The 54,767-nt window shown below is 66.1% G+C and carries 62 protein-coding genes, 1 tRNA gene and 2 pseudogenes (2 of these 65 only partly in view); 43 read left to right on the top strand and 22 right to left on the bottom strand.

All coding sequences use genetic code 11. The features are described from left to right. From sppA to pyrE, 6 genes are all read left to right on the top strand, one after another. Positions 1–370: the final stretch of a signal peptide peptidase SppA gene (gene sppA, locus V5A19_RS00855; protein WP_332317875.1), read on the top strand. The gene continues 545 nt to the left of window position 1, outside the view; 370 of the gene's 915 nt are visible here — the last part of the coding sequence; its start codon lies off the left edge, out of view; the stop codon is at positions 368–370. 37 nt (positions 371–407) lie between these two features. Continuing rightward, complete coding sequence (locus tag V5A19_RS00850; protein WP_332317874.1) at positions 408–689, top strand: integration host factor subunit beta; 282 nt, start codon at positions 408–410, stop codon at positions 687–689. 36 nt (positions 690–725) lie between these two features. Next, complete coding sequence (locus V5A19_RS00845) at positions 726–1,025, top strand: LapA family protein (RefSeq protein WP_332317873.1); 300 nt, start codon at positions 726–728, stop codon at positions 1,023–1,025. A 75-nt stretch (positions 1,026–1,100) separates the two neighbouring features. Continuing rightward, positions 1,101–2,270 carry a lipopolysaccharide assembly protein LapB gene (gene lapB / locus V5A19_RS00840; RefSeq protein WP_332317872.1) on the top strand — a complete coding sequence of 390 codons (1,170 nt, stop codon included), beginning with the start codon at positions 1,101–1,103 and terminating at the stop codon, positions 2,268–2,270. A gap of 17 nt (positions 2,271–2,287) precedes the next feature. Beyond that, positions 2,288–3,037 carry an orotidine-5'-phosphate decarboxylase gene (pyrF, locus tag V5A19_RS00835; RefSeq protein ID WP_332317871.1) on the top strand — a complete coding sequence of 250 codons (750 nt, stop codon included), beginning with the start codon at positions 2,288–2,290 and terminating at the stop codon, positions 3,035–3,037. Positions 3,038–3,247: 210 nt separating this feature from the next. After that, complete coding sequence (gene pyrE, locus V5A19_RS00830; protein WP_332317870.1) at positions 3,248–3,826, top strand: orotate phosphoribosyltransferase; 579 nt, start codon at positions 3,248–3,250, stop codon at positions 3,824–3,826. A gap of 33 nt (positions 3,827–3,859) precedes the next feature. On the opposite strand, the gene V5A19_RS00825 is transcribed toward pyrE, so the two are convergent. Continuing rightward, positions 3,860–4,822: a hypothetical protein gene (locus V5A19_RS00825; RefSeq protein ID WP_332317869.1), complete on the bottom strand. Its 963-nt coding sequence runs from the start codon at positions 4,820–4,822 to the stop codon at positions 3,860–3,862. Positions 4,823–5,054: 232 nt separating this feature from the next. On the opposite strand from V5A19_RS00825, the gene V5A19_RS00820 reads away from it, so the two are divergent. The 3 genes from V5A19_RS00820 to V5A19_RS00810 all read left to right on the top strand — a co-directional run bounded on the left by V5A19_RS00820 (position 5,055) and on the right by V5A19_RS00810 (position 6,158). Continuing rightward, positions 5,055–5,378: a DUF2173 family protein gene (locus V5A19_RS00820; protein ID WP_332317868.1), complete on the top strand. Its 324-nt coding sequence runs from the start codon at positions 5,055–5,057 to the stop codon at positions 5,376–5,378. A 61-nt stretch (positions 5,379–5,439) separates the two neighbouring features. Then, positions 5,440–5,766 (top strand): DUF2173 family protein, encoded by a 327-nt coding sequence (locus V5A19_RS00815; protein WP_332317867.1) that lies wholly within the window; start codon positions 5,440–5,442, stop codon positions 5,764–5,766. Positions 5,767–5,819: 53 nt separating this feature from the next. Continuing rightward, complete coding sequence (locus V5A19_RS00810) at positions 5,820–6,158, top strand: DUF2173 family protein (RefSeq protein WP_332317866.1); 339 nt, start codon at positions 5,820–5,822, stop codon at positions 6,156–6,158. 40 nt (positions 6,159–6,198) lie between these two features. On the opposite strand, the gene V5A19_RS00805 is transcribed toward V5A19_RS00810, so the two are convergent. From V5A19_RS00805 to V5A19_RS00780, 6 genes are all read right to left on the bottom strand, one after another. Continuing rightward, a complete protein-coding gene (locus tag V5A19_RS00805) occupies positions 6,199–6,666 on the bottom strand; it encodes a hypothetical protein (protein WP_332317865.1) in 468 nt (155 codons plus the stop codon). Between the two features lie 199 nt (positions 6,667–6,865). After that, a complete protein-coding gene (locus tag V5A19_RS00800) occupies positions 6,866–7,726 on the bottom strand; it encodes a M23 family metallopeptidase (protein WP_332317864.1) in 861 nt (286 codons plus the stop codon). A 205-nt stretch (positions 7,727–7,931) separates the two neighbouring features. Further along, a complete protein-coding gene (gene glgP, locus V5A19_RS00795) occupies positions 7,932–10,493 on the bottom strand; it encodes an alpha-glucan family phosphorylase (protein ID WP_332327672.1) in 2,562 nt (853 codons plus the stop codon). Positions 10,494–10,585: 92 nt separating this feature from the next. Further along, complete coding sequence (locus V5A19_RS00790) at positions 10,586–12,538, bottom strand: M1 family metallopeptidase (protein WP_332327671.1); 1,953 nt, start codon at positions 12,536–12,538, stop codon at positions 10,586–10,588. Positions 12,539–12,600: 62 nt separating this feature from the next. After that, positions 12,601–12,792 (bottom strand): DUF3330 domain-containing protein, encoded by a 192-nt coding sequence (locus V5A19_RS00785; protein WP_332317861.1) that lies wholly within the window; start codon positions 12,790–12,792, stop codon positions 12,601–12,603. Positions 12,793–12,878: 86 nt separating this feature from the next. Next, entirely contained in the window at positions 12,879–13,916 is a 1,038-nt protein-coding gene (locus tag V5A19_RS00780; protein ID WP_332317860.1) for a lytic murein transglycosylase, read from the bottom strand. Positions 13,917–14,077: 161 nt separating this feature from the next. Between V5A19_RS00780 and V5A19_RS00775 the strand changes: the two genes are divergently transcribed. Beyond that, a complete protein-coding gene (locus V5A19_RS00775) occupies positions 14,078–16,477 on the top strand; it encodes a sucrose synthase (RefSeq protein WP_332317859.1) in 2,400 nt (799 codons plus the stop codon). Positions 16,478–17,355: 878 nt separating this feature from the next. Here the strand turns inward: V5A19_RS00775 and V5A19_RS00770 are convergent. Continuing rightward, entirely contained in the window at positions 17,356–17,808 is a 453-nt protein-coding gene (locus V5A19_RS00770; protein ID WP_332317858.1) for a hypothetical protein, read from the bottom strand. Between the two features lie 271 nt (positions 17,809–18,079). Between V5A19_RS00770 and V5A19_RS00765 the strand changes: the two genes are divergently transcribed. The 4 genes and pseudogenes from V5A19_RS00765 to V5A19_RS00755 all read left to right on the top strand — a co-directional run bounded on the left by V5A19_RS00765 (position 18,080) and on the right by V5A19_RS00755 (position 19,764). Next, complete coding sequence (locus tag V5A19_RS00765; RefSeq protein WP_332317857.1) at positions 18,080–18,289, top strand: hypothetical protein; 210 nt, start codon at positions 18,080–18,082, stop codon at positions 18,287–18,289. A gap of 195 nt (positions 18,290–18,484) precedes the next feature. After that, positions 18,485–18,787: pseudogene (locus V5A19_RS14255) on the top strand (GGDEF domain-containing protein); the annotation flags it as partial. 46 nt (positions 18,788–18,833) lie between these two features. Then, entirely contained in the window at positions 18,834–19,415 is a 582-nt protein-coding gene (locus V5A19_RS00760; RefSeq protein ID WP_332327670.1) for a GGDEF domain-containing phosphodiesterase, read from the top strand. Then, positions 19,390–19,764, top strand: a pseudogene (locus V5A19_RS00755) (EAL domain-containing protein). Before V5A19_RS00760 ends, V5A19_RS00755 begins: the two are co-directional and overlap by 26 nt. Here V5A19_RS00755 and V5A19_RS00750 read toward each other — a convergent pair. Then, a complete protein-coding gene (locus V5A19_RS00750; protein WP_332317855.1) occupies positions 19,761–20,069 on the bottom strand; it encodes a hypothetical protein in 309 nt (102 codons plus the stop codon). The pseudogene V5A19_RS00755 and the gene V5A19_RS00750 sit on opposite strands and share 4 nt — an antisense overlap. Positions 20,070–20,175: 106 nt before the next feature. Between V5A19_RS00750 and V5A19_RS00745 the strand changes: the two genes are divergently transcribed. Then, a complete protein-coding gene (locus V5A19_RS00745; protein ID WP_332317854.1) occupies positions 20,176–21,012 on the top strand; it encodes a RibD family protein in 837 nt (278 codons plus the stop codon). An 82-nt stretch (positions 21,013–21,094) separates the two neighbouring features. Here V5A19_RS00745 and V5A19_RS00740 read toward each other — a convergent pair whose 3' ends face one another. Beyond that, a complete protein-coding gene (locus tag V5A19_RS00740; protein ID WP_332317853.1) occupies positions 21,095–21,751 on the bottom strand; it encodes an ERCC4 domain-containing protein in 657 nt (218 codons plus the stop codon). A 32-nt stretch (positions 21,752–21,783) separates the two neighbouring features. Between V5A19_RS00740 and V5A19_RS00735 the strand changes: the two genes are divergently transcribed. Further along, a complete protein-coding gene (locus tag V5A19_RS00735) occupies positions 21,784–22,482 on the top strand; it encodes a DUF3047 domain-containing protein (RefSeq protein ID WP_332317852.1) in 699 nt (232 codons plus the stop codon). Between the two features lie 15 nt (positions 22,483–22,497). On the opposite strand, the gene V5A19_RS00730 is transcribed toward V5A19_RS00735, so the two are convergent. The 4 genes from V5A19_RS00730 to V5A19_RS00715 form a co-directional block, all read right to left on the bottom strand. Further along, positions 22,498–24,399, bottom strand: a complete 1,902-nt coding sequence (locus tag V5A19_RS00730; RefSeq protein ID WP_443081403.1) for an ATP-binding cassette domain-containing protein — start codon at positions 24,397–24,399, stop codon at positions 22,498–22,500. Between the two features lie 89 nt (positions 24,400–24,488). Further along, positions 24,489–24,965 (bottom strand): Slp family lipoprotein, encoded by a 477-nt coding sequence (locus V5A19_RS00725; protein WP_332327669.1) that lies wholly within the window; start codon positions 24,963–24,965, stop codon positions 24,489–24,491. 14 nt (positions 24,966–24,979) lie between these two features. Then, positions 24,980–25,507, bottom strand: a complete 528-nt coding sequence (locus tag V5A19_RS00720) for a Slp family lipoprotein (RefSeq protein ID WP_332317849.1) — start codon at positions 25,505–25,507, stop codon at positions 24,980–24,982. A 42-nt stretch (positions 25,508–25,549) separates the two neighbouring features. Further along, complete coding sequence (locus V5A19_RS00715) at positions 25,550–25,903, bottom strand: DUF3301 domain-containing protein (protein WP_332317848.1); 354 nt, start codon at positions 25,901–25,903, stop codon at positions 25,550–25,552. Between the two features lie 110 nt (positions 25,904–26,013). Between V5A19_RS00715 and V5A19_RS00710 the strand changes: the two genes are divergently transcribed. Together V5A19_RS00710 and V5A19_RS00705 are read left to right on the top strand one after the other, a co-directional pair. Next, positions 26,014–26,310 carry an encapsulin-associated ferritin-like protein gene (locus V5A19_RS00710; protein ID WP_332317846.1) on the top strand — a complete coding sequence of 99 codons (297 nt, stop codon included), beginning with the start codon at positions 26,014–26,016 and terminating at the stop codon, positions 26,308–26,310. Positions 26,311–26,334: 24 nt separating this feature from the next. Further along, positions 26,335–26,895, top strand: coding sequence for a macro domain-containing protein (locus V5A19_RS00705; RefSeq protein ID WP_332317845.1), 561 nt, complete (start codon positions 26,335–26,337; stop codon positions 26,893–26,895). A gap of 101 nt (positions 26,896–26,996) precedes the next feature. Here V5A19_RS00705 and V5A19_RS00700 read toward each other — a convergent pair whose 3' ends face one another. The 6 genes from V5A19_RS00700 to V5A19_RS00675 all read right to left on the bottom strand — a co-directional run bounded on the left by V5A19_RS00700 (position 26,997) and on the right by V5A19_RS00675 (position 32,803). Next, on the bottom strand, positions 26,997–28,364 hold the full coding sequence (locus tag V5A19_RS00700; RefSeq protein WP_332317844.1) for a sigma 54-interacting transcriptional regulator: 1,368 nt from the start codon (positions 28,362–28,364) through the stop codon (positions 26,997–26,999). A gap of 22 nt (positions 28,365–28,386) precedes the next feature. Further along, the gene (locus V5A19_RS00695; protein ID WP_332317843.1) at positions 28,387–28,950 is read right to left on the bottom strand and encodes a hypothetical protein; all 564 of its coding nucleotides are present in this window, start codon (positions 28,948–28,950) and stop codon (positions 28,387–28,389) included. A 67-nt stretch (positions 28,951–29,017) separates the two neighbouring features. Beyond that, positions 29,018–30,148, bottom strand: coding sequence for a sensor histidine kinase (locus tag V5A19_RS00690; RefSeq protein ID WP_332317842.1), 1,131 nt, complete (start codon positions 30,146–30,148; stop codon positions 29,018–29,020). Next, positions 30,145–30,438, bottom strand: coding sequence for a hypothetical protein (locus tag V5A19_RS00685; RefSeq protein ID WP_332317841.1), 294 nt, complete (start codon positions 30,436–30,438; stop codon positions 30,145–30,147). Before V5A19_RS00685 ends, V5A19_RS00690 begins: the two co-directional genes overlap by 4 nt. 161 nt (positions 30,439–30,599) lie before the next feature. Next, complete coding sequence (gene egtD, locus V5A19_RS00680) at positions 30,600–31,586, bottom strand: L-histidine N(alpha)-methyltransferase (RefSeq protein ID WP_332317840.1); 987 nt, start codon at positions 31,584–31,586, stop codon at positions 30,600–30,602. 32 nt (positions 31,587–31,618) lie between these two features. Then, on the bottom strand, positions 31,619–32,803 hold the full coding sequence (locus V5A19_RS00675) for a pyridoxal phosphate-dependent aminotransferase (protein ID WP_332317839.1): 1,185 nt from the start codon (positions 32,801–32,803) through the stop codon (positions 31,619–31,621). 229 nt (positions 32,804–33,032) lie between these two features. Here V5A19_RS00675 and uvrB point away from each other — a divergent pair, with 229 nt between their 5' ends. The 4 genes from uvrB (at position 33,033) to V5A19_RS00655 (ending at position 36,297) form a co-directional block, all read left to right on the top strand. Beyond that, the gene (gene uvrB, locus V5A19_RS00670) at positions 33,033–35,042 is read left to right on the top strand and encodes an excinuclease ABC subunit UvrB (protein WP_332317838.1); all 2,010 of its coding nucleotides are present in this window, start codon (positions 33,033–33,035) and stop codon (positions 35,040–35,042) included. 88 nt (positions 35,043–35,130) lie between these two features. Then, positions 35,131–35,619: a low molecular weight protein-tyrosine-phosphatase gene (locus V5A19_RS00665; RefSeq protein WP_443081405.1), complete on the top strand. Its 489-nt coding sequence runs from the start codon at positions 35,131–35,133 to the stop codon at positions 35,617–35,619. A 290-nt stretch (positions 35,620–35,909) separates the two neighbouring features. After that, positions 35,910–35,997 (top strand) — tRNA-Ser (locus V5A19_RS00660). 36 nt (positions 35,998–36,033) lie between these two features. Continuing rightward, positions 36,034–36,297, top strand: a complete 264-nt coding sequence (locus V5A19_RS00655) for a hypothetical protein (RefSeq protein ID WP_332317836.1) — start codon at positions 36,034–36,036, stop codon at positions 36,295–36,297. 92 nt (positions 36,298–36,389) lie between these two features. Here V5A19_RS00655 and V5A19_RS00650 read toward each other — a convergent pair whose 3' ends face one another. Both V5A19_RS00650 and V5A19_RS00645 read right to left on the bottom strand, forming a co-directional pair. After that, on the bottom strand, positions 36,390–36,725 hold the full coding sequence (locus tag V5A19_RS00650; RefSeq protein WP_332317835.1) for a hypothetical protein: 336 nt from the start codon (positions 36,723–36,725) through the stop codon (positions 36,390–36,392). Between the two features lie 155 nt (positions 36,726–36,880). After that, positions 36,881–37,762: a DMT family transporter gene (locus tag V5A19_RS00645; protein WP_332317834.1), complete on the bottom strand. Its 882-nt coding sequence runs from the start codon at positions 37,760–37,762 to the stop codon at positions 36,881–36,883. Between the two features lie 92 nt (positions 37,763–37,854). On the opposite strand from V5A19_RS00645, the gene V5A19_RS00640 reads away from it, so the two are divergent. The 21 genes from V5A19_RS00640 to gspC form a co-directional block, all read left to right on the top strand. Further along, positions 37,855–38,169 (top strand): MTH1187 family thiamine-binding protein, encoded by a 315-nt coding sequence (locus tag V5A19_RS00640; RefSeq protein WP_332317833.1) that lies wholly within the window; start codon positions 37,855–37,857, stop codon positions 38,167–38,169. A 9-nt stretch (positions 38,170–38,178) separates the two neighbouring features. Beyond that, positions 38,179–38,502 (top strand): tetratricopeptide repeat protein, encoded by a 324-nt coding sequence (locus tag V5A19_RS00635; RefSeq protein ID WP_332317832.1) that lies wholly within the window; start codon positions 38,179–38,181, stop codon positions 38,500–38,502. 92 nt (positions 38,503–38,594) lie between these two features. Then, entirely contained in the window at positions 38,595–39,482 is an 888-nt protein-coding gene (gene cysM, locus V5A19_RS00630; RefSeq protein ID WP_332317831.1) for a cysteine synthase CysM, read from the top strand. 32 nt (positions 39,483–39,514) lie between these two features. Beyond that, positions 39,515–41,011: a PepSY domain-containing protein gene (locus tag V5A19_RS00625; RefSeq protein WP_332317830.1), complete on the top strand. Its 1,497-nt coding sequence runs from the start codon at positions 39,515–39,517 to the stop codon at positions 41,009–41,011. 20 nt (positions 41,012–41,031) lie between these two features. Next, positions 41,032–41,169 carry a hypothetical protein gene (locus V5A19_RS00620; protein WP_332317829.1) on the top strand — a complete coding sequence of 46 codons (138 nt, stop codon included), beginning with the start codon at positions 41,032–41,034 and terminating at the stop codon, positions 41,167–41,169. Positions 41,170–41,340: 171 nt separating this feature from the next. Next, positions 41,341–42,000, top strand: a complete 660-nt coding sequence (locus tag V5A19_RS00615) for a chemotaxis protein CheB (RefSeq protein ID WP_332317828.1) — start codon at positions 41,341–41,343, stop codon at positions 41,998–42,000. Positions 42,001–42,045: 45 nt separating this feature from the next. Further along, complete coding sequence (locus V5A19_RS00610; RefSeq protein ID WP_332317827.1) at positions 42,046–42,654, top strand: CheR family methyltransferase; 609 nt, start codon at positions 42,046–42,048, stop codon at positions 42,652–42,654. Further along, complete coding sequence (locus V5A19_RS00605) at positions 42,573–43,442, top strand: CheR family methyltransferase (RefSeq protein WP_332317826.1); 870 nt, start codon at positions 42,573–42,575, stop codon at positions 43,440–43,442. Before V5A19_RS00610 ends, V5A19_RS00605 begins: the two co-directional genes overlap by 82 nt. Continuing rightward, positions 43,415–44,323: a PAS domain-containing protein gene (locus tag V5A19_RS00600; RefSeq protein ID WP_332317825.1), complete on the top strand. Its 909-nt coding sequence runs from the start codon at positions 43,415–43,417 to the stop codon at positions 44,321–44,323. The genes V5A19_RS00605 and V5A19_RS00600 overlap by 28 nt, the downstream gene beginning before the upstream one ends. Further along, entirely contained in the window at positions 44,320–45,078 is a 759-nt protein-coding gene (locus V5A19_RS00595; protein ID WP_332317824.1) for a PAS domain-containing protein, read from the top strand. Before V5A19_RS00600 ends, V5A19_RS00595 begins: the two co-directional genes overlap by 4 nt. A 15-nt stretch (positions 45,079–45,093) precedes the next feature. Further along, on the top strand, positions 45,094–45,921 hold the full coding sequence (locus V5A19_RS00590) for a LuxR C-terminal-related transcriptional regulator (protein ID WP_332317823.1): 828 nt from the start codon (positions 45,094–45,096) through the stop codon (positions 45,919–45,921). Between the two features lie 213 nt (positions 45,922–46,134). Then, the gene (locus V5A19_RS00585) at positions 46,135–46,419 is read left to right on the top strand and encodes a hypothetical protein (RefSeq protein ID WP_332317822.1); all 285 of its coding nucleotides are present in this window, start codon (positions 46,135–46,137) and stop codon (positions 46,417–46,419) included. Beyond that, positions 46,406–46,717 carry a hypothetical protein gene (locus tag V5A19_RS00580; protein WP_332317821.1) on the top strand — a complete coding sequence of 104 codons (312 nt, stop codon included), beginning with the start codon at positions 46,406–46,408 and terminating at the stop codon, positions 46,715–46,717. The genes V5A19_RS00585 and V5A19_RS00580 overlap by 14 nt, the downstream gene beginning before the upstream one ends. Before the next feature lie 42 nt (positions 46,718–46,759). After that, a complete protein-coding gene (locus V5A19_RS00575) occupies positions 46,760–47,035 on the top strand; it encodes a hypothetical protein (protein ID WP_332317820.1) in 276 nt (91 codons plus the stop codon). A 463-nt stretch (positions 47,036–47,498) separates the two neighbouring features. Continuing rightward, on the top strand, positions 47,499–48,305 hold the full coding sequence (locus tag V5A19_RS00570) for a 3'-5' exonuclease (protein WP_332317819.1): 807 nt from the start codon (positions 47,499–47,501) through the stop codon (positions 48,303–48,305). Beyond that, positions 48,295–49,629: a 23S rRNA (uracil(1939)-C(5))-methyltransferase RlmD gene (gene rlmD / locus V5A19_RS00565; RefSeq protein WP_332317818.1), complete on the top strand. Its 1,335-nt coding sequence runs from the start codon at positions 48,295–48,297 to the stop codon at positions 49,627–49,629. The genes V5A19_RS00570 and rlmD overlap by 11 nt, the downstream gene beginning before the upstream one ends. Next, positions 49,626–50,051 (top strand): PilZ domain-containing protein, encoded by a 426-nt coding sequence (locus V5A19_RS00560; RefSeq protein ID WP_332317817.1) that lies wholly within the window; start codon positions 49,626–49,628, stop codon positions 50,049–50,051. Before rlmD ends, V5A19_RS00560 begins: the two co-directional genes overlap by 4 nt. A 19-nt stretch (positions 50,052–50,070) precedes the next feature. Next, a complete protein-coding gene (locus tag V5A19_RS00555; RefSeq protein WP_332317816.1) occupies positions 50,071–50,964 on the top strand; it encodes a GspE/PulE family protein in 894 nt (297 codons plus the stop codon). Then, on the top strand, positions 50,964–52,343 hold the full coding sequence (locus V5A19_RS00550) for an ATPase, T2SS/T4P/T4SS family (RefSeq protein WP_332317815.1): 1,380 nt from the start codon (positions 50,964–50,966) through the stop codon (positions 52,341–52,343). Before V5A19_RS00555 ends, V5A19_RS00550 begins: the two co-directional genes overlap by 1 nt. Before the next feature lie 31 nt (positions 52,344–52,374). Then, positions 52,375–53,925 carry an AbgT family transporter gene (locus tag V5A19_RS00545; protein WP_332317814.1) on the top strand — a complete coding sequence of 517 codons (1,551 nt, stop codon included), beginning with the start codon at positions 52,375–52,377 and terminating at the stop codon, positions 53,923–53,925. A 272-nt stretch (positions 53,926–54,197) separates the two neighbouring features. Then, positions 54,198–54,767, top strand: the 5' portion of a protein-coding gene (gene gspC / locus V5A19_RS00540; protein WP_332317813.1) for a type II secretion system protein GspC. 354 nt of this gene lie beyond the right edge of the window; the window shows 570 of its 924 coding nt (coding positions 1–570); its start codon is at positions 54,198–54,200; its stop codon lies beyond the right edge, outside the window.

The raw sequence follows: 54,767 nt of genomic DNA, 5'->3' as shown, positions 1-54,767 counted from the left end.
AATGACCGGCGCCGATCGGGCCTACCTCCAGTCCCTGGTGGACGAGCTTCATGACCACTTCGTCACCATGGTGGCCGAGGAACGAGACTTGACGGAGAGCGAGGTCCGGGAGCTAGCGGACGGCCGTTTGTTCTCCGGTCGCCAGGCGGCGGCTAATGGCCTGGTGGATGCCGTGGGCGGCAAGGCGGCGGCCGAGGCCTGGCTCCGGGAGGAAGCCGGTGTCTCTTCGGGTGCCCCCATTGAGGAGCTGGAACCGCCGCGTGAGTGGTTGGATTCGCTCCTTCCCCTCGGTATGGTCCGCTGGACCGGATGGCTGATGGCCCCGGAGCCCCGTTTCCGGTACCAGCACTCCGGCGCGGTGGCCCGTTGACCGAACACCACCCGAGAACCAATACAGGGAAGGCAATATGACCAAGTCCGAATTGATCGACCGGGTCTCCGAGCGGCTGGATGACTTGACCCGTAAGGATTCCGAAGTAGCCATAAACACCCTGTTCGACTACCTTAGCGAACAGCTTTCCCAAGGGCGGCGGGTGGAGCTGCGCGGCTTCGGTAGCTTTGGCACCAAATTTCGCGCCGCCCGTCGCGGTCGGAATCCCAAGACCGCTGAGACGGTGGATGTCCCCGCCAAGCAGGTGCCGTTCTTCCGGGCCGGAAAGAGCCTACGCAACCAAGTCGACCAGGGCTGAACCCTGGTTCCAGCGAGCCCCACAAAGGGTTAGCCGGTGAAACGTACCCTGAGCGGCATCCTTTTCCTATTGGTTTTCCTGATCGGGGTCAGCTTCGCCCTCCAGAACCCTCAGGAAGTGGCCATCAAGTATTACTTTGGCTTGGAGTGGGGGCCGTTCCCCGTCAGCCTGATCATCATCGGCGTCTTTCTTGTGGGTGCCATTGTGGGCGGCGTGGTAGCCAGCCTGCCGCTGCTCGCCCGATATCGAGAGAATCGCCGCCTCCGCCGACGCATGGAAGAAATGGAGCAAGAGCTGTCCCGGCTGCGCAAGCTTCCCCTTAAGGACGAGCCTTGAAGCGGCCCGCCGGCGAGGACCCGCCGCTGGTAGGGGTCGGACCCGGATCGGACTGGACCTTTAGAGGCTAGCACCATGGATAGCCTCTGGATTGCCGGTCTGGTCCTCGTGGGCCTGGGACTCGGCTACTTGGTGGGACGCTGGCGCGATCTCGAGCCCGAGACCGGGGACCGCTCCGAATCGGGCTCTCCTGCCTATTTCCGGGGCTTGTATCACCTTCTCAACGAACAGCCCGATCAGGCCATCGATGCCTTCCTGGATGTGGCCCGGGTAGAGCCCGAGACCGTCGATGCCCACTTAGCCCTGGGTAATTTATTCCGTCGGCGGGGGGAGGTGGACCGAGCGCTTCGCATTCACCAGAACCTCATTGCCCGTCCCAACCTTAGCCGCGACCAGCGCGACCACGCCATGTATCAGCTTGGTCTGGATTACCAGAAGGCCGGGCTTCTGGACAGGGCCCGGCAGGTTTTCGCCGAGCTGGTGGAAGGCAACAAGGAATACCTGCCGGCGCTGGAGGCGCTCACCGAGATCACGGAGCAGGAACGGGCGTGGCCGGAAGCCCTCAAGTGGCGTCAGGAGATTGCCCGGATCCGGGGCCAACGGGATACGGTGGCCGAGAGCCTGATCCAATGCGAGTTGGCTTCCGAGGCGCTTTCACGCAATGACTTGACCCGCGCCCAGCAGCACCTTCGCCGGGCCTTCCGCGCCGACCGCGGGTGCGTTCGCGCCAGTATCCTGGCCGGGCAGCTGCACGCCTTGAAGGGCAACGACCGCAAGGCTATCCGGGAATGGGAGCGCATTGGGCGGCAGGATCCCCAGCACCTGGTCTTGGTTCTGGACGAATTAGTTGCGGCCTACCACCGGCTGGGCGAGGAGGAGGCCCTGCGGCGCTTCCTGCGGGCTACCCTGGAGGAGGCGGCGCACCCCGCCTTGTTCGCTGCCCTGGTGGCCCACTTGGCCCTGGAACTGGGGGCCTCAGAGGCCCTCGGCTGGGTGGAAGAGGGATTGGCCCGCCACCCCGAGAGCGCCGAGCTGGTTTCCTCTTATCTGGGCATGTGGAAGGACCTGCGCGAGGGTTCCGGGGAGTGCCAAGAACTGCTCGGGGTTATTCAGCCCTACCTGGACCGCGCCTGTTCCCGGCAGTCCCGGTTCGCCTGTACCAATTGCGGCTTCACCAGCGGCCATATGCAGTGGAAGTGCCCGCAGTGCCGCCGGTGGGGCACCCTGCGCCTAAAGGCCGGTTGAAGGGAGGGGAGCCAGAGGTGAGCGAGCGGGCAAAAGGGAAGTCGGACGGTAACGGGCAGTCCTGGGAGGATCGCATCATTACGGCCCTGGACGCGCCGAGCTGGGACCAAGCCGAGTCCCTCCTGGACCGCCTGCCGGCGGCTAATCGGAGGGTCAAGGTGGGCAAGCAGCTGTTTACCCGGGAAGGCCCCGCGGCGGTCGCCAAATTGCGGGATGCCGGCCGGGAGGTCTTTCTCGACCTGAAATTCCACGACATCCCCAACACTGTGGCCGGGGCGGTAAACTCCGCCGCCGGGGTCGGCGCTTGGATGGTCAATGTTCATGCCAGCGGTGGCCCCTGCATGCTGGAGGCCGCGAGCGAGGCCTTAGCCGGATTCCGGGAGCGACCCTGGCTGATCGGGGTGACGGTTCTCACCAGCATGGACGCCGGTGAGCTCCGGGCCGTGGGGGTGTCGGACGATCCCGAGCACCAGGTGCGCCGCCTTGCCCGGTTGGCCCAGGAGGCCGGGCTTGACGGGGTGGTCGCCAGTCCCGTCGAGGTGCCTATCCTTCGGGAGGAGCTGGGTAGCGGGTTTTTGCTGGTAACTCCCGGAGTAAGGCCCGCGGGGGCCGCCGGCGACGACCAGCGTCGTACCGCCACGCCCGGGCAGGCCGTGGCCGAAGGCGCCGATTATCTGGTGATCGGCCGGCCTCTCACGGGCGCTGATGATCCCAAGGCCGCCTGGGACGCCATTGGGGCGGAGATTGGTGAGGGTCAAGGGGAGTGAGGCGTAGTGGCAAGGGCCAAGGCGTTATCGCAGATGGCCACAGATGAAAAACACCAGCAAAAGGCAAGGCTTGAGGGATACCGGCACGGCTTTACCTAAATCCAGATTCCGCTGGGCTCGCCATTCGCTGTTATTTGCCTCATGGGCGAACTAGGTTTGCCTTTATCCCCTCACGGCTCACTCCCAACCACCACGGAGGCTCCTTCGCCCATGACGGATGCTACCACCGACTACCTCGACCTCTATCGCGACAGCGGTGCCCTGCTGGAGGGGCATTTCCTGCTTTCCTCCGGGCTGCACAGCGACCGGTACCTGCAATCCGCCCTCGTTCTCCAGGATCCGGCCCGGGCGGAGCTCCTGTGCCGGGGACTTGCCGAGCGGCTGCCGCCGGGCATTGAATATGTGGTGGGACCCGCCCTGGGCGGCGTAGTGGTGGCCTATGAGCAGGCCCGCGCCCTTGGCGCGAAAGCCCAGTTCACCGAGCGCAAGGACGACGCCATGCAGCTGCGGCGCGGCTTTCACCTACCAGCGGGTGCTCGGACCCTAATCATGGACGATATCCTCACCACTGGGACCTCCATCCGGGAATGCTACGAGGCCCTTCAAGACACCGAGGCCGAATTCGTGGGCTGCGGTTGCCTGGTGGACCGCTCCAACGGCAGGGCCGATGTGGCGGGCCTGGACCTCTATCCCCTGGTACGGGTGGCGGTCCAGACCTGGGATCCCGCCGAATGCCCCAAGTGCACCGCGGGGGAGCCGTTGGAGAAACCGGGGAGCCGCAGCATCTGATACCGGTGCCGCCGCCTTGTTGGCCCTTTCCGGTTAGGCCTTTTCCGGTCTCTCAGTGAAGGCTTCCACCACACCGCACCAGGCGGCGGCCAGATTGGCCCGATTGTAGCCGCCGCCCCCGAGAGCCAAAAGCCGGCCGCCGGCAAACCGATCCGCCAGCTTGCGCAACCGACGGGCCGCGTGGGCATGCGCCTGCCAGGTGAAAGCCAGATTCGTCAGCGGGTCCCCGGCGATGCTGTCGGCGCCACACTGAAGCACCATGAACTGAGGTTTCGCGGTTTCCATTTGCGCCTCCACCTCGGGCCATACCCGGAAGAAAGCCGGGTCGTCGGCCCCCGGCTTCAGGGGGAGGTTCAGCTTGGTCCCTGCCGCCGCGCCAGTGCCGCGCTCATCGGCCTTGCCCGTGCCGGGGAACAGGGTGCGGCCGTCTTGGTGGATGTCGGCCGTCCAGACCCGCCCGTCGGCCTCGAAGCCGTAATGCACCCCGTCGCCATGATGGGCGTCGATGTCCACATAGCCCACGCGCTGAAGCCCATGGTCGCGAAGCAATGCCTCGATCACCACGCCGCAATCGTTGAACACGCAGAACCCGGAGGCATGGTCCCGGCGCGCGTGATGGAGGCCCCCGATGGGCACGAAGGCGCGCGCCCAGTCCTCTGCCATGATGCCTTCGGCGGCGGCCACCGCCGAACCGACCACGGTAGCCGCGGCCTCGTAAACCCCCGGGAAGGCGGGGGTGTCACCGAAGTCCAGGAATCCGCTGCCTTTTTCCGAGATACGCTGCACTTCCGCCACGTAACGGGGAGTGTGAAAGCACTCGATGGTCTGCCGCTGCGCCGTTTCCGGGTCCGCCTGGTGCACCCGGTCATCTAGGCCCCGGGTTAAAGCCTCGTCCCAAAAGGCCTTGAGCCTGTCCCGACCGAAAGGGTGGCCATGGCCGAAGCCATACCGGGCTAGGGCCTCTCCTTCGAAAACAGCCGTTTCCGTTCCTGGCATCCTATAAGCCTCCATCCGTGCGTTTTCCGGGTGCTGGGTCGAACCCGCGGCCCATTTTCGAGAGAAAATTGCTAACCTTATAAATTGACAGGTTTTTATATTGAGTGTTGCTTAAATGCGGGCAAGGGCCTTTTGTTGACACACTCTAAAGAAAGTGGCGAACTAAGCGAAAAGGGCGGGGTACCGATCGGGGTCAAGATTCCCGCCCTGCCAAGCGGAGGGAGGCACCGTTTTGAAGCTAAAAGAAGTCCTCAAACTGCCGGGCGTGGTGGCCGCGGCCAAGTTCACCCCGAAGGGAGAGCTCGACTCCTACAAGGGCGAGATTTCGGAGAAGGATGCGCGACTAGCTGCCCAAATGTGCGCCTCCAACTCCGTGCTCATGCAAACCCAGGCGCGGCTGTTCGCTGAGTACTCCCAACAGCCGGAGTGGCGCTCCTACCAAGGTTGGACCATGCTTGGCGCGCAAGTAGGCGTCATGGTGGTAGGGGACACCCTGTGCCTATTGGATCGCCAAGAGGCTTCGATTAACGATCTTATGGCCACCCTTGGCGACTAGCCCGGGGGCGCCCAGGCTGAGCAACCAACCGATTGGAAAATCTGACAGGAGGGTGGAGTAGATGGCATCGCTCGACCATTTGATGGAGCTCCCCGGCGCCATGGCGGCGGTCAATTTCAGTGAAAATGGCGAGGTCAGTGATTTTCGGGGCGACCTGACCGACGACTTAGCAGGCTTGGCGGGCCAAATGTGCGCCGCCAATATGGCCATTTTCCGAATGCAGGCGGACGGCTGGACTCGCCTTACCGGGCAAAAGGGCTTTTTGCCGGAGAAAGGCTTCTCTTTTATCGGATTGGACATTGCCGTGACCGCCATGAACCACCAAGCGGTTTTCATGAGCAAGGAAAATGCCGATTTTGATCGGGCCTTTGACGTTCTGGGAGGCTGAGGGAGCGCTGTACAAAGCGTAAGCAAACGCCTTGAACGGAGGAGGCCGGTCAAATGGCAAGCCTTGACGATTTGCTGCATGTTAAAGGGACCGTGGGGGCCATTCGGTACACCGGAGACGGGGCTCTAGCCGAGATGGTCGGTGACATACCCCAGGAATACGCCGATTTGGCCGCCGAGATGTCCAATGCTACCAGCCGCCTGATGCATCACGAGGCCGACCTGTTCGCCGCCTATTCGGGGATGGGGGGTTGGACCCCGCCTGAAGGTTGGGTTATGCGAGGGGACCAGCTCAGCGTCTGGAATATCGCCAATATCGCCTGTTTCGTGAAAAACGATGAGGTGTCCTTCAACGAGCTATCCCGGGCTGTGGCCTACCTGGCCCATCGTTAAATCCGCCAAACGGTGGCACCAATGGTCTGGGCCGGTCCTACTAGGGCCGGCCTTTCTTATGGGTCGGGCCGGAATCCTGATCCGAGGTCTGCCAAACCCGTCCCCGGGAGAAGAGGCCGGCGATGCGGGCGGTTGGAACTTGGTGCGGAAACTCTAAAAGAGGCGTTGGGATGCTGGTCTGGATCTGTTCCATGGTTTCCCCGCGCCATGCCAGCAGGGCCGTTTTTTTGTTTCCTTTCAGCTGAACCCGTAGGTCGAGTGTCTCGTAAAAGGTGATGTCGGGTTCACCACCGCCTACATCCCACTGGTGGCTCTCGATCCGGCAGCGGGTGATGGTTACATGTAGAGTGGCAGCCTGGCCCTTTTCAGCAACGGATTGCCCTGGGGGGACGAGCTCCAATGGGTTTAACCGGCCCGGCAGGGTTTGGACCAGATTGCGCTGCAGGTCCTTGCGGGCGTAGTGGCATACCCCCGGGTGAGATTGCTTGGCCGCATGGGCCAGCACCACAGGGGCCAGCCGGACACGGGCCACTTCCAGGGGGCGCCATGTCCCCGGCCCCTCGGGGGAGGTTGCACACCCGGCAAGCAGGAGCCCCCAGGCCACGAATAAACGCTTAAGGGGAAGAGCCATTCCGTGATCCTGCCGGCTCGATTAATCACCGCCTGCGCAGAGGGCGGTGAAAGGCTAGCCCGGAGTCCCCCAGCGGTCAGCCGCCCCGATTGGCTTGTTTGCTCTCCGTGGCCGGCATGGGCCCCGCCAGCAGGGAAGGGTCGAGCCGCTTGTCGAACCAATTGATCCGCCAGTCCAAGTGGGGCCCGGTACTGCGCCCGGTCGAGCCCACGCTGGCGATGACCTGTCCCTGGCTCACCTGACTGCCTTCCTGTACCTGTACCCGCCGAAGGTGAAGGAAGGAGGAAGAAACCCCGTGGCCATGGTCGAGGATAAGCGTGCCTCCGGAGAAATAAAGGTTTGGCTCCACCAGCTTGACGATACCCCCGGCTGGGGCCCGCACCGGTGTGCCGGCCGAGGCAGCGATGTCTATGCCGTAATGGGGCTGCCGGGGCTCACCGTTAAGTATCCGACGAGTGCCGTAAATCCCCGTTACCGGTCCTTTCACCGGCCAGATGAACTTGGCCCGGAACGCCTCAAGGGCGGAAAAGCCGGCGCGGGCCTGTCGTACCCGCTCCTGCTCCTGGCGGATTCGTTCCAGGGCCTCGTCATCCGGGTGGATTAAATTCTCGGAGAGGCCGTTGATGCGCTGGGTTTCATACCGGCGCTGGGTAACCTCTACCTCCCTTTGATGAAAGGTGCCGTCAGGCCTACGCCACGCAAGGGGCACCCGCTCCGGAGCCTGGCGCCCCAGACCCAGGGCGAAACGGCCCCGGGTACCGACGCGCACGGCCTGCCCGCCGAAATAGACCCTGCTCCCCGGCTCCACCTCCCCGATGATCAGGCCCCCTTGCCGGAAATCGCCGCTTAGCCGAGGCTCTTCGGCAAGAATCGGCCGGCTGACCAAGGCTGATAGCAAGGCCAGGGGAAGGGCAAAAGCGAGTAGGGCCTGCCGCATGACGAGATCGGCTCCTGGAAAATCCACGACCGGGCGCTGGCCCTGGCTGGGTGGGAGGCCAGCCGCTCCAACGCACCGCTTTTTTCCCAGGGAACCCTGGACCACACGCTTTATCAAGGGATCAAGGCCCTGTCATCCCGGTTGCAACCCCCTCGCCCCCGGGAGGTCCAAACTCCGAAGGGCCGGCTCCGGAAGAGGCCCGGATTCACAACCAGAACATGCGCCCGGTCTCGTGCAGGTGCCCCTGGTTGGGATGGTAGGGGACCATGCGTAAACGGTAGACCTGCAGGCCTGGCAGGGACGGTTCCAGATCCAGGTGGAACAGGGCCCGGTTGTCCTTATCCGTCTCTCCCGTGGGCGAAAGGCCATGGCGCTCCTTGACCGCCAGCTCGCCGTCCTCGTTCTCCACCCCCACCAGGCATTCCACCCGGACGTCCTCCGGTGACAGACCGGCCAAATCCGCGGCGACCGTGATGGGCACGGTTTCCCCGCTCTGGATGTCGGTGGGGGCCTCGTCCACCCGCTCCACGGTAACCTGGTCCCAGGCCTTGGTCACCCGGTGGCTCCATTCGGCTAGCTCCACGGCCGGGCGGCCATCGTCGCGCGCCAGCCGGCGGTGATGCCGGCAGGCCCGGCCGTAATAGTCCCGGACGTAGTCCATGAGCATCCGCTGGGCGTTGAACTGTGGCAGCACGGACTTGATGGCCGCCTTGGACATGGCTACCCACTCGCTGGAAAAGCCGTGACCGCTGCGGCGGTAATAGAGCGGGACCACTTGGTCTTCCAACAGCTCGTAGAGCTCGGTGGCCTCTTCCTGGTTACGATACTCGGCCTCCAGGTTCGGGTCGTGGGGGGTGATGGCCCAGCCGTTTTGGCCGTTGTAGCCCTCTCCCCACCAGCCGTCGGTGACCGAAAGGTTGAGCCCCCCGTTGATGCCCGACTTTTGGCCCGAGGTACCGCTTGCCTCTTTGGGGTATTCCGGAGTGTTGAGCCAGACATCAACGCCCGTGACCAGATTCCGGGCGAGCGCGATGTCGTAGCCCTCGAGCAGGATGATGCGACCCTCGAACTCGGGCCGCCGGGAGAAATCGTGGATCACCTGGATTAGGTGCTGGCCGGGCTTGTCGTTAGGGTGAGCCTTGCCGGCGAACAGTAAGACCACGGGCCGATTGGCGTCATTGAGCAGCCGGGCCAGCCGTTCAGGGTCGGAGAACAGTAGGGTGGCCCGCTTGTAGGTGGCGAATCGCCGGGCAAAGCCAACCGTGAGGATGTCGGTGCGGTCGGGCTGGAGGTAACTTGTCAATCGCTCCCGCTGGGCTTCGGTAACCCCCTGGCGGTGCAGCTGGCGGCTCAGGTGGTCGCGGACGGTGGCGAACATCTGGGATTTGAGGGTTTGCCGCATGCTCCAGAAGCTGTGGTCGGCAATGCGATCGATGCCTTCCCAGAAGGTCGGGTTGAGAAGCTCGCTGCGCCATTGGCCGCCGAAATGCATGTCAAATAAGCTCACCCATTCGCGCGCCAGGAAGGTGGGCACGTGGACACCATTGGTCACGTAACCGATGGGGTTTTCTTCGGGCGGTATATCCGGCCAGACGTAGCCTTCCACCCGCGAGGCAACATCGCCATGGATGCGGCTCACCCCGTTGCGGAAGCGGGAGGTCCGCAGGGCCAGGGCGGTCATATTGAAGCCTTCCTCGCCCGTGCCTCGGCCGAGGGCCATAAAACGCTCCAGATCGATGCCCAGGTCTTCCTCGACGAATTCGCCGAAATACACGGCCATGAGCTCGTCATCGAAGATGTCGTGCCCGGCAGCTACAGGGGTGTGGGTGGTGAACACGGTCCCCGCCGCGGTCAGCTCCAGGGCGGCGTCGAAAGGCATACCGGTGGCCACTTTCTCCCGGCACCGCTCCGGGCCCTGGAAGGCCGCATGACCTTCGTTCACATGCCAAACTGAGGGTTCCCGGTCCAGGGCGCGGAGGGCGCGGACACCTCCCATGCCCAGGACGATCTCCTGCTGGATGCGAAGGTTGTTGTCGCCGCCGTAGAGCTGATACGTGATGGCCCGGTCCTCGTCGCCGTTATCCGGGCAGTCCGTGTCGAGGAGATAGATGTCGACATCGCCCATGGTCCCCCACCAGATACGGACCTGTATGGACCTTCCGGGAAGCTCCACGGGGACACGGATTTCATTGCCGGCTTCGTCCCGGACGAGGTCGATGGGCAGGTCCTCAAAATCCGTCACCCGGTAATGGGCGACCTGTTGGCCGTCGACGTCGATGCTCTGGATGAAATAGCCCTGACGGTAAAGGAGACCCACAGCCACCATGGGCAAGTGCATGTCGCTGGCGGCCTTGACCAGATCGCCCGCCAAGATACCCAGGCCCCCCGAATACAGGGGCAGACTCTCGTGGAAGCCGAACTCGGCGCAGAAATAGGCGATAAGGTCCCTGTCCGGCGCCAGGTGCTCGCAGATCTCCTCCCGGACCGGCTCCTTGTGGTAGCTGTCCATGCTCGACAGCACCCGGTAATACTCCTCCAAAAACACCCGGTCCCGCGAGGCCTGCTCCAGGCGGGCCTGGCTGACCCGACGAAGGAACACCTTGGGATTTTGGACGCAGGAATCCCATAGGTCCGGATCGAGCTGCTTGAAAAGCCCGCGGATGCGGGGATCGGCGGTGTACTTCAGGTCATTTGCCAGATCCTTCAGGCGTTCCAGGCTCTCGGGCAGTCGGGGTTGGACTTCCAAGGTGTATCGGGTACCGGGCATAAACGGATCCTAGGTTCGGCGGTTAGAGATGCGGGAACGTAGTATTGGGCAAACGGCCAGTGAAGGGAATAGGCATTAGCCCCAGGATGGGACTACTTTTCGGGGGCCTGCCAGGTTAACGAGGGTTCCCGGACGGGCCAGCGGCCGCGGCCCAACCGGTCGCCATCCCGGAAGGCAAGCCAACCGTAGCTGCCGTAGTGGGGCAGCGGACGGGCCAGAGCGGCAAGGGCCTCGGGCCCGGTTACCCCGACTACCATCACCGTCTGGGAGCTTCCGGAGGGTCGGGTCAGGGCAACGCGGGCGTCTGCTTGCGGGGGCCAGTCAGGCAGTTCGCGCTTGGCCCCGAGGCGCTGCATCCGGTCAGCGAGCTTCTCCCTGGGGACCACCACGACCGAGACCTCGGCGGGGTTTACCGCCCCGGAAACCACCTGCGGCGGGCCGCCCCAAAGGCGCCGACCCACACGGTGGGCAGCTTCCCGCCCAGCCTCGGAGGCCAGGTCCGGAGCGAGGGCGATGGTACCCGCCTTGTCACGGGCCAGGAGAGCAGACAAGCGCGGCGGAATCGCCGCCGGTGTCAACCTCCGGAAGACGCGGAAATCGGGATCAACCCGCACCCGCACCGGCCGTTTACCGCCGGTATCAAGGCGCACCGTTTGGCGGGCTCCGGTAAGGGCCACGGTGCGTGTGCGGGTGCGGCCGTCGGCGAAGCGCATCCGGACGGGCAAGGCCAGGCGATAGGCCGGTTCCGGCTGGGTCAGGGTAACAGTGATCCCAGAATCCCCCCTCCGGACCCGGGACAGAGCGGGTCGGGGCGCGCCCTTGCGGTCCAGCCATTGCTCGAAGAAGGCGGTTAGATCCTCGCCGCTGACGGCTTCAAAGGCCTCTCTCAGATCCCTCCAGCCGGCGTAGCGGTAGCGGAATTCGTCGTAGAAACGGCGCAAGCCCTGGCGGAAAGGCCTCTCCCCTAGACGATTCCGGAGCATGATCCAAACGAAGGCCGCCTTGTTGTAGCCAAGGGTGCGCGAGGCACCGTCGATCCGGGCCCGGAACTCACGCAAGGCTGGGGCCTCGGCGTCGCCGTGGTAGCTGGCGAAGTCGGCCAGCCATTGCCGGCGCTGGTTCCGGGCGGCCTCATCCGAGCGGCTAAGGGCGAGCCGGTAGTCGGCGCCGTAGGTGGTCAGTCCCTCTGCCCAGTTGCCGCTGTTGGTGGCCACATAGACGCCGTTGCCCCACCAGTTGTGCAGGATTTCGTGGGGCAGGGAAGTTCGCGGTATGAACGGTAGGGGGAGGATGCGCCGCCCGATATAGGCGAGGCCGGGGAAGCCGAAGCCCGTGGGCCAGGGGCTGCTCACCAGGGTAAAGCGGGGGTGCGGGTAAGGACCATAGCGATCCTGGAATTCAGCCAGGTAGCCTTCGGTCGTCGCCAAGCGGTCTTCGGCCAGTCCGGTGAGCTCGGGATGGAGGAAGGCCTCGGCCGTTACCGGCCCCTTGCCCGGTCCCTGGTGCCGGCGGTAGGGCCCGCCGATTAGGGCGATTCCCGGAACCGGCTTGTTATAGCTAAACTCAACCTCCCGCCGGTTCTCTCCCACCTCGTGGGTCCGCCGTTCGCCCGCTGCGACGACCCGGTGGTCCGCAGGGCCGGTGACCCGTAGCTGATAGGTAAGCCGGTCCTCGCCCAGATTCGGCACCCAGGCGCCACCGGGAGGGAGGTAGGTACCCTGGGTGGCGACGCGGGGTGCAAACCCCTTAAGGATATCCCTGAAATCCGCCTGCTCCTGGCCCGGCGCCAAGCGGCCGCTGTAGCGTACGACTACCTCATGCTCCCCGGAATCCAGGGCACGCTTGCCCTGCCAGCGCCCCGGCCCCTCCGCGGCTTCCACCGTGTACGGTTGGCCGTCCACGATAACTCTCTCCGGCGCCAGGTCCGGATGGAGGGTGAAGCTTAGGGTGCCGGCCCCTTGCCACCGGATACGGTCCCGGGCTGTCAGATGGTTATCCGCCGGGCGAAGCTGGACCTCGAGGCGGTGGTGGGGCGGCTCCGCCATCGCCGGTAACGCGGCGAAGAGGGCAAGGATGGCGGTGAACGTGCAGCAGGTTCGCAACAGGTTCAGTCGCTTGTGGTTTCCTGATCCCCTTCATCCCCTTCGCGGTACCATTGGTCGTAGCAATCGAGACCGCAGAAGTACAGCACGTAATCGGCCCCTTCCATGCTCTGGGCCTCGGTATGGGGGACCTGGGACAGGCAGATCTCGCAGGCCACCTGCCCGGCAAAGGAATTGCTGGATTCATCCTGGCTCATCATTTCCTCCGAACCGCCTGGGGAGCTCGCTACCCCAGGGTAGCGCGCTGTCGCCCTGGAATCGAGACGGTGGCGGGATTCGTGGGTTATTCGTCCTCACCTCGGAGCTGGTGGGCCCGATGGGCGATGCGAAGCACCCCCAAGCCATATTCGGAGGAATAGTTGTAACGCATGAGTGCCCGGACAAAGGTGGCAACGTAGGTCACGTTGGGCATGTCGGCATTGGCGCGGTCGAAGCGGTGGACCGGCTGGCCGTCGGAGGTCTCGTCGGTGGCGAAGCTGGCGCTGCCGTCGTCGAAGCGTCGCCAGGCCACGACGATCTCGTCCAGATTGCTCAATCGAGCGAAGTCCAACATTGCCTCGGGCCAGCCGAACTTGTTGCGGATGAGGTTGGCCGTGGACAATACGGCATCCGTCAGCCGACTCAGATCGGGCGGCGAATCGTCGGCGCTGACGGCGTAATCCAGATGGACGGGCAGCCACTGGGGAATACCAATGGCACCGGCGTAGCTCGCCGGGAAGACGGTTTCTTCCAGGGCCAGGTCGTTGCGATAGGCGTGGATCACCAGGGCGATGAGCTGCTCCCGGGCCATTTGGATGAGGCGGGGAATGCGCCGCCTCAGGCGGGGGCTGGCGTCCTCGGTCACCTCGAGGCCGTCGTGGAGGCTGTTAAAGACCACGAAGGCGTCGTGGCCGAACCCGTCGTATTCGCCCAGGGCGCTCTCCTTGAGCAGGATGGCGCCGATTATCTCGCTTCGGATCCGGTACGCCGATTCCATGCGGCGGTAGAGATCCGCGTGTTCGCGCAGATGATCGGCGAGAGTCCGGGCCTCGGCCAGGTAGCGCTCGTTGGCCTCGCGCTCGGCGGCCTGGTGCTCGGGGATGCGGCCGACGTCGGTGCGCAGCTCGACAGCGCGATGATCCCGCTCCAGGGCCTTTTCGGAGGAGAAGGCGGCCTTGACCCGCGCTACGGGGACTCCGCGATTGATAAGGCGGCTGAAAAGGAGGCGGTAGCGCTCGGGGTGATCGAAACGCTTGGCCATGGCCTCGAGGTCTAGGGCAGCGGCCCCGGTTGGCAGGACCAGGGCAGCCATCAGAAGCAGTAGGAAAGGCGACAGACGCATGGTGTCTCCAGGACCCTTCGGGGGCAGCCGAGCGGGCCCGCACTTGCTAGGGTAGACAAGAGAAAAAATTCGAGTTTGAAGGATGCTCAGCATCGCCCTCACCAACCCACCCGTACCCACAACCCGGCGAGATACCGAGTCGGGCATCGAATGGAGCAAACATGCAGGGCCTAGCCGACTACCTGGCAGAGCATCGCGAGAGCGTGTATCTACTGCTTCGCCAACTGCTCGCCAGTGACCGGACCTTTCTGTTGCAGTCCGACCTGCATGACGAGCTCGACCGGTTCTGTGCCGAGGTGGACCCCGATATGGCAGATAGCCCTATGGGGCGCACGGTGGCGGTGGCCCAGGAAGCAGTCCTGGAGTCACCCTGGCTGGCCCTGTCCATCCGCCCCTCCCGGGCCCGCTGGCAATACCTGCGTTTCCATGCCGAGATGGTGGAATTAGAGGAGATCTCGGTCTCGGAGTTTCTGACCTTCAAAGAGCGCCAGGTCAAGGGCACCGACCCGGTTACCGATTGGACCCTGGAGTTCGATCTCGGTCCCTTCGCCCGCGAGTTCCCCAGGCTCCAGGAAGCCCGATCCATCGGCCGCGGCGTGGAATTCCTCAATCGGCGGTTATCCAGTCAACTGTTCCAGGATCTTAACAGCGGCGACCAGAGCCTGCTGGAGTTCCTGCGGGTTCATCACCACCAGGATCGCCAGCTGATGATGAACGACCGCCTGGGCAATGTCGCCGAGCTGCGGCGGGCCCTGCGGCAAGCGGAGGACCTGCTGGCTCGGAGCGACCAGAACGCCGGCTGGGAAGAGGTGGGCCACAGACTCCAGGAGCTGGGCTTCGAACCCGGCTGGGGCAGGGATGTGGCCCGCATGCGCGACACCCTCCACCTGCTCTCCGACATTCTGGAAGCCCCCGAGCCCAAGAACCTGGAACGCTTTCTGGGGCGCATCCCCATGATCTTCAGCCTGGCCGTGTTATCCCCCCACGGCTTCTTCGGCCAGGCCAACGTCCTGGGAAAGCCGGATACCGGGGGCCAGGTGGTCTACATCCTGGACCAGGTACGGGCCCTTGAGCGGGAAATGCGTCAGCGCATCCACGAGCAGGGCCTGGACATCACGCCCCAGATCCGGGTTTTAACCCGCCTCATTCCAGAAGCCGAAGGCACCACCTGCGACGAGCCGCGCGAGCACATCCTGCACACGGAAAACGCCCAAATTGTTCGGGTCCCGTTCCGGACCGAGAATGGCGAGATCGTGCCTCAGTGGGTCTCCCGGTTCGAGATCTGGCCCTACCTGGAACGGTTCGCGGTAGAGGCGGAGACCGACCTCCTCGCTGATCTCGGCGGGCGGCCCGACCTGGTCATCGGCAACTATTCTGACGGCAACCTGGTGGCCACCCTGCTGGCGCAGAGGCTCCAGGTTACCCAGTGCAACATCGCCCACGCCCTGGAAAAGACCAAATACCTGTACTCCGATTTGTACTGGCGAGACAACGATAGCCAGTACCATTTCTCGGCCCAGTTCACTGCGGACCTGATTGCCATGAATGCGGCCGACTTCATTATCACTTCTACCTACCAGGAGATCGCTGGAGACCGGGAAAGCCTGGGCCAGTACGAGAGCTACGAGGCCTTCACCATGCCCGGTCTCTACCGGGTAGTTAACGGCGTGGACGTATACGATCCCAAATTCAACATCGTCTCGCCCGGGGCCGACTCCGAGGTTTACTTCCCTCACGAAGAGACCGAGCACCGCCTGATGGGGCTGCACGGGGAGATCAAGGAGCTGATCTACGGCGGCGAGCGCCCGGATGCTCGTGGGGGGCTTCTGGATCCGCGCAAGCCGGTGCTGTTCAGCATGGCTCGGCTGGACCGGATCAAAAACATCACCGGCCTTGTGGCGTGGTACGGGCGCAGCCCACGCCTACGCCAGGCCGCCAATCTCCTGGTGATCGGCGGCCACATCGACCAGGCGGATTCCAACGACTGGGAGGAGCGGGCTCAGATCCAGCACATGCACGAGCTCTTCGATGCCTATGGGCTGGACGGCGAGGTGCGCTGGCTGGGTCGGCACCTGGACAAGAACCTGGCCGGCGAGCTCTACAGGCTGATCGCGGACAATCGGGGTGCGTTTGCCCAGCCGGCCCTGTTCGAGGCCTTCGGGCTCACGGTGATCGAGGCCATGACTTCGGGCCTGCCCACCTTTGCCACCGCATTTGGTGGGCCACTGGAGATCATCGAGGACGGCGTATCGGGTTTCCACATCGACCCCAACCACGGCGACGACAGCGCAGCCCATATGGCCGAATTCTTCGAGCGCTGCCAGGAGGACCCCGGCTACTGGGACCGTATTTCCCGGGGGGCTGTGGAACGGGTGCGGAGCCATTACACTTGGGAGCTCTACGCCGAGCGAATGATGACCTTGTCACGGATATACGGGTTCTGGAAGTATGTAACCAATCTGGAGCGGGACGAAACGCGCCGGTATCTGGAAATGTTTTACGGCCTTCAGTACCGGCCGCTCGCCCGCTCCATCGGTCAAGGCCGGGAAGCTTGCGGCTAAGTCGGTTACTTCGAGGGGGATGAGTTATGCCGCCCCCAAGGCGGCGGCTTGTTGCCCTTGTTGCGGTAGCCATGGGGGGTCGATCTTACCTGGGCCCGCCGAAGCCACGAACGATGGGTCGGATCCGTTGGTTCTGGGCCTGCTGCCCTTCGCCAGCCCGGGGACCGTGTTCAAGCGATTCGCATCTGTGCACGACTACCTGGAGACTCGGTGGATCGCCCCGTCCGGCTCGCCACCGAACCCGATTTCCCCACCTTCGTGAAGCGTACCGGGCGCCGTCGCAACGCCATGCTCCTTACGGCTCCCCATTTTATCCTAATGGCCCTGGTTCTGGCCGGTATTAGGTCGGGCCATCTACACCAAGCGCCTATGGGTGGTCATTATCGGGCGTTTGGGAGCGTCCCCTTCCGAGCCCGGCGACTCCCGGTGCCACAAGGTGACCACCGCCGCCGTCGGCCATCATTACCCTGATGGGGCGGCGGTATCTGGCGGAAAGTCACCCGGATGCCGATCTCTCCTATGAGGCCTACACGTCCCACAATTCGGCGGCCAGGGCCGTTCTGGGCGGGGATTCTGCCTGGCCGTCGCCTGCGTAAATGTTTGGAATCGCATGCGCCAAGTGGAGCCCGGGCTGGCCCGCTAGGACCGGACGGATCCCATTCCGGCTCTGGGCATCCTGTTTCGCAAGGATCTGGCCGGGGCCTGAGGGACCGCTTCACCAAGGCTGTGGTAACCATGCAAGACAACCCCGAAGGGCAACAGGATTTAGAGCAGATGGCCTATCCGGACTACCAGTCGGCGTAGGCGGCCACCATCGAACCGGGTCGGCCCTATCTCGACCAACTCCCGGCCGGGCGGCCCAAAGGGGCCGATCCCCCTTAGCCGGCCACCGCCCAGCCCCTTCCGGAGAGCTCGGCCGTCCGGGAGAAGCTCATGGCCATGCGCCGGTCACGGCGATCCAGCTGGTTCATAGTCGCCATTGCCGCCATCGAGGGATAACCCTCGGCGCCCTGGTCTGGAACCGCGTGCGCCGGATCAGCTCTTGCCACGCCGAGCTTCTTGAGGTAAGCACCCGCGAAGCCAATCGGCTGCTGGCCCACTCCGTGGCCCCGGAGCTGGCCGCCGAGGACCTGGCCCGGATCAGGGACGCCCTGGACCTGATTGGAGAGGAGGAAGACCGGGGAAACGCGGTGGTAACCAATGCCAGCGGCAACCGCATGGCCGCACTGGGAGCCCCGCCGGACCAATTCCAGGCCGACGATGGCTACCGCGCCGCCCGCGAGGACGGCGTCTACGACCTGGAAACCCAGGTCCCACTGTACGGCCAGCAACTGGGTAGGGTCCGGGCGGTCTACTCCATTGCCATTGCCGGGGTGGCGGTAGTCCTTTCCATCCTGCTGATCGCGCTGTTGGGGCTATGCTTTACCCGCAATCTACAGCGGCGGGAGCAGGGGGCCGAAGCCCTCGCCACCGGCGATCTCGATTACCGGATCCCCCCACCCGGGGCCATGACGAGTTCCCCGAGGTCGGGCGCAGCTTCAACCACATGGCCGAGCACCTGGCGCGTACCCGCAACTTGCTCGGAGGCAAGAATCAGGCCTGGTGCACCAGGCGCGCCATTTCCAGACCCTGATGGACAGTATCGAGTCGGTGATTATCGAGGCCGATGCGAGCACCTGGGAGCTTGCCTTCGTGAGCCAGGAGGCACTCAATCTGCTTGGCTACCTCGCCGAGCAGTGGTTCCGTCCCGGCTTCTGGGTGGGGCGGGTGCATCCGGCGGATCTCGGAGAATTCAAGCGCACCATGGCATGACACACCCGCGAAGCGGCGAACTTTACCCACGATTTCCGCACGTTGCATCACGATGGCCACGGGGTTTGGGTGCGTGCCATAGACACCATTGAATCGGGGGAGGGAGGGGACCTGGTGCTACGGGGCCTACTCCTGGACGTGACCCAGGAAAAACTGTCCGAAGAGCGCCTCGTGTACCTCGTCGGCCACGATCCCATGACGGGACTGTTCAACCCTGGCCACTTCCAGGAGGAGTTCGAACGCAACGTGGCGTACGCTAGCGGGTATGAGCATTCAGACGCCCTGATCATCCTGGGGCTGGACCAGTTCAAAGACATCAACGATACCCTGGGCCACCGGGCCGGTGCCAATTACCTGCACAGTGCGGCTTCGGCGATAACCGCGACGGTTTCGGATGTGGACGTGGTCGGGCGCCTGGGAAGCAAGGAGTTCGGAATCATTCGGCCCAAGACGGAACCCGGGCAGGTGGAGGGACTGGTGGCCAACCTCCACCAGCGCCTCACCGATCCCGACTTGATCCGCAGCGCCCGCCACGCCGATCCCGGTGACCGCCAGCGCGGGAGTGGCCCTATTCGCGACGGAGGGCGACCAGGACGACGGTCTCCTGGCCAAGGCCGATATCGCTCTGCATACCGCCAAGTATGCCGGCCGCAACCGGCACCCTATTTTCAGCCCCGGGGACGAGGCGCTCGGTCGCATGCGCGCCAAGATCCAGGGGGAGGAGCGCATTCGCCGAGCCCAGGAAGGGGACCGGCTCGTGCTCCATTACCAGCCGATTTGCCGCCTACCGGATCACAGTGTCAGCCATTTTCAAGTCCTAATTCGGATGGGCGGGGAGGACGGCGAGCTAGTGAGCCCCGCCGCCTTCCTGGACACCGCCGAACGGTTCGGCATGATCCGGTACATCGATCACTGGGTGGTGAACCACGCTCTGGCGGTTCAGGGACGCAGCCTCCGGGAGGAACGGCCGGTAAGCCTTGCGGTCAATCTTGCCGGCCTACATATCGGCCGCGGGGAGGTACTGGATAGGGTTACCAGGGCCCTGGAGGAATCCGGCGCTGACCCCAGGGCCCTGTGTTCGAAGTCACGAAACCGTCGCGGTGGAAAACATCGCGCAGGCACGTGATTTCCTCGACGCCTTGCGCCTTAGGGGCTGCGCTGTGGCGCTGGAGGACTGCGGCGTGGGCCTGTCCTCCTTCCACTACCTCAACAACCTCACGGTGGGCATGGTCAAGATGGCTGGTAGCTTCGTCCGGAGCCTCAAACGGGATGCCTACGATCGCACTTAGGTCCGCGCCATGAGCGAGATGGCGAGCAACCTAGGCATCGTTAGCGTCGCCGAGTTCGTGGAAAACGAAGCCATCCTACAGATCCTGCAAGACCTAGGGGTGGATCGGGCGCAGGGCTACTACCGGGTCCGGCGCGGGCCCGAGTTCTTCCCCGCCGATGACACCGCGGCCGGCCTTCAGACCTAATCGTCGTCGCTCATGTCCGGTTGCCAGCCCAGCTCCCGGGCCCGCTTTGTCGCCTCGCCGTGGATGCGCTCATGGCGTTCCCGCAGGTCCTCGGGGAGGTATTTGACAAGGTGGCCGTAGGGCTCCCAAGCCTCGGCCACCTGGTTGTAGAGATTCTCGAGGCGGCCGTAATCCCAGCCCTCGCAGGTTTCGGATTCGGGGAGGATCCCGAAAACCCAGGCATCGCGGATAAGACGCCCGGCATCGGTCATGCCGCCGTAACGGTCATTGTGTATCCCGGGATAGGTGGGGCGTTCCCGCGCCATGGACTCCTCCTGTGTTGAGGCGGGACAGTATACGGGCCCTACCCGGAACTGCGAAGTAGGGCGATGACACCGCCGCAACCCCCGGCCCCATATGGGAGGCAGTAAGATGGAACCGCTTCTGCGGCTTTACCCCGAGCCACCGGGCGAGTACCCCCTGGAAGGCCGCTTCCTCGACCACGACCTGCAGCGGTTCGGCCGCGCCGGCAGCCCCTTCGTCTACAGCAATTTCATTACCAGCCTGGACGGCCGGGTAGCCCGACCCCATCCGGCCACCGGCCGGCGTGCGGTGCCGGCCGATATCGCCAATCAACGGGATTGGCGCCTGTTTATGGAGCTGGTGGCCCAGGCCGACGTTTTGCTGGTCAGCGACCGGCTACTGAGAGCGGTGGCCGCTGGCCGCCATACCGCCCTGATCGATCTGGAAGCCACCGGCCTTGAGGATCTCGTCCAATGGCGCCGGGAGCGTGGCATGGTCCGCCAGCCGGCCCTGGCCACGGTCAGCCGCAACCTGGACCTTCCCGCCCCCGATCTGGCCGAGCGCTACACCCGCGGAATCCTGGTGATTACCTCCAGCGAGGCCCCCGAGGATCGTGTCGCGGCCCTGGAGCGTGGCGGAGTGGAGGTGGTCCTGGCCGGGCCCGGCCCCTACGTCGCGGCTGCGGATCTGGTTACGACCCTTACCCAGCGGGGCTATAATCGCATCTATTCCCTGGCCGGGCCGCGCATGTTGCATACCCTGGTCGCCGACGGCAGCTTGAACCGGCTTTACCTTACTGTGGCCCACAAGCTGGTCGGCGGGGAGGATTTCGATTCCCTGGTACGGGGATCGGGGCTAGCCCCCGCCCGGGGCTTCACGCCGGTGGAGCTCTATTGGGACCGGTGGGCGCCGAAAGGGGCAGGGCAGTTGATTGAGGTGCTTGATGCAGTGAGGGGTGAGGGGTAAAGGCGACAGCAAAAACGGGAGGCGTCATCTGCGGAGAGTCCCCCGCAGCCGTTACTCCTGACGCCTAACGGCTCACCCCCACTCACTTCCCTTTCTTGCTGTCCAGGACATCGGTGATGCGGCTGGCGATCTTGTCGGTCATGCCCGCCACGGCCAGGAGCTCGTCCTTGTCGGCGGCGAACACGGCCCGCGCGGTGCCGAAATGCCGGAGCAGGTCCCGCGCCAGCTCCGGGCTCACCCCCGGCAGGCCCTCCACCAGGAAGCGAATCGTTTCCCGGCGGGTTTCCGGCTTGGCCGGGCGCCACGATTCTTCCCCGGTGGCGGCGCCCTGCGCCCGCACCGCCAGGGCATAGACGAACATGGCCGAGTGCTCGGCCTCGGGAGTGTAGAGAACGGGTATGCCGAGGACCACGGTCAGGTAGGAGATGGCCCAGTGGACATCGAAAGGCGTCTGATGGAAGCGATGGGTAAAGAAATCGCCCTCCACCAGGAAGATAGGCCGGGAATACTGGGCCTTGAGACGGTTGGCGGTCTCGAACAGGTCCTGCTCCACCACAGCCAATATGAAGTCAGTCCCGGACTTGTAGTCCAACACGACCTCGTCGCTGAGGACGAAATCCCCGGCATCCAGGGCCTCGTAGGCCACAGTGGAGCCCTGGATCTGTTCCAGCCTCTCGGCCAGGCGGCCCTGCTGGGCGTTGTCGGCGATTATGTGGGCGGGGAGCCCGATATGGGGCATGGTGTCGCTCCTGACCCGGGTAAGGGAAGGTGATGTACCGCAAAAAGGCTACCAAATCACTGGGGCTCTGGGCCATTGGCTTCGCCTGGCGGGGTTTGACCGCCGGTATTCTGCTGACTGCAACTCTGGCCCTGCCAGCCGACCGGTTATGGGTGGGCCGTTTTTCCCAGGATGGGCTCGAAGCCTGGCAGGAGAAGGTCTTCGACGGCCATACCGCCTATCGGCTGGTAACCGAGGACGGCCGGGAGGTCGTGCGGGCCGACAGCAACGGTTCGGCCTCCGGGCTTTACCGGGAGATCAAGGTGGACCTCGACCGGACCCCGTATCTGGAGTGGTCCTGGAAGGTGGCCGCTGACCTGGGCAGCCCCGCAGAGCGCACCCGGGGCGGCGACGACTATCCGGCGCGGGTCTACGTGATCTTCTCGGGTGGGATCGCCTTCTGGCGAACGAAGACCATCAGCTATGTCTGGTCCAGTGCCCAGCCGCGGGGTACCACATGGAGCAGTGCGTATACCGATCAGGCCCGGATGGTTGCCGTCCGAGGCGAGGGCGCTGCAACCGGTCGCTGGCATCGCGAGCGCCGCGACGTGGCAGCCGACTACCGCGCATTGTTCGGAGGGGAGGCAGGGGAGGTCGATGCGGTCGCCGTGATGACCGACACCGACAATACCGGCAAGCGGGTGACCGCTTTCTACGGCGACATCCATTTTAGTCCCGGAACGGAGCCGTAGCTGATCCGATTTCGGCTAGCCGGCGGCCTCCTCCCATTCCTCGCTGGCGGCAAGCCAGGCGGCCTCCGTGTCTTCCAGCGCCTTTTTGACCTGGCCCTGCTCCTCGACCAGGCTCGCCAGTCGCTCCTTCTGGTCTTCGGCGTACAGGCCCGGATCGGCCAGGGTCTGGTCCAACCCTGCCTTGCGCCGGCTAAGCCGGTCCAGCTCCTTCTCGAGCCGCTGGATCTCCTTCTTGAGCGGCTGGAGCTGTTGCCGACGCTCGGCGGCTTCCCTGCGGCGCTGGCGGGGTTCCTCCCAGCTGGCCGGTTGCTGCTCCGCAGCGGGCTGCGGCCCCTGCTGGGGCGGTCGTTCGCGGGCAAGTAGCCACCGTTGGTAGTCCTCCAGGTCGCCGTCAAAGGCGTTTACCCCGCCGCCGTCCACCAGCCACAAGCGGTCGGTAACCGATCGCAGCAGGTGGCGGTCGTGGGAGACCGCCACCACGGCCCCGGTGTATTCCTGAAGGGCAAGGGTCAGGGCCCGCCGCATCTCCAGGTCCAGGTGGTTGGTGGGCTCGTCCAGCAGCAGCAGATTGGGCCGTCGGTAGACCAGCAGGGCCAGGGCCAGACGGGCCTTCTCTCCCCCGGAGAGCGGCTCCACCGCCGACAAGGCCAGGTCACCGGAGAAGCCAAAGCCGCCCAGGAAGTCCCGCAGCTGCTGCGGTTTGGCCGCGGGGTCAAGGCGCTTCAGGTGCTTCATGGGACTTGCCGTTGGGTCAAGATGGTCCACTTGGTGCTGGGCGAAATAGCCCACGGCCAAGCCCTGGTTGGGATTCCGAGATCCGGATTCGGGCTCGAGCTCACCGGAGAGAAGCCGGATCAGGGTGGACTTGCCGGCGCCGTTGGGCCCGAGCAGACCGAGGCGGTCGCCGGGGTATAGCTCCAGGTTGACGCCGCGAAGGATGGGCTCCTTGCCGTAGCCTGCCGCCACCCCCTTGAGGCCCAGCAAGGGCTGGGGCAGACGAGTCGGCTCGAGGAAGCTGAACTGGAAGGGGTCCTCGCCGTGGGCCGGAGCTACCTGCTCCATGCGCTCCAGGGCCTTGAGCCGGCTCTGGGCTTGACGGGCCTTGGAGGCCTGGGCCCGGAAGCGGTCCACGAAGCGCTGGATGCGAGCTATCTCCTTCTGCTGCTTCTCGTAGGCCGCCTGCCGTTGGGCCTGCTCCTCGGCGTACTGGGTCTCGAAATCCGAATAGCCCCCCTTGTAAAGGCGCAGATCGCCGCCACGGAAGTGGACGATGTGGCCCGCCACGGCGTCGAGGAAGTCCCGGTCGTGGGAAATCAGCAAAATGGTGCCGGGGTAGGCCGCCAGCCAATCCTGCAGGCGCAAAACGGCGTCCAGGTCCAGGTGGTTGGTGGGCTCGTCGAGCAGGAGCAGGTCGGCGCGGGCCATGAGAGTTCGCGCCAGATTCAGGCGGATGCGCCAGCCCCCGGAAAAGGCCGCCACCGGTCGCTCCTCCTCGCCCGGACCAAAGCCCAGGCCGTTCAGGAGACGGGCCGCCCGGGCCCGGGCGGTATAACCGTCGATGGCGTTGAGACGGCCGTGGAGCTCGCCCAGCCGAGAGCCGTCACCAGCGGCTTCGGCCTCCTCCAGCTCGGCCTCTAACCGCCGCAACTCGGTATCGCCGTCGAGGACGTACTCGATGGCGCGCTGATCGAGGGCGGGGACCTCCTGGGCCATCCAGGCCGCTTGCCAGTCCCGTGGCGTGGTAACGGAGCCGGTGTCGGTCTCCAGCTCCCCCCGAATAAGGGCGAACAAGCTGGATTTGCCGGTGCCGTTGGCCCCGACGATGCCCACCTTCTGACCAGCGTGGACGGAGAGATTGGCGCCATGAAGCAGCTCTTTGGCGCCCCGGCGCAGGGTAAGATTGGTCAATTGCAGCATGTGGGGGAGTCTAACAGGCGAGGCCAGCCAAGCCGATGCCCGCTAAACCGCTCTTCCGACCGAAGGGGATAGCTGACCCCGATCCGGGCTCAGTTGCCGAAAAGCACTCCGATGCCGAAATGGAAGCGGGGCTCCTGGCGGCGAGATTCCGCCTTGGGCCAGAGGTGGCTGTCCTCGATGCGCACAACCGGGTAGGTGTAGGTGGCCTCACCAACCCGCCCCGATTGCGTTCCGGTCAGGGTTCCGGCCACGGTGACCCGGCGTCCCTGGGCGTAGTCGGCGGTTTCCAGATAACCCTCCTTGACCGCCAGGAACCGGCGCTGGGGGGACTCGGTGGTGACCGGGTGCTGGCGTCCGTTCAGAGGATACCCCAGGATCTCCAACCGCGTGGTTTTTTCCCGGTTATGGGCGGCCACGATGACCCCGCCCCAAAGGACCCGGATGCCTTTCAGGCGGTCCATATCGGCAACCGCATCCTCGGGGGTGACGCTGAGCATGGTGTCGTTGGTATCGAAACGAGGCTGAGAAGCGCAAGCGGCCACCAGCAGGAGGGGAATTACGGCCAAGGCTAGACGCATCATCAGGGATACCAGTAGGGATGATGAGGTCCATAATAAGGGTACCAGTGGTCCCGATACCAGTAACGCGGTTTCGGACTTCGCTCCGGTTTGTCTTGGGGCCACAGATAGTGCTCCCGCACCTGCACCACCGGAAACCGGTAGGGGTAATCGCCGATGGGGTGGGTTTCGGGCTCGGCAAGCCTGCCGGTAACGGTAACCCGCCGCCCCTGGGAGTAGACGGCCGGGTCCAAAAAGCCCTCAACCTCGGCCAGGAAACGGCCGGCCGAGGCAGCTTCGGGACGAGGCCGCCCCTGGCTGGCCAGCGGCCGGGCGACCACCTCCAGGCGGGTATGTGCCTGTCGGTTATGGACCGCGGCGACGGTGCCACCCCACCGGATTTGGGCTCCCACATGGGCACCGGGCTCCTTTCGCACTTCGGCCGGCTCCGGTGACCTGGGTACCGGTTCCCGGATGGCCTCGGGAACCCTGCTGGCACAGCCGGCCACAAGGAGGGCTGTAGCCAGGCCCGCCAATACCCGGTTCACCATGGCTGCCTCCTCGCCGGGGGGCACCCCGGCGACCTGTTCCGTTTAGGCTCGAACCCCGTAGTCCCGCCCGGCTCCCGGCTCGATGATGGTCAACCCCTCCGGGAGGTCGAACTGGAGGGAATCCATCCGGGCGCCCAGGACCACGGCCCATCCGAGGTGGCGGGTATGGCCGTCGGGGGTAAACTCGAAGTTGTAGCGCCGCCTCAGGCGCACCCTTCCGGCCACGTCCCGTTCCACGCCCAGGCCGGAGAGCTCCACGGTCTCGTCCAGGAGCTCGACCCCAAGCTCCCGGCAGGCGCGCTTGGTGGCCCCCAGCGCCTGCTCCCGGGCGCGGAGACTGGTGGCCCAGAGGGCCAGGGTGGCGACGATTACGGCAAGGGCGATAGCTGTGGTCATTGGTCCAGGATAGGCCAATGTGGTCCGTTTGGGAGCCCCCGTTTCGTTGGTCACCGAGGGCAGTCCTGATAGATTGGAAGTCCGGCTTTCGAACTTGGAAGGAGCGACGCATGGCCAGTGAGGGATACCACGAGCCGGAAGGCCGACTCAGCGAAGAGGCCAAGGATATGCACCGGGCCATCGTTTCCCTGATGGAGGAGCTGGAGGCGGTGGATTGGTACCACCAGCGAGTGGAGGCGGCCCAGGATGATGAGCTCCGGGGGATCCTGGCCCACAACCGGGATGAGGAGAAGGAGCACGCGGCCATGGTTCTGGAGTGGATACGGCGGCGGGATCCCGATATGGATAAGGAGCTTCGAGAGCAGCTGTTTTCACAAGGGCCCATAACCGGGCATAACCACGATTGAAAGAAGGCCCTGGAGGGCGATCTCATGCGTATTTGCCTGGAGGATCGCTGCCTGGAGATCACGCGCGGTGACATCACTGCTCAACAAACGGACGCCGTGATCAATGCCGCCAACAAGGCCCTGGCGCCGGGAGGGGGGGTTGCCGGGGCCATTCATCGGGCGGCGGGTCCCAAGCTGTGGGAGGCCTGCCGGCCCCTGGGCGGTTGCGACACCGGGGAGGCCAAGATTACCAAGGGCTTCCAGCTCCCCGCGGATCACATCATCCATACCGTCGGCCCGGTCTATGGCGAGGATGAGTCCGCCGCCGAGCTTTTGGCCCGCTCTTACCGCGCCAGCCTCCACCTCGCCGACGACTATCAGCTAGGCTCGGTCGCCTTCCCGGCCCTATCCACCGGCGCCTTCGGCTATCCCTTGGAGGAGGCGGCGACCATCGCCGTGCCCACGCTGATGGCGACCCTGCCTCAGCTGGCTCATGTCCGGACCGCCCGGCTGGTCTTGCGCGGCCAGCGAGATTTCGATGTCCACGCCCAGATTGCCCGGGAGGAGGCCGAGGCCTCCGAGTGGGCGGTGGTTTCCGACACTTGAGCCCGCTGCTCCGCTAACGGGGGCCCGCAATGCCCTGTCGTCTCCACCCATCAATGGGAGCCCACATCGGATGGAACCTACAGTTACCCCCTTTTGGTCGCTCAGTTCTCCCGAGCCGATTGTTTGAACAGGGCGGGGTCGAGGTGGTGGCGGTTTAGCAGCTTGTAGAATTCGGTGCGATTGCGCTTCGCCAGCCGGGCTGCCTGGCTAACGTTACCGCCGCTCATCTGCAGAACCCGGATCAGATAGTCGCGCTCGAACTTGCTCCGGGCATCGGCAAAGGAGGGCAGGTCCTCGGGGTCCTCGTTGAGGGCCCGTTGGATCAGGTCCTCGGAGATGATTGGAGTGGGCGACAGAGTCACCACTTGCTCCACCACATTAAACAACTGGCGGACATTGCCCGGCCAGGGCGCCGAGACCAACCGTTCCATGGCCTCGGGAGCGAAGTCCTTGACCTCTTTGTCGTATTTCTCGGCGATCTGATGGAGAAAGTGACTGGCCAGCAAGGGAACATCCTCGCTGCGTTCGGATAGCGCCGGCAACTCCAGGGCCACCACATTGAGCCGGTAATAGAGGTCTTCCCGGAAGCGGCCCTCCGCCATTTCATCGGCTAGGTCGCAGTGGGTCGCGGTGATGATGCGAACATCCACGGGGGAGCCCTCGGTGGCGCCCACCGGGCGCACCAGGCGCTCCTGCAGGACCCGAAGCAGCTTGACCTGGAGGGCCAGCGGCATGTCGCCGATCTCGTCGAGGAACAGCGTGCCGCCGTCAGCGGTCTGGAACAAGCCCTTCTGGTCGGAGGTGGCCCCCGTGAAGGCGCCCTTCTTGTGGCCAAAGAGCTCGGACTCCAGCAGGGTTTCCGGAATAGCGCCGCAGTTGATGGCGACGAACGGTTTCCCGGCTCGCGGACTGGCCTTGTGGACGGCCTGTGCCAGGAGCTCCTTGCCCGTGCCGGAGTCGCCCTGGATGAACACGCTGGCATCGCTGTCCGCCACCATGCGCGCCCGACCGAGGACATCCTCCATGGCGGGGCTGCGCGTAATGATGTCGGAGCGCCACTCGGCCGCGGCATCCTCCTGCGGCGAAGGCTCGGAGCCGCCGGAGATGCTCAGGGCCTTTTCCAGCTGCTCCAACAGGGCGCTGCTGTCGAAAGGCTTGGTCAGGAAGCTGAATACGCCCCGCTTGGTGGCGGCAACGGCGTCCGGGATGGAGCCGTGAGCGGTAAGGATGATAACCGGCAGGGTGGGGTGCTGCTCCCGAATGTGATCGAACAGGGCCATGCCATCCATGCCGTCCATGCGCAGGTCGGTGATGACCAGATCGGGGCGCACGGCGGCAAGGTTGGCCAACGCTTCGTGGCCGCTTTCCACCGCGGCCACCTGGTACCCGGCGGATTTGAGACGGATGGAGAGCAGTCGCAACAGGCCGGGATCATCGTCCACCAGAAGGATGCGGTTGGAACGCTCCATGGCCATTACCAATGTTTAGGGGTCAGTTCCGCTGACGGATGCTGCGCTCGATATTCTTCAAAGCGTCGAGCTGTTTTTCCAGGGAATCGACCCGCTTTCTGAGTTTGTCACGCTCGTCTTCAACCGTGCGGTATCGCCGCGTGGCCCGAATTAGGTCTCGGGTCAGCTCATCCCGTTCGGCTTCCAGCTCTTCCCGCCGTTCCACCAACTGACCCCACTTGGAAACCAGTCGGTCTACCCGATTTTGCAGCCGAATCTGCCTGTCGAGCAACAGCGCCAGGTGGCCGAGGTAAGTATGGGCCTCGTCGCCGTTATTCAAACAAGGTTTTAGAACCTGACCCCCTTTCATCTCGCCAGCGGGACCGGATTCCGCCTGCATGACGAGCATGGCCAGACGAATTCGGTCGGGCTCGCACCGGTCTTCCCGCACCCAGTTGCGAAATCGCAGGTAGGTGGCCCGCCGGCTTTCGGGCTCCAGGGTCGCCGCATAATGGTAAAAGGCCAGCAGGTCGCCGGGCCCGTCGCCTGGGGGAGCCCTTCCAAGAGTAGCGCACGCCGTAAGGAGGGTCACCATCACCGTTGCCACGGCAGCCGGAGACGCCTTGCGGACCTTTGGGCTCAGGCGGCCACCCGGTCCTGCTCCATGGGTAAGGTTATCTGCACGTGGCCCCCCCCCGGTGCCCTTGACCGGTTACGACCCGGACGCTGCCCTCATGGGCAGTGACGTATTTCCGGGTGATGGACAGCCCCAGGCCAGAGCCGTTGACATGGCTTTCGCCCCGGTCCGGCCCCTGGAAGAAGGCATCGAAAACCCAGGGCGAATCTTGCTGCCTGATCCACGGGCCGCTGTCGTTGACATCGATCACCGCCTGGTTTTCCCGGCGTTTGGCGGTTATCCGGACGGAGCCTTGCTCCGGGGAGAACTTGATACCGTTGGCCATCAGATTGTCGATAACGGTCTTGAGCTTTTCCTCCTCGCCGGTAATCACCAGGTGGTCCACATCCAGTTCCAGGGCTAGCTCCTTGGCTATGATCGCTGGCTCATGGGATTCCACCACCTGCCGTACCAGAGCCAGCAGATCCACCTTGGCCAACCTGAGCTCGGGCGCCCCCTTTTGGACGTAGCTGAAGTTGACCAGATTCTCGATCAATTGCTGCAGCTGGGCGGTGCTTCGCCGGATGATGCGCACGATTTCCGACTGGTCCGAGTTAAACTCGCCCACCGAACGCTCGTCCATGAGCTCGGACCCCTCCCGGAAAGCCGTGAGGGGGGTTTTGAGCTCGTGCGAGACATGGCGCAAAAAGGGGGTATTTTCCTGCTCCAGCTCACCCAGCCGGCGCCGGAGCCAGTCGAGCCGATCCCCGACGTACTCCAGGTCCTGGGGGCCGGAAACCCGGACGGGCTGCCCGAAATCGCCCGCGCCGAACTGGCGGATGGAGTGGTCCACCTGGTGGATAGGACCGGCGATGAGGACCGTGAATACGCCGGCCGAGGCGAGGGAAAGGGGGATCAGAGAGGCGGCCAGCCAGAATAGCACCCGCTGATTGCGAGCAGCATCCCGGCGGAGGGTGTCCACCTCTTGATTGTTCAGGGCATTGCTGCGCCGGACAAGCTGTTCCGCCTTGGCATTTAGGCCCAGGAAGGTCGAAACCACCTCCCGCTGGTTGGCCGAGGTGGACTCCGCCGTCTGGAGGTGGTCGAAAAGGGCCTGTTCGGCCAGAACAAGCTCCCGGACCAGTCCGTATTGGGTGTCGCCGAGGGGCATGCCCTGGAGATCGGTCACGGTGGCTCGAAAGCGGTCATGGGCCTGTCGGAAGGCGGCGTGAAGGCCCTCATCTTGCAAAGCAGGTACTGCCGGCCGATGCGCTCCATGGTGGTGCTCTGACCGGTAACACGGTTTGCGTGCTCGGTTGCGCGCACCGCCTGATGCACCGCCTCCTTACTCTGGTCCGCCAGCCGACCCATGTGCACTGCACCGTAGACGAGAGCGGCGATCAGCGGCGCCGAGACCACGCCGAACCCATAAAGAATCAGCATGGGCAGGGATTTGGAGTGCTCGATACGAAAGGCCATGAGCCGCTTGTCCTCCCCCCTTGATTTGCCAGGATACCGGCAATCACCCCGCTGTCTGCTAGGGCAAAAACGGTAACCCCCATTGGCGCTAGCGACCGGAGCCCGCCGGCCCATTCATACCAGCCACCAAGCTCGACAGCCGGTTGGCCACCGGAATGCCATCAGCCGTGCTCGGATCCCTCGCCAGGAATCCGCAGGAGCTGGACGCTAAACCACCGGTCCGGGTCGGTCCATACCTCTTCCACCGTCCAGCCCGCCTCCTCTGCCAGGGCCTCGAACCCCGCCAAGGTGTATTTGTAGGAGCGCTCGGTGCGAAGGCTTTGGCCTAGGTCGAAGGGGATCTCCTGACCGCCAACGCGGACCGATTGCCGACGCAGGCTCAACAGGTGCATCTCGACGCAGCCCAGCTCCGCATTAAAGGTGGCCCGATGGACGAAGGCCTGCGGATCCAGGTCGGCCTCCAGCTCGTGCTGGAGGCGGGTAAGCAGGTTGCGATTGAAGGCCGCCGTAACCCCTTCGGGATCGTCATAGGCCCTTTCCAGGATGGCCGCGTCCTTGACCAGATCGACCCCGATCAGCAGCCCGCCGCCCGGTCCTACAAGATCGGCCAGCCGGGCCATAAAGGCCTGGGCATCGGGTGGATCGAAATTGCCGATAGTCGAGCCCGGAAAATAGAACAGGGTCCGGGCGAAGGGGGCTGCCGGGCGGGGCAGGGTGAAGGCTCGGGTATAATCGGCGCACAGCGGTACCACTTCCATATGGGGATACTGGGACCGGACGCGCTCGGCGGCATCCCCGAGGTGGTTCCGTGCGATCTCCACCGGGATGTAGGCGGCGGGTCGATCCAGGTGGTCCAGCAAGGCCCGGGTCTTATTGCTGCTGCCGCTGCCCAGCTCCACCACCAGGGCGTCGGGTCCGATCCGCTCCGCCATGGCTGGGCCCTGGGCTTCCAGTATGGCTAGCTCGGTTCGCGTGGGGTAATAGGCCTCCAGCTCGCAGATCCGATCGAAGAGCTCCGAGCCGCGCTGGTCGTAGAGGTATTTGGGCGACAGGGCGTAAGGGGCGCGGCTCAGGCCCGCCAGAACGTCGGCCAAGAACTCCTCGCGGTCCGGTACGGGGTCCGACTCGAATTCGGGGGAACGGGTCATGGCGCAGGTCTCGAAAGTGGCTTCCGGCGACTTCAGCCTGCCAGGGCCCGATGGAGCCGGTCCATGGCCTGGCGCAGGCTGTCCAGGTCGGTGGCGAAGGAAAGGCGCATGTAGCCCGGTGCGCCGAAGGCGCTGCCCGGGACCAGGGCCACACCGGCGGTATCCAGAAGATGGGTGGCAAGGGCCAGGTCGTCTTCCAGGCCCAAGGCCTTGAGGGCCTCATGGAAGGCGGGGAAAACGTAGAAGGCCCCCTCCGCCCGCCGGCAGGAGACATAGGGCAGGGTATTGAGGGCCTCTGCCACGTAATTGTGGCGCTCGCGGAAGGCATCCACCATGGGCTGGATCAGTGCGTCGTCGGCCTCTAAGGCGGCCAGGGCGGCGTGTTGGCTCACCGCCGCCGGATTGGAGGTGCTTTGCGACTGCAGCTTCTTCATGGCCCCGATCAGACCGCGCGGCCCACCGGCGTAGCCGATGCGCCAGCCTGTCATGGCGAAGGCCTTGGAGACGCCGTTGAGGACCACCGTACGCTGCTTGAGGTCCGGGGCCACGCTCAGGATATTGGCAAAGGGAAAGGCTCCGAGAAGGATCTTTTCGTAGATGTCGTCGGTCAGAATGACCAGCTGAGGTTGGTTGCGAATGACCGTCGCCAGGGCCTGCAGCTCGTCTTCGGTGTACACCGCACCGGTGGGGTTGGCCGGGCTGTTGAGGATCAGCAGCCGGCTGCGGTCGGAGAGGGCATTTTCCAGCTGGTGGGCGGTGATCTTGAACCCGGCGGTATCATCGGTGGGGATGGTCACCGGTTCGGCGCCGGCCAGCTTGACGATGTCCGGATAGCTAACCCAGTAAGGTCCCGGGATCACCGCCTCGTCGCCCTCCTGAAGCAGGGCCAGGGCGAGGTTAAATACCACCTGCTTGCCGCCGCAGGAGACCATGACCTCTTCCGGGGCGTAGCTCAGATCGTTATCCGCTCGGAACTTGTCGATAATGGCCCGCTTGAGGGCGGGGATGCCGTCCACCGGGGTATATTTGGTGTGCCCGGCCTCCGCCGCCTCAGCGGCCGCTCTCCGGATGGGCTCCGGTGTGGTGAAATCGGGCTCGCCCGCACCGAGGCCGATGATGTCCCGGCCCTGGTCCCGCAGCTCTGCAGCTCGGGCGGTAACGGCCAGGGTGGGCGAGGGCTGGATGCGCTGAACGCGGTCCGAAAGGCGAAGGTCCAAGGCGCGGCGACTCCGTGGGCAGGCATGGATTTCCGAGCCGCAAACCTAGCACAACTGCGCCCTAACCGCCATTTGGCAAGCCCCCTTAAGGACGGGTGGGCCGATGCCCGGTCGCCAAAAAAAGCCGATGAGGCCCAAGCGGCCGTGCCCATTCCGGGAACAGACCTGTACCCTGACAAGCCCGTTGTCCCTTAAAACTTAATACTTAAAACTGAAAACTTTCTTATCCATGCAAAGCAATCCCTTCCATCTCCAGAGTGCCTACGAGCCCAGCGGCGACCAGCCCACCGCCATCGAGGACCTGGTGACCGGATTCGAAGACGGCGAGGCCTTCCAGACCCTGCTGGGCGTTACCGGCTCGGGCAAGACCTACACCATGGCGCAGGTCATCGAGCGCCTGGGTCGGCCCGCGGTGATCATGGCCCCCAACAAGACCCTGGCCGCCCAGCTCTACGCCGAGTTCCGGGGGTTCTTCCCGGACAACGCCGTGGAGTACTTCGTCTCCTACTACGACTACTACCAGCCCGAGGCCTATGTCCCCTCTAGCGATACCTTCATCGAGAAGGACGCCTCCACCAACGAGCACATCGAGCAGATGCGGCTGTCGGCGACCAAGTCGCTGCTGGAGCGCGAGGACGCCATCATCGTGGCCTCGGTGTCCGCTATCTACGGTCTGGGCGACCCCAGCGCCTACCACGGCATGATCCTGCACCTGCGGGAAGGCGACCGGGTCGATCAGAAGGACGTCATCACCAAGCTCACCGAGATCCAGTACCAGCGCAACGAGACCGACCTGCGCCGCGGCACCTTCCGGGTGCGCGGCGATACCATCGAGGTGTTCCCGGCCGAGAACGAGGCCGAGGCGGTGCGCATCGAGATGTTCGACGACGAGGTGGACGGCCTGGCCACCTTCGATCCCCTCACCGGGGAGGTCACAGCCCGTCTGCCGCGCATCACGGTCTACCCCAAGACCCACTATGTGACCCCCAGGGCGAGGCTGTTGGAGGCCATCGAGCGGATTAAGGAAGAGCTCAAGGAGCGGCTGGAGTACCTGCGCTCGGAGAACCGTGAGCTTGAGGCCCAGCGCCTGGAGCAGCGCACCAAATTTGACATCGAGATGATGCAGGAACTGGGCTATTGCTCCGGCATCGAGAACTATTCACGCTACCTCTCCGGGCGCAACCCGGGCGAGCCGCCGCCGACGCTGCTGGACTACCTGCCCAATAACGCCCTCATGATCATCGACGAGTGCCACGTGACCATTCCCCAGATCGGGGGTATGTGCAAGGGCGACCTGTCGCGCAAACGAACCCTGGTGGACTACGGTTTCCGGCTGCCCTCCGCGCTGGACAACCGGCCGCTGAAATTCGAAGAGTTCGAGCGCCTCATGCCGCAGACGGTGTTCGTATCGGCCACGCCGGGTCCCTACGAGCGGGAGCACTCCGGCCAGGTTGCGGAGCAGATCGTGCGGCCCACCGGCCTAGTGGATCCGGCGGTGGAGGTGCGCCCGGCCACCAGCCAGGTGGAGGACCTGCTGTCGGAGGTCAACGAGCGTGTGGCGGCCGGCGAGCGCACCCTGGTGACGACCCTTACCAAGCGCATGGCCGAGGACCTGACCAGCTACCTGGAGGAGATGGGGGTGCGGGTGCGCTACATGCACTCCGATATCGATACTGTGGAGCGCTCGGAGATCATCCGGGACCTGCGGCTTGGCCGGTTCGATGTTTTGGTGGGGATCAACCTGCTGCGCGAGGGCCTGGATCTGCCCGAGGTCTCCCTGGTGGCCATCCTTGACGCCGACAAGGAGGGCTTCCTGCGCTCGGATCGCTCCCTGATCCAGACCATCGGCCGGGCTGCCCGCAACCTCCAGGGGACAGCCATCCTCTACGCCGACAACGAAACGGGCTCCATGCGCCGGGCCATCGATGAGACTGAACGCCGGCGCGATAAGCAGCAGGCCTACAATGAAGCCCACGGCATCACCCCGGAGACCGTGCAGAAGGAAATCGCGGATATTCTGGAGGGCGTCCCGGAGAAGGGCGGCTACACCGGCCCCGCCCCCAAGAAGACCGCGGAGGGCAAGGGGCCCTTCGATACCCTTTCGCCGGAGGAAGCGGATCGGGAGGTCAAACGCTTGCGCGACGAGATGTTCGAGAAGGCCCGCAATATGGAGTTCGAGGAAGCCGCCAAGCTCCGGGACCGGATCCAGGAACTGGAGACCCGGGCCCTGGGAGTGTGAAAACCGACCCAAGAAGCGGTGGCGGCGCAGCTATCGCCTTGGGCGTTAACCCAACAACCGGGAACCGATCATGACCGACCCAGCCCATCTGCGCATACTGGTTGTGTGTCTGGGCAACATCTGCCGCTCTCCCATGGCCCAGGGGATCCTGGCACGGAAGCTGGACGAGGCCGGATTGGGTGATCGGGTCCAGGTGGACAGCGCCGGAACCGGCGACTATCAGGTTGGCAAAGGGCCGGACGTCCGGGCCCGCATGTCGGCCGGCAGCCGCGGCTACGACCTCAGCCGCATGCGAGCACGGCAGGTGGAGGTGGTGGATTTCCGGCTCCACGACCTGATTCTCGCCACGGACCGCGGCAACCAGGCCGACCTGCAGGCATTGGCCCCGGATGCGGCGGACCGCCGCAAGGTTCGGCTTTTCCTGGAATACGCCTCCGGGAACCGTGACGAGGTGCCCGACCCCTATCAAGGCGATTGGTCGGATTTCGCCCTGGCCCTGGACCTCCTGGAAGCGGGAGCCGAAGGCCTGGTGGCGGCGATCCAGCGGGGGGATTGGGATCGCGGGGCCTCGGCCTAGGCGCCTGGGGCTCGGCGGCATGGGCTGCACCCCAGGATCCGGCTTCCTTGCTTCCCACCACGGCTTACGGGGGCAAGCAGCGTTTGGGCAGCCGTCGACACCGTGCCGGGCTGTAGGCTATCCTTGGCTGCCATCGAGCCAGCTAGGCTGTCCTTCATCAGGGACTTCCCGCCAATGGGAAGGTGGCGGAGGACGGCCTACCGGCTCCCCCTTGCCTAATCGGGCAACGACCCATTTGAGGGAGGCCCGCTAAAGCGCTCCCCCCTACCAATCTGGATCGGCTTGACTGAGGAGGGGTGGCAGAGTGGCCGAATGCGGCGGACTTGAAATCCGCTGACCCTTCGGGGTCCGGGGGTTCGAATCCCTCCCCCTCCGCCAATTTCCCGAACCGTTTCAGGGCACCAGGGGTAGGCCATGATCGAGGTGAACGCCGCAGGCGGTAACGAGTTCGAGGTTACGGTCAACCAGGGAGGTGCTCCGACCAAGCACCGGGTTGGCATGAGCCCTCAGCAGCAGGAGAAGCTATGCCCCGGTCGCTCCCCCGAGGAGTGTTTGGAGGCTGCCTTCCGCTTCCTGCTGGACCGTGAGCCAGCTCAGGCCATCCTGGGCCAATTCGATGTAATGGTGATCGCCAAGTATTTCCCGGAATTCGAGAGCAAGATCGGCGACTACCTGTAAAGCACACCCGTTACTCGCAAAAACGCCCCGGCCTGGAGCCGGGGCGTTTTTGCTCGAGGCGGGGAAAGCTCGAGAGCGAGGGCAGGCAGGGGTTACACCTCCACGTCGTGCTTCCAGAGGAAATTGCGGACCTCTTTTTGCTCCATTTCCTCGAGATAACTGAAGGGCCACATGGTGCTGGTATCGTCGACGCCGTCCTCGTAGGCCCGGCGCAGCGCCCACAGGTTGTTGTCGTGATCCCAGAATAACTCGATGAACGGCTCAGGCGGGGCGTGCTCATACTCTTCGGGCCACTCGCAGGTGTATTCCACCGGGGCTAGGCCGAACTCGTGGTACTGCTCGCGCGCCTCGGACTCCGGATAGGGGTTGTCGAACGGCATCCGGTCCCGGATGTGCTGGTTGATTTCCTCTTCGGTCGGGGTGGTCATGGCCGTGCCCTCCTTGGTTCGCCCCGATGGGGTGGACGGGTGAGTGATGGATGCGGGCCCTAAGTTCGGGGCGCCGGCCCGTGCCTTCAACCGGGCCTTGGGCGAAAAACCTTCCCATTAAGGTAACCCTCGGGCGGGTAGCCGGGAAAGCCCGCTCAGGCGGAGGCGCCGCTGGGCCTGCGGTGCTGGATGGCCAGGACCCCGGCCACCACGACCAGCAGGGTGCCCAGAACCGCCCACGGGCCGGGAACTTCCTCCCACCAGGCCCATCCCAGGGCCGCCGAGAAAAGCACCACGCTGTAGGTGAATGGACCCACCTGGGCGGCCGGGGCTAGGGCATAAGCTCGGGTCAGCAGGAGCTGGCCGCCGGTAGCGCTGGCCCCCATGCCGGCAAGAAGGCCCCATAGGGCCGGATCCGGTGTGCGCCAGGTCCACACCAGCGGCACTGCCGATATGATGGTGGAGATTACCCCAAAATAGAACACGATGCGGGTGGTGGGCTCGCTGTGGTGAAGGCGCCGGATGGTGACGAAGGAAACCGCCGCCAGCATACCCGCCGCCACCCCGATCAGGGCCGCCAGGTTGAGCCGCCCGCCGCCGGTGGGAAGGAACAGTCCTGGCTTGAGGATGAGGGCGATCCCCACAAACCCGATGGGAATAGCCCAGCGCAGCCTGCGCGGCACCGGCTCGCCCAGCCAAATGGCCGCGATAAACGGGATGAATAGCGGCGCCGAATAGTTGAGCAGGACGGCCGTTGCCAGCTCCAGGTGGCCCAGGGCAAAGAAGAAGCAGTACATGGCGGCGACACCGCTTAGGCCCCGGAAAAGGTGGAGGCCCGGCGCAGCGGTGGTCAGGCCCTGGAGCCCCCCGCGCATCAGCCACGGGCTTAGGGCGATCAGGCCCAGGGCGCTGCGGAAGAAGACCACCTCGGTATAGGGAAGCGCCGCCGAGGCCGCCTTGACGGTCGCCCCGGTCAGGGCAAACATGAAAGCGGAGGCGATGATCAGCGCCGCCGCCTGCTGAGGCCGATGGATCATGGATCGCTGCCGTTGGAGGCCGAAGAGGTGGGCGAGAGCGCTTTGTAAATGTACACCTACGCCGACCCAATCCCGGAATGGAGGAGACCCACATGGCCTACACGGTTAACTATTCGGTAATCCCGCTGACCCACGCCGATGGCCACGTGGGGGATTTGATCGCCCGGATCGTCGAGCGTATCGAGCAAAGCGGGCTGGATTACCGCCTTACCGCCATGGGCACGCAGATCGAGGGCGACCTCGACGCCATTTTCGAGCTCATCAAGGACTGTGAGCGCTTGGCCGAATCCGACAGCGAGCGTTTCTACACCGTGCTCACCATGGACTATCAGAAGGGGGCTACCGGTAGCCTCAGCGAAAAGGTGGAATCGGTGGACGAGCGCCTGGGCCATTCCACCCAGAAATAGGCCGATCCTTTGCCGCTGTCCGACGACGCCGACAAGGTTCGCCTGCTCCGGGAGGATGCCGAGGCCGGGGAGGCCCGAGCCCAGCGCCACCTGGCCAACCGTTATCTGCGCGGCAAAGGGGTCGAGGCGGATGCGGAACAGGCCGCACACTGGATGGGCCGGGCCGCCGAGGGTGGCCTGGCCACCGCCCAGCGCAGCTACGGCGAGTTCCTGGAGCAGGGCATCGGCATCGGCGTGGACACGGAAGCCGCCCGACGCTGGTACCGGCAAGCTGCCGAGCAGGGGGATCCCATGGCTCGGCAGCACCTGCAGCGCCTGAATGCGGCGGGTTAAGGCCGGAGTCACAGACGAGTCAAGGCCGCGGGGGCATGAACCCCCGGCCTCGGCCGCTTGCACCAACCCATCCCTTATCGGTTAACGCTCTAATGCCCAAGCTGGAAGCCCTGATCGGCAATACCCCCCTGTGTGAGCTGCGCCGGATCGGTCCCGCGGGCAAACCCGTCCGCCTGTTCATCAAGCTGGAAGGCGACAACCCGGCGGGTTCGGTCAAGGACCGTCCGGCACTGGCCATGATCCTGGGTGCCGAGGAGCGGAACGAGCTCTCGCCAGGGGACCGCATCATCGAGCCTACCTCGGGCAATACCGGCATCGCCCTGGCCATGGTTGCGGCGGTGCGCGGCTATGACCTGACCCTGGTGATGCCGGAAAACGCCAGCGAGGAGCGCAAGATGCTGATGCGGGCCTACGGCGCCCGGCTGGAGCTGACCCCCGCCGAGAAGAGCATGGAGGGGACCATCGACCGGGCCGGCGAGATGCTGGCCGATGATCCCGGGGCGGTGAAGCTCGACCAGTTCGCCAACCCCGACAATCCCCGGGCCCACTACGAGGGGACGGCCCCCGAGATCTGGCGCGATACCGGCGGCGAGATGACCCACTTCATCTCGGCCATGGGCACCACCGGGACCATCATGGGGTGCTCCCGATTCTTCAAGGAGACCGCCCCCGGGGTGCAAATTGTCGGGGCCCAGCCGGCGGAGGGCTCCCGGATTCCGGGCATCCGTGCCTGGCCCGAGGCCTATCTGCCCGGTATCTACGATCGCGACCGGGTGGACCGTATCCTGCGCGTGGAGCAATCCGAGGCCGAGGCCATGGCCCGCCGTTTGGCCCGCGAGGAAGGGCTGTTCCTTGGTCTTTCCGCCGGGGGGGCGGCTGTGGCCATGCAGAAGGTGGCCGAAGAGATCGGGCAGGGCACCCTGGTGGCGATCGGCTGCGACCGGGGGGACCGCTACCTGAGCACGGGCCTCTACGCCTGATTCCGAGGGCTTCGCAGCCGCCGGAAGGGCCCATGCCCCACACCCGAACCCTCCGGCCCTGGGTCAAGGGCCTGCTCCTGGCCCACCGCTACCTGGGGACCCTGCTGGCCCCGGTGTTCGCCGTGTGGTTCCTGTCGGGGTTGGTCACCGTCTTCGTGGCCTTCCCCGCCCACGACCGGCAGGACCGGATCGCTGCGGCGCCGCCGCCGCTGGCTGGCAAGGCCGCCGAGGTGGCGCCGGCCACTGCCTGGTCCCGGGGTGGCGGCGGGCCCGACCCCGATGCCGCGTGGGTGGTCCGCCGCTCCGACCGCCCGGTCTATAACTTCCAGACCCACGGCCGCTGGGGAAGCATCTTCGCCGACACCGGCGGGCGGGCCCCGCCCATCGGCCCGGCCGCCGCCGAGGATTTGGTAGCCGCCCGCACCGGTGCTGACAGCCCCCGCCATCTCGAGGGGCTGGAAGGGCCCGATCAGTGGACCTTCGACGCCCGGTACCGGGGCCATCGCCCCCTACACCGGGTGGCCCTGGAGGAGGGCCGCGGCACCGTGGCCTATCTCTCCGGACGCACCGGCGAGATCGTCCAGAAGGTGGCCCGGCCCGAGCGCTGGTGGGCCTACGCCGGCCCGGTGGCCCACCGCCTTTATCCCGCCTGGCTTCGCGCCAACCATGCCCTGTGGAAGGGCGTGGTGGTCACCCTGGCCGGCGCCGGGATCGTGGTGTGCCTGAGCGGTCTGGTCATCGGCCTGCTGGGGCTGATCCGGCGCCGGCCCTTGATCCCCTGGCGCTTCCACGGGGCCCAGGCCTGGCACCATTACCTCGGCCTGGTCTTCGGCCTGTTCGCTCTCGGGTGGAGCCTGAGCGGTATGCTGGCGGTGGACCCGTGGGGCTGGCCCGGTAATGGACCGGCCCTTCCCGAGGACCTGGCGCCCGGGGACGGGCTGGACCTGGCCGCCTTTACCCGCACGCCGTCGGAGGCTGTAACCGCCCTTAAGGGGAGCGGGTTGAGCCCCAGGGCCCTGGCGCTCGTCCAGGTCGGGGAGCGGCCCTGGTACGTGGCCCACGGCGCCGAAGGCGCCACCCGCCTGGTAGCCGCTCAAGGGCCGGTCGAGGTGCGAGGGCGGCTGGGCCGGGGCCCTCTGGTGGCCGCGGTAGAGCGCGTCTTGGGCCAAGGGGCGGTGGCCCGGGCGGAGTGGCTCCGCCGCCCTGACGCCTACTACTACCCGGGTCGCCGGGTCCGGCTGGGGGAGGAGCGCCTGCGCTGGCCGGTTCTGCGGGTCCGGCTGTACCGCCCGGAGGGCGCCCGGCTTTATCTCGACCCGCATACCGGGGAAGTGGCTCGGCGGGTGACCGACCCGCAGCGCTGGGACCGGTGGCTTCAGAGCGGTATCCATCACCTCGATCCGCCGGTACTGGCGGCGAACCGGGGATGGTGGTACGCCCTGGTCCTGGGGCTATTGGTGGGGGGCAGCCTGTTGGCCCTGAGCGGCCTTTATCTGGGCGGGCGATGGCTCCACGGTCGAGGGTATTAAAGGCGGATTCCCTGGCGCGGGTGAGAGCCGAGCTGGACGCCGTTGGTTTCGACGACCCCGAAACGGCCAGCCGGGTCCTGCTCGAGGTCCTGGAAAGCCGCATCACCGAAGGCGAGGCCGAGGAGGTCCGGCACATGCTCCCCGAGGAGATCCGGTAGCTGTGGCCGGGTTCCGCTGCCGGTTGAATGCGGGCCGGTTTCGGGGGCATCCTCCGTAAATCTTAGATCTCCGGGGTCGCCAGCCCTCCCCGAGCATGGGATAGTGGACGGCCGCCGGGCGGGCCGAGGGATCCCAGAAAGGACCCGATTCCCGAGCGCACAAGGTGCCCCATGCCCGTTGACGCCCCTGAGGTCACCCCGACCAGCGAACCAGTGACGGTGGTGGGCATCGGCGTCTCCGCCGGCTCCCTCGACCCATTGAGGGCGTTCCTCGCCGGCCTGCCGGCCGAGCCGGGGATGGCCTTCTTCGTCATCACCCACCATCCCCCCAGCCAGCCGAGTCTGCTGCCCGAGCTCCTGGCGGACCGGTCCCCGCTGCCGGTACGCGAGGCCATCGAGGGCCTGGCCGTGGCCGCGGACCACGTCTACGTGGCCCGCCCCGGTGGGGATTGGCTGCTCCGCGACGGCAAGCTGGTGCAGCAGACCCCGGAGGGGGAATCGGGGGCAGCGGCGGGGGCGGAAAAGAGCCCGGGTCCGCCCCATCCGGTGGACACCTTCTTCCGCTCCCTGGCCGCCGAGCAGGCATTCCGGTCCGTGGCCATCCTCCTGTCGGGAACGGGAAGCGACGGCACCCTGGGGATCAAGGTCATCCATTCCCAGGGCGGCATGGTCATGGCCCAGGACCCGGAAACCGCGGATTTCGACGGCATGCCGGCCAGGGCCATCGCCACCGGCATGGTGGATTACGCCCTCCACCCCCCCGGGGACATGCCCGCCGCGCTCGTCGCCTATGGGCGCACCGCCGCCGAGCAACGGACCGGGCCCGGCTAAGCGCCCCTGGCGGTCCCCGAGAGCACCCTCACCGAGATCCTGGATGTGGTCGGCGAGCGCACCGGGCAGGACTTCTCCGGCTACAAGCGCAGCACCCTGCTGAGGCGCCTGGAGCGGCGGATGACCGTCCATCGCCTGGAGGATCCGGCGGCGTACCTGGGCTACCTGCGGGACAATCCGGCCGAGAGCGATCTCCTGTTCAAGGAGATCCTCATCAGCGTCACCAACTTCTTCCGCGACCCCGAGGCGTGGGAGGTCCTCAGCCAGGACCCGCTGCGGGAACGGCTCGCCGCCGCTGCCGCCGGGGAGCGCGAATTCCGGGCCTGGGTGGTGGGCTGTGCCACCCGCGAGGAGGCCTACACCCTGGCCATCCTGGTACGGGAATGGCTGGACCGGTGGGGGTCCCCGCCCCCTGTGCGCATCTTCGCCACCGACGTGGACCAGGAGGCCATCGAGACGGCCCGTATCGGCCGCTATCCCAGCGGCATCGCCGAGGACGTCGGCCAGCAGCGCCTGACGCGGTTCTTCGTGGCCGAGAAGGGCGCCTATCGGGTCAGCCAGGCCCCCGCGACATGGTGGTCTTCGCCGAGCACAACGCCCTCCAGGACCCGCCGTTCACCTTCATGGACCTGGCCTCCTGCCGCAACCTCCTGATCTATCTGGAGCGGGACCTTCAAAACCGCCTGCTGCCGCTGTTCCGGTACGCCCTGCGGGAGCAGGGCGTCCTGTTCCTGGGACCCTCGGAGACCCCCGACGAGCTCACCGACGCCTTCCAGGGGGAGAACCGCGGCTGGCGTATCTACCGCAACAAGGCGCAGAAACAGGTCGGCCCCCTGCCGGAGATGCCCGTGCGCAAACGGGGCCAGGGCGCCACCGCCTTCCAGGGACCCGCGACGGCCCCCTCCGGCGGAGCCGGAGAGGCCTTCAGTCACAGCGTGGAGCGGCTTTTGGCCGTGCGCTTCGCGCCCCCGGCGGTGCTGGTCAATGACCGCGGCGAGGTCGTTTACATCCACGGCCGCACGGGGCAGTTCCTGGAGCCCGCCAGCGGACCGGCCCAGAACCAGCTGCTGGAGATGGCCCGACCCGGCCTGCGGGCGCCCTTGAGCCAGGCCCTGCGGGAGGTGGCCAGCGGCACCGCCGAGAGCGTGGAGCAGACCTGGAGGTCCAGACCAACGGCCGCAGCGAAGCAGTGCGGGTGGAGGTCCAGCGCATCCTCACGCCGCCGCCCCTGCGGGGCTTGCGGCTGGTGGCCTTCCGGCCATCGGAGCCGGGCGGGGAGGGCGCCGCCGCAGGCCACCCTCCGGAACCGGCGAGCGCGCCCGGAGAGTCCGCAGGGGCAGAGGCGGCTGAACCGGACAGCGGCGAGGCGGCGCGCCTGGAGCGGGAGCTGGAGACCACCCGCCTGGACAAGCAGGTGGCGGTGGAGGAGCCCCAGTCCCTGAACGAAGAGCTGCAGTCCATGAACGAGGAGCTGCAGAGCAGCAACGAGGAGCTGGAGGTCTCCAAGGAGGAGGTGGAGTCCCTCAACGAAGAGCTGCGCAGCGTCAACGTCGAGCTGGAGGCCCGGGTCAGCGAGCTCTCCGAGGCCAACGACGACCTCAAGAACCTCCTCGACAGCACCCAGATCGCCACCCTGTTCCTGGACGAGGACCTGCGGGTCAAGCGCTTTACCGAGACCGCCCGCAACCTGATCGCCCTGCGGGAAACCGACGTCGGCCGGCCGGTGTCGGAGATGAGCACCGATCTGCGCTACCAGGATCTGACCGCCGACGGCGAGGAGGTCCTACGGACCCTGAGCCCCAAGGAGGTGGAGGTCCAGACCCACGCCGGCCACTGGTACCTGCTCCGGATCCTCCCCTACCGGACCACCCAGAATGTCATCAAGGGGCTGGTCTGCACCTTCCAGGACATCCAGAGCGCCAAGCGCCTGGAGCGCGGCGAGGCCTTCTTCCGGGCCATCCTGGAGACGGTGCGGGAGCCGCTGCTGGTGCTGGACCCCGATCTGCGGGTGGTGTCCGCCAATGACAGCTTCTACCGGGCCTTCCCCCTGACCCCCGCGGCGGTGGAGGGCGCGTCCCTGTTCGAGCTGGGCGAGGGGCAATGGGACCACCCCGAGCTGCGCTCCCTGCTGGAGGAGGTTCTGCCGGCGCAGCAGAGCTTCCGGGATTTCGAGCTCGCCGCCGATTTCGGGGAGCAGGGGCCCGCGCGACTGCTCCTCAATGGCCGCAGGCTGGCGAAGGAGACCGAGGGCGAAACGATGATCCTGCTCGCCATGGACCTCGCCGAAGCACCCACCGGCACCCCAGGAGAAGCCGATCAATGACCAAGGATTCCAGCGGCGATCGTCCCTGGCTCGATCCCGATCTGCGGGAGAAGGGGCGGCGGCGGCTGAGGCGGAGCCATCCCCGCCTCGAGGACCTGGAAAGCGAGGAGACCCGGGAGCTTGTGGAGGACTTCGAGCTCCACCGAGCCGAGCTGTGGGTCCAGAACGAGGAGCTGCGCGAGGCCCAGGCGGAGCTTACCCGTACCCGGGATGCCTATCGCGACCTGTTCGAGCGGGCCCCGGTGGGCTACCTCATCCTCGACGGCAAGGGGCGCATCAAGCAGGCCAACCTGCGTACCGAGGACCTCCTGGACGCCCCCCGCACCCGGGTGGAGGGCGCCGACTTCGCCGATTTCGTGGCGCCGGCGGACCAGGACGCCTGGTTCCTGTTCCGGCGCTCGCTGGCTCCGGACATGGGCCGGCTGGTGGAGGAGCTGACCCTGGCGGACGGCGCCCCGGATCCGGAGCGCGTGGTGCGCATAGAGGCGGTGGTGGCCCCCGAAACCGATCCCGACGATCCGCGCTTCCGCTTCGCCCTGTTCGACGTCACCCAGCGCCGCCAGGCGGAGCGGGCCCTGCAGCGCGAGCGGGATCACCTGGAGAAGCGGGTGGCCGAGCGCACCCGCGAGCTGCGGGCGGCATGGGCCCAGCGCGAGCGGTTTCTGGAGAGCCTGGGCGAGGGCGTGATGGCGTTCGACCGGCAGGGACGGATCACCTTCGTCAATCCCATGGCCCTGGAGCTGCTGGGCTACTAGTCGGCGGACCCGCTCTTGGGGCGAGACGCCTCCGAGGCCCTGGCACGCCCCCAGGACGAGGCGCCCCGAGGGGGCCGGGGTCTCTGGTCGGTGCGGGGCATCATCGAGTCGGGCTCCCCCAAGCTGGGTTACGAGGACCGGTTCTGCCGGGCCAATGACCAAACGCTGCCGGTGGAGGTCTTCGCCTCCCCCATGGAAGGCAATTACGGCGGCGTCGAGGGCGCCGTGCTCGCCTTCGCCGACATCACCGAGCGCCGGGAGCGGGAGCAGCAGGCCCGGTGGGACGGCGAGGCCATCCGCCAGGCCCTGGCCGATACCGGCCTGGCCCACTGGAGCTGGGACCTGATCAACGATCGTCACCACTGGTCGGAGGCGCTGTACCGGCTTCTGGGGCTGGAGCCCGGTTCCGTCCCGGCTTCCTTGGAGACCCTAAGCGAGCGGCTGCATCCCGACGACGCCGACACCTTCCGGGAGGCCGGGGAGCGTGCCCAAAAGGGCGAGGTCCCCCTCCTGCTGGATATCCGGGTCCAGCATCCCGACGGCGGCGAGCGCACCCTGGGGCTGCAGGGATCGGTGGGACGCAATCCCGACGGCGAGATCGTGCCCCTATCCGGCATCGCCCAGGATGTTACCGACGCCCCCGACCCGGGGCAGCCGATCAACCTGGAGGCGCTGACCCTGCGCGAGCGGGAGGTCCTGAGCAAGCTGGCCCGGGGCCTGACCACCAAGGAGGTGGCGCGGGGGTTGGGCGTGAGTCCCCGAACCGTGGAGGAGCACCGGGCCCGGATCATGGACAAGCTCCGGGTGCGCTCCTTCGCCGAGTTCATCCCACTGCCGCGCTAGCCTTCCCGGCAAGGACGCTCCGACCGGCTTGAAAACGCCCCGTATTTACCCGGATAGTCCGCCGGGCCCAATACGCACAATATAGGCAGGGTCACCAATAACCAGGGCGCAACGCCCAGGAGAGAGCGACCCATGCCATCCTTCGCCGCTTGCCGATGTCAGCCCGGTTCCCTTCGCCATCCCGGCACACCCGGGCCTTGCTGGGGGCGGGCAATGAGCAACCTGTTCGAGGTTAAGGGCTACCTCTTCCAGGGGGCCCGGCTGGTTTCCCTGGTACACCACCCCTTGCGCTGGAACCGGGACGGCTGGGGCCGGGCAACGGCCGAAGGCGAGCTGCTGATGTTGGCCGACAGGGGCGAAGGTCTGGAAGGCGAGGACCTGATCCTGCACACGGCCGATGGTTTGAGCCTAACGCTGGAGCTGGCGGGCAAGGCCGATGGCGGCTGGTGGGCCTTCCGCCGGCTCGCCCGCAAGGAGGCGGCCCATGGTCAGGGATAGACACAGCTGGAACCGGCACCTTCGCAACATCCGCAGCGCGCTGACCAAGCGCGATGCCCTAGCGAGCGCCGACGGCCCCGGGCTTTCCCCGGACTCCGAAGGGGAGGCCGATCGGGAGCGCCGGGCCTGGGCGGCCAAGGCCCGGGCCAACCTGAAGCGCCTGGCCCGGCTGGTCCGGGAGGCCTCGGACCGGGCCGGGGCCCGGGCGACCCTGCACCAGCTTCGCGGCTGGTACGACAACCCCGCTCCTGGGGGTCGGCGCCCTCGGCGCAACGGCCACAAATCATCCCAAACGTGACCGCCGACCGGACCCCGCCGGTGGGCACCGAGGAGAGCCGCAATGAGATCCATCCCCCCGAGGGCCGCCGGGAACCAGTCATGGGTCATGATCTTCCACGACGGCCTGCCGGTGGCGGTAAGCCCGGTGGCGGTTCGCCCAAGCCGGTTCCTTCAGCTGGCCGGTGATCCCCTGGGCTTCGAGCCCGACACCCGCCTGATCCTCCAATTGACTCCGGAAGGCACCGCCACCGGGAGCGGGGAGTGGCTTGCCGGGGTGGTGGAAGGCGCCGACCAGCCGCAGCTGCGCATCCGGCTGGATTCGGCAGCCCCGGCGTAGCCCTCGACCGCGGGGCTCGTTCGGGCTTCTCCCTCGCCGAAGTCGCCCCAGCCAAACGGGTCAATTCCGTCCCGCATGCCCAGAAATCCGAATCCAATCCAGTTCGGTCAGGAAGTACGGCCGGAATTCGGGCTCGGGTCCTTTGGGAGCGGGCATTGGCCGCGACAGGAAGGGCCTACAATACGTGTCGGGGCTGATAGCCCCTCCCACAAGCACCATCCTTGGATGAGGGGGATAGCCGACCTGGGAGTAAGTCTCCCCGCCTTGGTCGTCCGCGGCGCAGGCTGCCCTATTTCGGAAGGTCGCGTCTTCTCGGCCCCGATGCCCACCGGGGCCTTCCTTTGTTCCCAGGGCGGTGGTGGGGTAATCTCTCCGCACCGGCTGACCCGAGCCCCTTGGCGGGCACCGCCGGCCGGACCCCGGATGGCGGGGAAGCGACCACGGCAACCACGGGGACAGGCCCTTGAACGTCCTGGTGTTCGATATCGAGACCGCTCCCGACATCGAAGGCGGGGGCCGCCTGTACGGGCTCGAGGGCCTGTCCGACGCGGACACGGTCCGGGCCATGCAGGCCCGCAGGCGTCAGGAGACCGGGGGCCGGGAGTTCCTGCGCCACCACCTCCACCGGGTGGTGGCCATCTCCGTTGTCTTTCGCCACCCTCGCTTGGATGAGGGCATCAAGGTTTGGTCCCTGGGCGAGGCCGATAGCTCGGAGGCGGAGCTGATCCAGCACTTCTTCGACGGCCTGGAGCGCTATACCCCCACCCTGGTGTCCTGGAACGGCTCGGGCTTCGACCTGCCGGTGCTAAACTATCGCGCTCTCATCAACGGGGTGGTGGCCGGCCGCTACTGGGAAGAAGGCGGCGCCGACCGGGAGTTCCGCTTCAACAACTACCTCAACCGCTTCCACAAGCGCCACACTGACCTCATGGATGTCCTTTCCGGCTATCAGGGCGGGGCCTTCGCGCCCCTGGATGAGATCGCCGCGCTCACCGGTCTTCCCGGCAAGATGGGCATGGACGGCTCCCAGGTCCTGGAGGCCTGGCTGGCGGGGGATATCCAGGAGATCCGCGACTACTGCGAGACGGACGTGATCAACACCTACGGGGTCTATCTCCACTGGCTGGTGAACACGGGGAGCCTGGCCCCCGACGAGCTGACCGGCGAGCTCGATCTGCTTGCGGATTACCTTCGCAATAGCGCTCGGCCCCACCTGGAGGCCTTCCACCAGGCCTGGCGCGGCTCCCAAGGGGGCGGCGATGACGGCTGATCCGGGGACCGCCGAAGGCGTGGAGGCTGTCATCGAGGACCTCGACCACGAGGGCCGGGGTGTGGGCCGGGTGGCCGACAAGGTTGTCTTCATCGCCGGGGCCCTGCCCGGGGAGCGGGTGCGCTTCCGGTATACCAAGGGCGGCCGCCACTACGATCAGGGCGTGGTGGAGGCGATCCTGGCGGCCAGCCCGGACCGGGTGGAGCCGCCGTGTCCCGTTTTCGGGGTGTGCGGCGGCTGCTCCCTCCAGCACCTCGCCGGGGACGCCCAGATCGCCACCAAGGAGCGCTGGCTGCGGGACAATCTGGAGCGGGTGGCCGGCCTCGCTCCCGAGGCCTGGCTGCCCGCCCTGGACGGGCCGCAGTGGGGGTATCGGGCCAAGGCCCGCCTGAGCATCCGCCAGGTGCGTCGCAAGGGGGTCCTGGTGGGCTTCCGCGAGCGCGGCTCGAGCTTCGTCACCCAGATGGACGCCTGCCCCGTCCTGGAGCCGCGCCTGGACGCCTTGATCCAGCCCCTCAAGGAGCTGGTGGCGGGCATGAGCCGGCCCGACCGGGTGCCCCAGGCCGAGGTGGCAGCCACCGATGGCGACGCCGCCGTGGCCATCAGGCACCTGACGGAGCTCACCGAGGGCGACCGCGAGCGGCTGGCGGCCTTCCAGGCGCAGCACGGCGTGGTGGTGGAGACCCAGGCCGGGGGCCCGGAAACCGCCCGGCCCCTGGACCCCGATTGCCCCGCGGAGCTGTTATACGAGCTCCCCGATTCCGGGGTCACCCTGCGTTTCCGCAGCACCGACTTCGTCCAGGTCAACCGGGCCGTCAATCGCCAGCTGGTGGCGCGGGCGGTGGACCAGCTGGACCCCCGGCCCGGGGAACGGATCCTCGACCTGTTCTGCGGCATCGGCAATTTCGCCCTGCCGCTCGCCCGCGCCGGGGCCACCGTGGCAGGGCTGGAAGGGGAGGGCGCCCTGGTCGAGCGGGCCGGGACCAACGCCGCCGCCAACGGCCTCGCGGAGGGAACCGACTTCGCCACCGCCGACCTGGAGTCGGCCCGGCTGACCGATATCCCCGCCGTCCGAGGAAGCCACAAGGTCCTGCTCGATCCGCCGCGCTCGGGGGCGGTGGAGGCCGTCAAGCAGCTGGCGAGCGACCTGCGCCCCGAGCGCATCGTTTACATCTCCTGCAATCCGGCCACCCTCGCCCGCGACGCCGGTATCCTGGCGCACGCCGGGTACCGCCTCGCCACCGCCGGCATCGCCAACATGTTCCCCCATACCGGGCATGTGGAGTCCGTCGCCCGGTTCGAGCTCGATAGGGGCTCGCGGTGAGCGAACCATCCGTTCGCAATTTCAGCGACTGGCTGGCGCACCTCGATGCCCTGGTGGAGGCGGCGGAGGCCGGGCCGGTGGACCCTGTCATCGTGGATTACTTGCGGACCACCCGGGAACGGGTGGTCGTCCTGCGCGAGCGGATGGCGGAGGACCAACGGCTGGCGCCCCGTCACGAGACGAACGGCGAGGCGCGCCTGGTGGTCCACGGGCAGGCCCTATCGGTGCGCATCCGCGACCGCTCGGCCGGTGGCTTCGGGTTACTTGCCGGCGAGCCGGTGGATTCCGGAACCTACGCCCGACTGGACATTGACGGTGAGCAGGCGGGGGCGATCCACGAGGGGCTGGTGAGCCACTGCCAGGTCGAGGGTGACCGCTACCGTGTCGGCTTCGAGGTGGTTTCCTCCCTGCCTATCGGCTGAGCCGCGAGGACCGCATTTGGTGAACCCCAGAACCTCCGACCTGATCCGCGAGCTACGCCACCAGGGGCTGGTGACCGAGGCCCAGTTGGAGGCGGCGCGCACCCACGCCGGGAGCCACGGAGTGGCCGTGGAGGAGGCCCTTGTCGAAACCGGTGCCATCGGCGAAGACCGGTTGCTGCAAATCGCCGGGGATCTCTATGGCATCCCCGTTGCCGACCTCGACCAGATCCCCCTGGACGACCACCTGGTGTCGCTCGTTCCGGAGCGCACCGCCCGCCGCTACCTGGCCCTGCCGCTTTACCGGAAGGGCCACGAGATCTACGTGGCCATGGCCCAGGCCTGGGACGTCAGCCGCGTGGACGAGGTCCGCTTTTCCATCGGCCGATCCATCCAACCGGTTCTGGCCCCCCGGGAGCAGCTCCGGGAAAAACTGGATGAACTGTTCACACCGGATATACAGGGCGCTGAAAAGTCGGCCGCTTCGCCGGAAGAAACCGGCTTTCTCGAGGATGCCCTGAGCCACCTGGAGGGTGCGGAGTCGATGGGCGGGGAAAGCCAGGAAGGCGATGGCGACACCCAGCAGCTGCTGCGGGAGAGTTCGGCCTCGCCCATCGTCAAGATCGTTAACGACATATTTATCCGGGCCATCCACAAGGGGGCCTCGGACATCCACATGGAGCCCCAGGAAGCCAACGTCATCGTCCGCTACCGGGTTGACGGGGCCCTGCGAGAGGCCGTGGAGCTGCCCGGCAAGGCGCACAACGCCATCGTCTCGCGCATCAAGGTCCTGGCCGGGATGGACATCTCCGTTGCCCGGCGGCCCAAGACGGCCGCATCAAGCTCCATTACCGGGGCAACCCGCTGGCCCTCCGGGTGTCCACCCTGCCTACCTACTGGGGCTAGAAGGTGGTGATGCGCATCCTCGACCAATCGGGAGGCAGCCTGGAGCTGGCCAAGCTGGGCTTCCTGCGGGCGGAATACGAGGCGCTGGAAGGCATCATTCGCCAACCCCAGGGCATGCTCCTGGTGACCGGCCCCACCGGCTCCGGCAAGACCACCACCCTGTATTCGGTCCTGTCGGCCATCAACAAGGAAGACGTCAACATCGTCACCGAGGAGGACCCGGTCGAGTATCAGCTGGCCAAGATCAACCAGGTTCCGGTGAACCCCAAGGCGGGCATGACCTTCGCCGCCGGTTTGCGCTCCATCCTGCGTCAGGACCCCAACATCATCATGGTGGGCGAGATCCGCGACCAGGAGACCGCCGAGATCGCCCTGGAATCCGCCGAAACCGGCCACATGGTGTTCTCCACCCTGCACACCAACTCCGCCGTCGGGGCCGTAACCCGCTTTTTGGACATGGATGTCCCCGGCTACCTGCTGGCCTCGAGCCTGTCGGGGGTTCTGGCCCAGCGGCTTCTGCGGCGCAACTGCCCCGACTGCAGCGAGCCGGTGGAGGTGGGCCAGGGCCTGCGGGCCCGCTACAACATCCCCGACACGGTAACCTTCTACGAGGGCCAGGGCTGCCCAACCTGCGATGGCCAGGGGACCAAGGGGCGGATGGGGTTCTACGAGCTGCTGCTGTTGGACCGGGAGATCGCCGAAGGCATCAACAGCGGCGCCACCGAAGCGGAGCTGGTGGATCGGGCCCGGCGCAACGGCATGCACCTGATGTTCGAGGATGGCCTGATCAAGGCCATGCAGGGGAAGGTCTCCCTGACCGAGGTCCTCCGCGGCTTGGAGGTCCCTTCCGGGGTGGCCATCGACGGCGGGCGGCTGTGGGAAGAGGCCGACAAGACCTGGGCGGAAAGGGCAACCGCGCTGGTGGTTTCCGGGGAGGCGGGGCATGCGGAGATGGTCGCCTCCATCCTGCGCACCGGGGGTCTGGCGGTTTCGGTAACGGATTCGGGCCGCCAGGGCCTGGACCGGATCCGTCGACAAGCCCCCGCCTTGGTGGTGGCGGACAGGGACAGCTCCGACCTCGACGGCGTTGCCCTCGCGGAGTCCTTGCGGCGGGAGCCCGGCCTCCGGGAGGTGCCCCTTCTGCTTCTGGCCGATACCATGTCGGTCAGGGAGGAGACCCAGGCCCTGGCCGCCGGGGCCGACGATTTCCTGGCCAAACCCCTGGATCCCGAGCGATTGATGGCCCGGGTCCGGCGCCTACAACGCCGAGCTTCGGAAACCCCCACCTACCCTTGCCCACTCTCCGGGATGAGGGCAAAAGCCGGCGCCGGAGGGGGTGAATGCTACCGACGCCTTACGGGGCATGGCCATTGCCCGGGGCGCGGTTGAGGCCCGTCCGGAATAGGTTCGGAGGCCGTTCATGACCAAGCACGCCCCAGACGGGGAGAGCTGGCTCGGCCGGGTCGAGCGGGCCGGGAACCGCCTCCCCGATCCGGCTACCCTGTTCTTTTTCGCCCTCCTGGTGATCATGGCCCTGTCCCAGGTGGCCGAGGTCGCCGGGTGGTCGGTTACCAAGACGGTGGCGGGGGAGGACGGGGCCACCGCCGAAATGGTCGCCGCCCGCGGCCTGCTCGACAGCGACGGGGTGTGGTGGCTTCTGGCCCACTTGGTGGAGAACTTCGTCCAGTTTCCCCCGCTGGGCCTGGTCCTGGTAGCCATGCTGGGCATCGGCGTGGCCGAGCGCTCGGGGCTGCTTCCCGCCCTGATCGAGCGCTCCATGAACCGGGTGCCGGGGACCCTTGTGACCCCCATCCTGTTGCTGGTGGGCATCCTATCGTCGCTGACCCTGGACGCCGGCTACGTCGTGCTGCCACCCCTGGCCGCCGCCCTGTACGCCTCCCTGGGACGCTCGCCTCTGGCCGGCATCGCCGTTGCCTTCGCCGGTGTCTCCGCTGGCTTCTCCGCCAACCTGGTCATCACCGGCTTGGACCCTCTCCTAGCCGGGCTGTCCACTGCCGGGGCGCGTGTACTGGATGCCGACTACCAGGTAGCGGTCACCGCCAACTGGTGGTTCATGATCGCCTCTACCCTGCTCCTGCCCCTGGCCGGCTGGCTTATCACCGCCCGCTGGGTGGAACCGCGCCTGGGTACCCGGGGGCTGGACAGAGCGGGGGAGGTGGCGGCGGAGCGCAGTCACCGCACCGACCCGGACCGGGAGGGCCGGGCCTTGCGGGCGGCCGGCTGGGCCCTGCTGGCGTTGGCGGTGGGGCTAGTCCTGCTGATCGGCTGGCCCGGTGCGCCCCTTTACGGCACGGGTGAGCGCTTCGCCCGCTGGGTGGAGGCCATCGTCCCCATCCTGCTGATCCTCTTTTTGGTCCCGGGGATCGTCTACGGTGCGGTCGCCGGGGCCATCCGCTCCGACCGCGACGCCGCCGCCCTCATGGGCCGGACCATGGCAGACATGGGGCCGTATATCGTGCTGGCCTTCTTCGCCGCCCAGTTCATCGAGGCCTTCCGCTATTCCCATCTGGGCGAGATGCTGGCCATCGTGGGCGGCGATTTCCTGGCCGGGCTGGCCCTGCCGCCGGCGGTTCTGACCGTCGCCTTTGTCCTGGTGGTGCTGGTGGGCAATCTGTTCATCGGCTCGGCCTCGGCCAAATACGCCTTCTTCGCCCCCGTTTTCGTGCCCATGTTCATGCAGGCGGGGATCAGCCCGGAGCTGACCCAGGCCGCCTACCGGGTGGGCGATTCGGTGAGCAACGTCATCACCCCCCTCAATCCCTACATGGTCCTCATCCTGTCACTAATGCAGCGTTACCTTCCGCGAGGTGGCCTGGGGACCCTGGTGGCTACCATGCTGCCCTACAGCCTGGGTTTCCTGGCGGTCTGGCTGGTCTTGCTGAGCCTCTGGGTGATTGGCGGCTGGGCCCTCGGCCCGGCCGGGCCGCTGGTCTACACCGGGGCGGGCTAACCGGAACCACCTGCGGCAAACCCTCTTTCGCGGGGAAGGGCTGGCCCCAAGCCCAGCGCAAAACGGAAAACCGCCACTTGGCATCGGGCTCGGGTCCTTGTCTTCGGCGGGTTTTTCCCTGTAAAACGCGGTTGAATCCTTAGATAAGGGAGTAGCAAGACCACTCCCCAACCCCACCCGGAGCAGCTCACGCACCAAGCGCTCGGTTCCGATAAAAAGGGGGCTTTCCCGCCGGGATAGCCCCGACCAAAATAATCCTGGTTACTTCTCCGATGCCTACGATTACCCTGGCTGGCTTTCTGGAGCGCCTCTTTTCCGGGTCGGTAGGCCTTCGCCTCATCCGCTGGCTCGAGGCAGCGCTCGTGATCGTGCTGGCCGTGGCCGTGGCGGGGCTGACCTGGGAGCTCGCCCCTCGGCCCACGGGAGGCGCATCGGTATCCAAGGCGCCGTCGGCCCAGGGCTCGCAGCCAACCTCGGGAACAGGGTCCCAGGGCGCAGATACCGGGTCCCCGGCCAGGGGCCATCTGCCTGCCGCGCTCAAGAACCTTTTCGGCACCCCGCCGGTATCCCAGCCCGGATCGGAGCCGGCAACCGAGCCGGTACGGGAGACCCGTATGGAATTGACCCTGAAGGGCATCATCGCCACCCGCGGGGCAGGGACCAAGCTAGCCATCATCGCCCCGGCCAATGGCGAGGAAACCATCTATCACCCCGGAGACGAGGTGAACGGCCGGGCGAAAATCCTCCGTATCGAGGAGCGCCGGGTCGTCCTTCGCCGCAATGGCGTCACCGAGGTCCTCAAGCTGGAGGTTCCCGAGGTGGAGAAGGGCGAGGGGCGACGG

Origin of the sequence: Thiohalorhabdus sp. (assembly GCF_036628635.1) — a bacterium.
In the GTDB taxonomy this organism is placed as follows: domain Bacteria; phylum Pseudomonadota; class Gammaproteobacteria; order Thiohalorhabdales; family Thiohalorhabdaceae; genus Thiohalorhabdus.
Note: the sequence above shows the minus strand (reverse complement) of the source record. Positions and strands in the feature narration are given on the sequence as shown.

Excerpts from the sequence above, each read along its gene's own strand:
- V5A19_RS00810 (WP_332317866.1), top strand. The coding sequence starts at position 5,820 with ATGGCAAGCCTTGACGATTTGCTGCATGTTAAAGGGACCGTGGGGGCC.
- pyrE (WP_332317870.1), top strand. The coding sequence starts at position 3,248 with ATGACGGATGCTACCACCGACTACCTCGACCTCTATCGCGACAGCGGT.
- V5A19_RS00715 (WP_332317848.1), bottom strand. The coding sequence starts at position 25,903 with ATGACCACAGCTATCGCCCTTGCCGTAATCGTCGCCACCCTGGCCCTC.
- cysM (WP_332317831.1), top strand. The coding sequence starts at position 38,595 with ATGCCCAAGCTGGAAGCCCTGATCGGCAATACCCCCCTGTGTGAGCTG.
- V5A19_RS00745 (WP_332317854.1), top strand. The coding sequence starts at position 20,176 with ATGGAACCGCTTCTGCGGCTTTACCCCGAGCCACCGGGCGAGTACCCC.
- V5A19_RS00550 (WP_332317815.1), top strand. The coding sequence starts at position 50,964 with ATGCGCATCCTCGACCAATCGGGAGGCAGCCTGGAGCTGGCCAAGCTG.
- V5A19_RS00650 (WP_332317835.1), bottom strand. The coding sequence starts at position 36,725 with ATGACCACCCCGACCGAAGAGGAAATCAACCAGCACATCCGGGACCGG.
- V5A19_RS00700 (WP_332317844.1), bottom strand. The coding sequence starts at position 28,364 with ATGGAGCGTTCCAACCGCATCCTTCTGGTGGACGATGATCCCGGCCTG.
- V5A19_RS00815 (WP_332317867.1), top strand. The coding sequence starts at position 5,440 with ATGGCATCGCTCGACCATTTGATGGAGCTCCCCGGCGCCATGGCGGCG.
- V5A19_RS00825 (WP_332317869.1), bottom strand. The coding sequence starts at position 4,822 with ATGCCAGGAACGGAAACGGCTGTTTTCGAAGGAGAGGCCCTAGCCCGG.
- V5A19_RS00720 (WP_332317849.1), bottom strand. The coding sequence starts at position 25,507 with ATGGTGAACCGGGTATTGGCGGGCCTGGCTACAGCCCTCCTTGTGGCC.
- V5A19_RS00645 (WP_332317834.1), bottom strand. The coding sequence starts at position 37,762 with ATGATCCATCGGCCTCAGCAGGCGGCGGCGCTGATCATCGCCTCCGCT.
- V5A19_RS00585 (WP_332317822.1), top strand. The coding sequence starts at position 46,135 with ATGAGCAACCTGTTCGAGGTTAAGGGCTACCTCTTCCAGGGGGCCCGG.
- V5A19_RS00640 (WP_332317833.1), top strand. The coding sequence starts at position 37,855 with ATGGCCTACACGGTTAACTATTCGGTAATCCCGCTGACCCACGCCGAT.
- V5A19_RS00625 (WP_332317830.1), top strand. The coding sequence starts at position 39,515 with ATGCCCCACACCCGAACCCTCCGGCCCTGGGTCAAGGGCCTGCTCCTG.
- V5A19_RS00780 (WP_332317860.1), bottom strand. The coding sequence starts at position 13,916 with ATGCGTCTGTCGCCTTTCCTACTGCTTCTGATGGCTGCCCTGGTCCTG.
- V5A19_RS00850 (WP_332317874.1), top strand. The coding sequence starts at position 408 with ATGACCAAGTCCGAATTGATCGACCGGGTCTCCGAGCGGCTGGATGAC.
- V5A19_RS00730 (WP_443081403.1), bottom strand. The coding sequence starts at position 24,399 with ATGCTGCAATTGACCAATCTTACCCTGCGCCGGGGCGCCAAAGAGCTG.
- V5A19_RS00615 (WP_332317828.1), top strand. The coding sequence starts at position 41,341 with ATGCCCGTTGACGCCCCTGAGGTCACCCCGACCAGCGAACCAGTGACG.
- V5A19_RS00775 (WP_332317859.1), top strand. The coding sequence starts at position 14,078 with ATGCAGGGCCTAGCCGACTACCTGGCAGAGCATCGCGAGAGCGTGTAT.
- V5A19_RS00545 (WP_332317814.1), top strand. The coding sequence starts at position 52,375 with ATGACCAAGCACGCCCCAGACGGGGAGAGCTGGCTCGGCCGGGTCGAG.
- V5A19_RS00790 (WP_332327671.1), bottom strand. The coding sequence starts at position 12,538 with ATGGCGGAGCCGCCCCACCACCGCCTCGAGGTCCAGCTTCGCCCGGCG.
- V5A19_RS00735 (WP_332317852.1), top strand. The coding sequence starts at position 21,784 with ATGTACCGCAAAAAGGCTACCAAATCACTGGGGCTCTGGGCCATTGGC.
- V5A19_RS00685 (WP_332317841.1), bottom strand. The coding sequence starts at position 30,438 with ATGGCCTTTCGTATCGAGCACTCCAAATCCCTGCCCATGCTGATTCTT.
- V5A19_RS00740 (WP_332317853.1), bottom strand. The coding sequence starts at position 21,751 with ATGCCCCATATCGGGCTCCCCGCCCACATAATCGCCGACAACGCCCAG.
- V5A19_RS00655 (WP_332317836.1), top strand. The coding sequence starts at position 36,034 with ATGATCGAGGTGAACGCCGCAGGCGGTAACGAGTTCGAGGTTACGGTC.
- egtD (WP_332317840.1), bottom strand. The coding sequence starts at position 31,586 with ATGACCCGTTCCCCCGAATTCGAGTCGGACCCCGTACCGGACCGCGAG.
- V5A19_RS00575 (WP_332317820.1), top strand. The coding sequence starts at position 46,760 with ATGAGATCCATCCCCCCGAGGGCCGCCGGGAACCAGTCATGGGTCATG.
- V5A19_RS00710 (WP_332317846.1), top strand. The coding sequence starts at position 26,014 with ATGGCCAGTGAGGGATACCACGAGCCGGAAGGCCGACTCAGCGAAGAG.
- rlmD (WP_332317818.1), top strand. The coding sequence starts at position 48,295 with ATGACGGCTGATCCGGGGACCGCCGAAGGCGTGGAGGCTGTCATCGAG.
- uvrB (WP_332317838.1), top strand. The coding sequence starts at position 33,033 with ATGCAAAGCAATCCCTTCCATCTCCAGAGTGCCTACGAGCCCAGCGGC.
- lapB (WP_332317872.1), top strand. The coding sequence starts at position 1,101 with ATGGATAGCCTCTGGATTGCCGGTCTGGTCCTCGTGGGCCTGGGACTC.
- V5A19_RS00705 (WP_332317845.1), top strand. The coding sequence starts at position 26,335 with ATGCGTATTTGCCTGGAGGATCGCTGCCTGGAGATCACGCGCGGTGAC.
- glgP (WP_332327672.1), bottom strand. The coding sequence starts at position 10,493 with ATGCCCGGTACCCGATACACCTTGGAAGTCCAACCCCGACTGCCCGAG.
- V5A19_RS00595 (WP_332317824.1), top strand. The coding sequence starts at position 44,320 with ATGACCAAGGATTCCAGCGGCGATCGTCCCTGGCTCGATCCCGATCTG.
- V5A19_RS00785 (WP_332317861.1), bottom strand. The coding sequence starts at position 12,792 with ATGAGCCAGGATGAATCCAGCAATTCCTTTGCCGGGCAGGTGGCCTGC.
- V5A19_RS00800 (WP_332317864.1), bottom strand. The coding sequence starts at position 7,726 with ATGCGGCAGGCCCTACTCGCTTTTGCCCTTCCCCTGGCCTTGCTATCA.
- V5A19_RS00605 (WP_332317826.1), top strand. The coding sequence starts at position 42,573 with ATGGTGGTCTTCGCCGAGCACAACGCCCTCCAGGACCCGCCGTTCACC.
- V5A19_RS00750 (WP_332317855.1), bottom strand. The coding sequence starts at position 20,069 with ATGGCGCGGGAACGCCCCACCTATCCCGGGATACACAATGACCGTTAC.
- V5A19_RS00580 (WP_332317821.1), top strand. The coding sequence starts at position 46,406 with ATGGTCAGGGATAGACACAGCTGGAACCGGCACCTTCGCAACATCCGC.